The sequence below is a fragment of the Shimia sp. genome (assembly GCF_022448905.1).
GTDB lineage: Bacteria > Pseudomonadota > Alphaproteobacteria > Rhodobacterales > Rhodobacteraceae > Shimia.
Window position 1 is genome coordinate 226787 of sequence record NZ_JAKVCW010000004.1, and the last position, 57671, is coordinate 284457.

Sequence of the window (57671 nt, forward strand, 5' to 3'; positions counted from 1 at the left end):
AAAATCCACCACTTCTTCGTTGCTGTCGCCCTCAGTCAGACGCTCGCGCACCAGAACGCGCAAGTCTTTCGCCAACTGAGCGTTGCTGTCATCAATGCTTTCATTGCGGCAGACAAGACACCGCAAATCCTTAGAAATGTCCCGCGCCCGCTCTTCAAGCACCGGATCGTCCAGGATCTCTTCCGGCTGAACCGCCACACTTGACCCCGCCATCAAAAGCGTAAGCCCAAGCGCGGCCGCAAAAGTCTTTAACTTGGTAGTCATCGGTCTCACTCCGCTGGCACGCCACCCGCTGGCGCCTTACGCGCCCCGGCCGCCACGCGATAGCGGCGGTCGGTCAGGCTCAACAGCCCGCCAAGAGACATAAGCAACGAACCAATCCAAATCCAGTTGGTCAGCGGTTTAATATAGGTCCGCACCGTATAGGCTCCGCCCGGCTGTTCATCCCCAAGCGCCAGATATACGTCCCGCAGAATACGATAATCAATCGCCGCTTCCGTGGTTGGCATCGCCGCCACCGGATAAATCCGTTTCTCCGGATGTAACATGGTCACATCGTTGCCATCCTTGCGCACACGGATGTCCGCCATGGTTGTCAGGTAGTTTGGCCCTTCGGTTTCTCGTACACCTTCCAGCGTGATCTCATATGCGCCAACCATATAGGGCTGTCCAATCTGCGCGACGCGGATGTCTTCCTGCTCCCAGGCCATCAGCCCGGCCACGCCAAGAATTGTCACACCAAATCCAGTATGGGCTACCGCCTTGCCCCAATCCGCACGTGGCAAACGGGACAGGCGCCCCAATCGGTCGCCAAGCGACCCGCGCCCGGTGCGCGACATCAGGTCCACACAAGCCCCCATCAGCAACCAGGCCCCAAGGAACAGCCCCACCGGGCCCAAAAGTGAGCGCCCGCCTTGCACCGACCAGGCCAATCCGCCAATGGCCACCGCGAGGACAAAGGCTGGGATCAGCGGCTTTACCACCTTGCCAAGCTTGGCGCGCTTCCACGGCAACATCGCCCCAATCGGAAGGATCAATCCAAGCACCACCATGAAAGGGGTGAACGCCATGTTGAAAAACGGTGCACCGACGCTGAGCTTGCGGTCAAAGAGCATTTCGCTGACCAACGGCCAGATGGTGCCGATGAAAACCACAAAACAGGACACGGCCAGCAGGATGTTGTTCAGCACCAGCGCGCTCTCGCGGCTGACCACCCCAAACACGCCCTTTGCTTCCATCTCGCTCGCCCGCGCGGCAAACAGGGTCAGCGCACCGCCGGTGAAGAACACCAGAATGCCCAGGATAAACACGCCCCGATCCGGGTCATTGGCAAAGGCATGCACCGAGGTGATCACGCCGGAGCGCACAATAAACGTCCCGATCAGCGAGAAGCTAAACGCCATAATCGCCAGCAGGATGGTCCAGCTCTTTAGGCTCTCCCGCTTCTCCACAACAATAGCAGAGTGCAGCAGGGCCGCTGCAAGAAGCCAAGGCATGAACGACGCGTTTTCCACCGGATCCCAGAACCAGAAACCGCCCCAGCCCAATTCGTAATAGGCCCACCAGGACCCCAGCGCGATGCCGATGGTCAGGAACACCCAAGCCGCCAGCGTCCAAGGCCGCACCCAGCGTCCCCAGGCCGCATCCACACGGCCCTCGATCAACGCAGCAATGGCAAAGGAAAAGGCCATCGAAAGCCCGACATAACCAAGATACAAAAATGGCGGGTGCAATGCGAGGCCCACGTCTTGCAACAACGGGTTCAGATCGCGCCCGTCAAACGGCACCGCATCCATGCGTTCAAACGGGTTGGACGTGAACAGAATGAACGCAAAAAACGCCACGGCCACCGCACTCTGCACCGCCAGCGCGCGTGCACGAATGCCAGGCGGCAGGTTGCCACCAAACCACGCGAGACAGGCGCCAAATAGCGTCAGGATCAACACCCAGAGCAGCATAGAGCCCTCGTGGTTCCCCCAAACGCCACTGACCTTATAGATCATCGGCTTGAGGGTGTGTGAGTTCCCCGTCACCAGCGCCACAGAGAAATCCGAGGTCACAAAGGCATAGGTCAGCGCCGCAAAGCTGAACCCAGTAAACAGGAACTGCAATCCTGCTGCTGGTTCGGCCACGGCCATCCAGCCGGGCCAACGCTTCTGCGCGCCTACTAAAGGGACAATTGCCTGCACCACTGCGGTGACGGCGGCTAGGATCAGTGCGAAATGGCCGAGCTCAACTATCATGGCCTCAATATAGTCCGAGGCTCAGACGGGGCCAATGCAAATCGACCCGGCAAACTGATCACTTTGTCGCGCCCCCACTGGAAGCTTGCTGCCAATCCAGAAGCACCGGATTGTCGCCCTCTTCCATCGGTGAGCGCGCCTGCGTTTGCACTGGCCCTTCAAGCGCGGCAAGGGTTTCAACTACCTCAGGAACACGCTTCAAGTTATCCGCTATAGAGCGTTGAAATTCCTGTCCTTTGGCCTGATGTCGCGCACCAAAGTAAAAACTCACCACCACACCCAGCAGCCACCACATCGGCTCCGGCACCAAGGCTATGCCGCTCATGCGCGCGGCAAACCACACCGGGTCCACCATTGCGCTGACAAACAGCGCCAAACAGCCCAAGGCCATGGCCGGACGCGGCAGGCGATTCACCGCATCCATCACCCGATCAAACCTCCCGCGATCCTGCGCCCGAAACTCCGCCATATGCCCCTGCATCGCCGCGATCTGTACATCCTGCGCCCGCTGCGCCGCGCCTTCCGCGTTTTCGCGAAACACCTCGGCGGTCTCTTTGAGCACATTGCGCCCGCCGCCAAACACAAAAGACAACACCCGCTCGATCATCCCCATGACGCCACCCGCTTCTCAAATTCCTGCTGCGTTAGGTGATACCTAGGCGAGATGAACTCCTCCGCCCGCTTGATCCAGCCGCCCTTCTTACCGGCCCGCGACCGCGCATATTTGCGCGACTTCGGCCGCAGGTCGGCCAATCGGAAATAGTAGTTCCGCCGCGCCACGCCGTAAGCGTCTGCCAGATGATCCGGCGCCATATCCGCCGCCACTTTGCTCGCGGCTATGGTCTGCGGCCCGATTTTACCGTCCACAGTCACTTGCTGCCCCATCTGCCCCAACAGGCGCTGCAGGATTTTCACCGCATTGCTGCCCGCATTGACATACATATCAAACACCGACGCCTGCAAAACCTCCGGCAAGCGATCCACCTTTGGCCTCTCAAAGTAGTGCCGCAGATAGACCGCCTCCGCATCCGCGGGCGTCAGCCGCTTCACATCCGCCACATCGACATCGCCGTCCCCGTCCTTATCCAGCCCCAACCGACGCGCTGTGGCCAGCGTCACGCCCAAGTTGGTCGCCCCGCCGGGATCATCCGGATCATTCACAAACCCGCCTTCCCGCGCCACAATCTCCTTTGCCACTTGTCGTACGTCCAACATCGCAACCTCCTGTGTGCCTCATGACACAGGCTGCCGCCCCGACTATTAAACTGCCGCCACCCTTGCGCACGCTGCCCGTTGCGCCAAAGAGAAACCCCGCAGGCTGTGCGGCCCACGGGGTCAATTCTTTGCAATATTACGACGACTTAACTGTCGCCACCCTCTTCATCATAATGCTGATACACGCCCTGCTCTTTCAGCGCGTCGACGACCTCTTTTGGCATGTAGGTCTCATCATGTTTTGCGAGGATCTCCGTCGCAACAAACACACCATCCACATAGGACCCCGTGCCAACCATACCCTCGTTTTCCTTAAGAAGGTCCGGAAGCACACCTGTGAATGTGACCGGCACCGACGCGCCGCCGTCCGTCACGGAAAACCGCACGGTTTCGCCCTCATCTCGCACCAGCGTGCCTTCTTCAACCAAGCCACCAATGCGAAAAACTTCGGTTGCGGCGGGCGGTTCTGCGATCACTTGCGAAGGCGAACGGAAAAAGTTGATCCCATCCCGCATGGCGTACCCAATCAACGCGGTCGAGATAATCAAGGCTACGAAGGTCAGGATAATCACCTGAATCCGGCGTTGCTTTTTTAGGCTTTTCATTTGTCCTCTCCGGCGCCCTCGCGCGGTTTACGGGAAACAAGGCGCCAGCATCAGGCCAGCCGTCTCATCTTCTCCCAACATCAGGTTGGCGTTCTGCAACGCCTGGCCGCTGGAGCCTTTGGTGAGGTTGTCCAAAACCGCAATCACCATGGCCCGACCGTCAATCCGATCGCCGGTCACGCCGATATGGCAGAAGTTGGAGCCCCGCACGTGCCGCGTGCTCGGCGCTTCGCCAAAAGGCAGCACCTCGATGAAAGGTTCCTCAGCATAGGCTTTTGCCAACGTGGCATGGATCACCTCTGCGTTACCCTGCACATACACGGTCGCCAGAATGCCCCGGTTGGCTGGCACCAGATGCGGGGTGAATTGCACTTTCACCTCGCGTCCCGCAATCTTGGAAAATTCCTGATCGAACTCGCCCAGATGCCGGTGCGTGCCGCCAATTGCATAGGCATGATAGCCTTCGCTCAGCTCCGCGTGCAGGAGGTTCTCTTTCAAGGACCGCCCTGCGCCGGATACTGCACACTTCAGGTCGAGAATGATTTGATTAAGGTCAATCACATCCGCCTCAATCAGCGGGCGCAGTGCAAACTGACCTGTGGCCGCATTACAGCCGGTTCCAGCGACAACGCGCGCCGTTTTGATCTCGTCCCGATAAAACTCGGTCAGGCCATAAACAGCCTCTTTCTGGATCTCGAGCGCATCATGCTCTCCGCCATACCATTTGGCGTATTCCTCAGGATCGGTCAGACGGAAGTCCGCACTCAAATCGACTACCTTAACATCAGAAGGCAACGCCTTGATTACTTTCTGAGAAGTCGCGTGCGGCAGCGCGCAAAAACACAGATCCACACCACCAAAATCAATCTCATCGATCTTGCACAGGGTCGGCAGTTTCAAGTGCCGCAAATGCGGAAACACCGCCGCCATCTCCATGCCCGCCTTACGATCTGCCGACAGTGCAACAATTTCCATGCTGGGATGGGTGGCGATCAAACGTACAAGCTCTGCTCCGGTGTAGCCGCTGGCGCCAAGAATTGCGATTTTATGGGTCATGTTGTCGACCTCTTCCCTTCGTTTGGCCGCAGCCTTCGCGCGACCATCCCCGTCACTTGCGGGGCTAGATAATCAGAAATGTGTGAAATTACGAGAGCCTGCGCCCCCTCGCCGCAGTTACGCAGCTTGGAAGGTGATTTGTCGTCGCAAAAACTGGGTCGCGCGATCACTCACTTTGCGAGGATCACCCGTGGTCAGGAACAAATTGTCTGTGCCTTGCCCAATCATTTTGGGGTGCCGCTCCAAATAGTCTGCCAACGAATCTGCAACCAGATTGGCCTGACTATACACATTTACATCCGCACCCAAAGCGTCCTGAAAGGTGTCGTGCATAATCGGATAATGCGTGCAGCCCAAAATCGCCGCCTGCGGCTCCGGCATTTTGCGCTTCAACGCATCAACATGGGACCGCACCAGCGCTTCGGCCAGGATCATGTCGCCCTCTTCAATGGCATCCACCACCCCGCCACAGGCCTGCGCTTCCACGTCCACGCCAATCGCCCGAAACGCCAGCTCGCGCTGAAACGCCCGGCTCGCCACCGTTGCCGGTGTCGCAAATAGCGCCACATGTTTGACCTCAACCTCACGCGGCGGCGAGTTGTCGCCCCAGCTGCGCTCAGTCAGCGCCTCAATCAAAGGCACAAACACGCCCAATACGCGCTTGTCTTTGGGAATCCAGCTTTCCTGCATGCGGCGCAGTGCCGCCGCACTGGCTGTGTTACAGGCCAGGATTACCAGATCACAGCCCGCATCCCACATCCGCTCCACGGCGGCGGTGGTCAGATTATAGACATCATCGGCATCACGCACACCGTAAGGCGCGTGGGCATTGTCTCCGAAATACACCAAAGGCACATCTGGCAAGCGCTTGCTCACCGCGTCATAGACGGTCAGCCCGCCCAATCCACTGTCAAAGAGTCCAACTGCCACGCCACACCTCGATCTACCTGTTTGCGGCCTTCTGGCCGTCAAGCTTATGTTTTTCTTCAAACTCAAAGCCATATCCCATTTTGCGGATTGGCTTTGGAGACAAAGAATAGGTGCGTTCCCGCAGGAAGTCCATGAGCTCCCAGGTGTCACTGGCGCGGCTCTTGATCGCAGCCTGCTCCACAGGCTCGCCAATCACCACACGCACCGGTGTGTCCACACGTTTTTTGAATTCGCGGATCAGGAAGCCCATACGCAGGGTGTAATGCAAATGGCTCGCCACCTGGAACAACCGGCTGGTCTGCCCGTCAAAGAACACCGGCACCACTGCCGCTTCCGATTTGGCAATCATCCGCGCCGTGAAACCACGCCAATACGGGTCAAACGGACGTCCAAACGGCTTGTCCGCAGTCGACACTGTGCCGCCTGGGAAAATCCCGATTGCACCGCCTTGCTTGAGATAGTCCAGCGACACTTTACGGGTCCGCAGGTTCAGCTTCACCGCTTCCCGGTCTTCATCAAAACTCACCGGCAGGATCACTTTTTCCATGTCCTGCGCCTTGCGGAACACCTGATGCGCCATGATGCGAAAATCACCGCGCGTGACGCTGAGCATGTAACCCATCATCAACCCGTCCAGAATGCCGTACGGATGGTTGGCAATCATCACCACAGGCCCGGTCTTTGGGATATTGTCGAGGGAACCGCCAATCACGTCCAGCGTCAGGCCATAACGCTCGCGCATCACTTCCCAGAAGTCCCGTCCGGCGGCCACTTCATCCTCATAGCCGGCAGCCCGCTTGATCAATCTCAAACGGCCAGTGGAGTTTTCCAGCATGCGGATCATCGCCTTGCCGCTGCGCGTTTCCGCTGCATAGGCATAACTGATGTCACGTGCATTGTTGATCGCGTAAGTCATAGCAGTTCTCGAGTCGCAAAAACACGGCCTCCCTATGACAGATTTATGAATGAAATTTAACCCCCTTCCGTAGCGTCAAATGGTGACAGGGCAAACCGTGAAACCCCGTTAAAAACATACGGGATTTCTTGATTTGTCATTTAAGTTTTGACGCGCCTATTCAGCGGCCGCAGCCACCGCATCTCGCTGTTGCAACGCCGCCAGAAGCTCTTCGCGCCGTTTTGCAGCTTTGGCTTCATTCGCCACTTTGACGGGCCCAAAGCCTTTTATCTGCAACGGCAATTCCGCCAGCGCCACTGCGGCTTCCGGTGCCTGCGCCCCAAAATCGGCAACCACTTTGGCCATATCCGCCTCATACTGCGCAATGAGCGCCCGTTCCATTTTGCGCTCCGGATGACGCCCAAACGGATCCAACGCCGTGCCCCGCAGAGCTTTCAACTTCGCCAAAATCGGGAACATACGCATCATGCCCGCGCCATACTCGGTCTTGAGTGGACGTCCGTTTGGCCCCTCTTTTGCGAGAAGTGGCGGCGACAGGTGCACCTTCATCTCAAAGTTGCCTTCAAAGACCTCCTCTGCCTTCGCCCGCGTCTCCAGATGCAGGCGCGCGACCTCATATTCGTCCTTATAGGCCAATAATTTATGGTACCCCAAAGCCACCGCCTCTTTCAGACGCGCATCCTCAATGCCATCCACCAGCTTGCGGTATTTCTTCGCTAGCCCGTTGCCCTGGTATTTCACCAGATGTTCCGCACGGAAGGCGATCTTCTCCTCCAGCGTCTTGGGCTTCTGCACCACTTTCGGCTCCAACATGCTTGCCGCCTGCTCCGGGTAGAGCACCGCCCAGCGTCCAATCTCAAACGCCCGCAAGTTCTTCTCCACCGCAGCGCCGTTGAGCTCGATCGCGCTCACAATTGCCTCATGGCTGACCGGCACCAGACCCTTTTGCCAAGCCGCGCCAAACACCATCATGTTGGAGAAAATCGCATCCCCCATGACCACACGGGATAGCTCAGACGCATCAAACAGCGCCAGCTTTTCACGCAGGCGCGCTTGCAAGGCCACCTCCAACCGCCCAGTGGGTAGTTTGAATTCCGTGTCCTGCGTAAAGCTGCCAGTGATAATCTCATGGCTGTTCACCACCGCGCCGGTGCGCCCCGCAGAGGTCAGTCCCAAGGTCTTCGCCCCGGCACTCACCACCAGATCGCCCCCAATCAGGGCATCACATTCGCCCGTCGCCACACGCACGGCGCTGATCGCTTCCGAGGTCTCGGCAACACGGCAATGGATATGTACCGCCCCGCCCTTTTGGGCCAAGCCAGCCATTTCCATCATGCCTGCCGCTTTTCCGTCAATCTGCGCTGCCTGAGACAGGATTGCACCAATGGTCACAACGCCGGTGCCACCAACTCCGGTGATCACCACATTATGCGTGCCCTCAATCGGCTTGATCTCCGGCATCGCCATCGGCGGCAATTCCAAGGCCGCCGTGGCGCCTTTGCGGATTTTGGCGCCTTCGACGGTCACAAAACTCGGGCAAAACCCGTTGAGGCAGCTGAAATCCTTGTTGCAGCTCGACTGGTTGATCTTGCGCTTGCGCCCCAACTCGGTCTCCACTGGCTCAATCGAAATACAGTTGGATTGCACCCCACAATCGCCACAGCCCTCACAAATGTCTGTATTGATGAACACCCGACGATCCGGATCAGGAAACTGCCCCCGTTTGCGCCGACGCCGCTTTTCGCTGGCGCAGGTCTGCACATAAACAATGCAGCTTACACCGCTGATTTCTCTAAATTTCTCTTCGACATTCACCAGCTCCGCGCGTTCATGGAACGTGATGCCAGCCGGGAACACGGACTGATCCACATCCTCTTTCTCATCATAGACCACCGCCACATGCTGCACCCCCATGGCGCGCACTTCGTCGGCAATTTTCTGCGGGCTCAGCCCGCCATCGTTGGCCTGCCCGCCGGTCATCGCCACAGCGTCATTGAACAGGATCTTGTAGGTGATGGTGGTGCCCGCCGCCAACGCCGCGCGGATCGCCTGCACACCGGAGTGATTATATGTCCCATCCCCCAGGTTCTGAAACACATGTTTGGTCTTGCTAAACGGCGCCTCGCCAATCCAGTTCGCGCCCTCGCCGCCCATATGTGTATAGCCAGAGGTCTCCCTGTCCATCCACTGCACCATGTAGTGACAACCGATCCCAGCGTAGGCGCGACTGCCTTCTGGCAGCTTGGTGGACGTATTGTGCGGACACCCGGAACAGAACCAAGGCGTGCGCACCGCAATATCCTCGGCATTATCGGCCCGTTGCGCTTCCTTTAGCGCGTTCATGCCCGCCTTCACCGCGTCAGTGCCGCGGCCTTCCTCAACAAAAATATCGCCCAGCTTCTCAGCAATCATAATCGGATCAAGCGCGCCCCGCGTCGGGAACAGCTCTTGCCGGTTTAGATCACTCAGTCCACCTTTGTACCATCCGTAAACCCGCCGTCCGTTGCGATCATCAAACAGCGCTTCTTTGATCTGAACCTCGATCAGCTTGCGCTTTTCTTCCACGACCACAATCAAATCAAGCCCTTCGGCCCACTCCCGGAAGGTCGTCATATCCATCGGAAACGTCTGACCGATCTTGTAGGTGCTGATCCCCAACCGCTCGGATTCCGCTTCATCAATGCCCAGCAGATCCAGGGCATGCACCAAATCCAGCCAGTTCTTTCCGGCGGCCACCAATCCTATCTTCGCACCGGGTTTGCCCCAAATGCGCTTGTCCATCTTGTTCGCCCGCGAAAACGCTTCCGCCGCTTGCCGCTTGTAATCAATGATCCGCGCTTCTTGGGCATGTGGCGTATCGTTCAACCGGATGTTCAGCCCGCCTTCGGGCATATCAAACTCCGGCGTCACAAACTCCAATCGATGCGGGTCACCATTGACCACCGCCGTGGCTTCAATGGTGTCCTTCATGGTTTTCAGGCCAACCCAAACGCCTGCAAACCGGCTCAGCGCAAGGCCGTACAGGCCAAAATCCATGATCTCCTGCACGCCTGCAGGGGACACCACAGGCATATAGGCATCCACGAGCGCCCATTCTGACTGGTGCAGCACTGTGGAGCTTTCGCCGGTATGATCGTCGCCCATCGCCATCAGCACACCGCCGTTGGGGCTGGTGCCTGCCATATTGGCATGGCGCATCACGTCCCCTGTGCGGTCCACCCCAGGCCCTTTGCCGTACCACAGACCAAAGACGCCATCGAACTTGCCTTCTCCGCGCAGCTCCGCCTGCTGGCTGCCCCACAGCTGCGTCGCCGCAAGATCCTCGTTCAAGCCGGATTGAAACAACACGTCATGCGCGGTGAGCTCTTTCTCGGCCCGCATCATCTGACTGTCCACAGCGCCCAGCGGTGATCCGCGATACCCTGTCACATAGCCAGCGGTGTTCAGCCCAGCCTTCGTGTCCCGTGCCTTTTGCATCAACATCAACCGCACCAAAGCTTGTGTGCCGTTTAGCATCACATTGTCTTTGGTCAGGTCCAAACGGTCGTTCAAAGACACCTTCTGGATACTCATCTTGCGCTCCCCTCGCTGGACGGTCATTCCAATATACGGAAAATATTAGGTCGCAGAATCTGACCTATGCAATAATTTTTTTTGAACACCCGTTCGTTTAGCGCTTCTCTGTGCCGCCGAGGACACCGCAACACTACAGTGTAGCCATTTGTCTTAACACAATAAAACCGGCGAAAAGCACCTGTCCGCCGGTCTTTATTCAAGCTTTTGAGAGGATGGTTCCGTTACGTCCCGACGACCTTAGCCAAAGACACCGGCACCGTTGGCAAATCCTGCCACGCGCCGTCCAGAAGCTCACCAACCTGATCGCCCGGAACCGCTTTCTCAAACAAGAACCCTTGCCCGCGCTGGCACTGCAAATAACTGACATACGCCAAGTCTTCGACCGTCTCGATGCCTTCGGCTGTGACCTCCAGATGAAGCCCCTGCGCCAGGGACACAATGCCGGATACAATCTTCTGACACTCCGCGCGTTTGGCAATATTGGTCACAAAACTGCGGTCAATCTTCAGCCGGTCAAACGGCAGGTTCTGCAACGCGGTCAGGCTCGAATAACCGGTGCCAAAATCATCCAGAGCAATCGCCACACCAAGCGCCTTAAGCTCTTCCAGCTTCGCCCGCGCTTCACCAAAATCATCAATCACCGAACTTTCGGTCACTTCCACAATCAACCGCTCAGGTGGGAAGCCGGTGCCTTCCAAAACCATCCGGATTGACGGCACCAGATTGGGGTCTTTGAACTGCACACCGGACACATTGAACGACAGGGTCAAAGGCCGCGCCCAGTCTTTGGCCTGCACACAGGCCTGCCGCAACACGCTCAAGCCCAATGTGCCAATCTGCCCGCTGTCTTCGGCAATCTCGATAAACACACCCGGCGGAATGGACCCGCGTTCCGGATGAAACCACCGCGCAAGAATCTCCACACCGCTCACATGATTTGCGTCGATCTCCACGATGGGCTGGAACCAGGGGGCCACTTGGTCGTGCGCAATCGCATCCCGCAAGTCCGCCGCAATGGTCTCTCGATCCATCGCCTGCCGGTCCTGATCCGCGTCATACCAAGAAAACCGCCCGCGCCCTTCCGCCTTGGCCACGCCCATGGCCTTATCTGCCCGGCGCATCACTTCGGTTATGTCATCGCCATAGCGCAGCGCCACAAGCCCAACGGACGCGCCGATAAATACGGCTTTTTCCCCAAAGAAAAACGGCTGTGCAATTTCATGCACCAACCTTTGCGCGGCCCGCTCTGCCTGTACTGCATTGGCAGTCTCATCCAGTAAAACTGCAAACTCATCGCCGCCCAGACGCGCCACGGTGCCACTAGCCTGCGCTTCCAACTTCAGCCGCTCCGCCACCTCCTGCAGCGTCGCATCACCAATCTCATGGCCGTGCAAGCTGTTGACCGGATTAAATTTGTCCAAATCCATCAGTGCGATATAGCGCGGCGCATCTGACGGGCTCAGCGCCTGCGCCACTCCCCGCGCAATCTCCTTAAACGCCCGCCGGTTCAGCACGCCGGTCATCGGATCATGCCGCGCCTTGGCGGATGCCGCCTGGCGCATCGCCTCTTTCTCGCGCGCCATCCGGCGCAAGTGCCGCGCCTGATAGATCACCGAGAACAACAGCGCGACAGTCAACAACAGCACCAGCACTGCAAGCTCATCCAGCTCCCAGTCTTCATGAGCCCGGCTAAAGTCATAAAACGCTTCAAACAGGTCCAACTCGCCAAGGATCGGGAACAAGGCAATCGCCGTCAGAAAAATTCCACCATGCACTAGATGATGCCAGCGGAGTTTTGCCTTGAGCCGAGATAGTACCTGCATTTAGTGCCTCGCCTATTGCTTAAAACACTGTTTTCAAACGCTTCCTAACCAAAGGTTAACAACCCAGTAACCACACTTTAGTTTTTGCAGCGAAATAAAGGGGGCATTTGATCAAACATCACCTAGCGCCCGCAAACAATGCCGAAGCTTCGTGATCAAACCCAAGTACCACCTATGCCAAATTCTTTGGCATTTCGCCCAATGGACAGCCCCACCCCTCAATTCGAATAGGCCTCTCCGCAAAGTGATGTTTTTTCGTGAAAACTTCACTTTCCCTTCCCAGTCTATAGGCGTATCAGCGCAGTTCCAAGCCTCCCCACGGTCAGTTTTTCTTTGACTGAGAACTAACCGCATGACACAAAACAAAAAAATGGAGCTACCATGGATTGGGACAAACTCAGGATTTTTCACGCCGTTGCTGATGCTGGCAGTCTGACCCACGCCGGCGACGTTTTGCACCTGTCTCAATCCGCTGTCTCACGCCAAATCCGTGCACTCGAAGAAAGCCTGAACACCACCCTCTTCCATCGTCACGCCCGCGGCCTGATCCTGACTGAGCAAGGCGAGCTCCTGTTTGACGCCACCACGGCGATGAACAAACGTCTGGACGCCGCATCTGCCCGCATCCGCGACAGCGAAGAAGAAGTGTTCGGCGAGCTGCGTGTCACCACCACCATCGGCTTTGGCACGCTCTGGCTGGCCCCGCGCCTGGCAAAACTCTACGAGCAATACCCAGACCTCAACATCGATCTGATGCTTGAGGAAAAGGTGCTCGACTTGCCGATGCGCGAGGCCGACGTGGCCATCCGCATGAAAGAGCCGAGCCAGGCCGACCTTATTCGCAAACGTCTGATGAGCGTGCGGATGCGTCTCTATGCATCCCAAAGCTATCTGGAAACCCACGGCGAACCCCAGACCCTCAAGGATCTCATCCAGCACCGTCTGATCTGCCAAAACGTGACCTCAGAACAGGTTGGCGCAGGCGCGAGTTTTGTCACCAGCCTCTTGGCCAATGACATCACCAAGATGCTTTACGTGAATAACTACTTTGGCGTCCTTCAAGCGGTCAGCCATGACCTCGGCATCGGCGTGTTGCCGGACTATCTGATGCAGGATTTCCCGGATCTGGTGCGCGTCGGCACTGAAATTGAATCCGCCGAAGTCCCTGTGTATCTGGCCTTTCCGGAAGAATTGCGCCAATCCAAGCGCATTGCGGCCTTCCGCGACTTTGTGCAGGAAGAGATCATTTTGCACCGCAAGCAATTGCGGGAAAAAGACATTTCCTGAGCTATGCAATGCGCGCATAGCGGGCATGCTGCGGGTGCGACAGAATATCTCTTGAAGGTTCACAAACTGACTACTAATTCATCTCTCGAAGGCGTTGACTGCTTATACGCTCAGCGCTTTCACCTCCCTGTTGGACTAAGGCCGAGCTTATTGCTCGGCCCTTTTTTTTTGCCATTTCAGAACCTGAAATCAGTACTCTTGCCTTCCAGAGTAAGGCGAACATACCTTGACCTACTCACGTAAAAGTCATCTCTTATAGTCAATCATTTTTTGACCGTAGAGTACCTTATGAGACATATCGTTTCGAGCATTCTTCTGGCGCTGTCATTATGCGTCGTTGCAATGACCACCGCGCAGGCCCAGGGCCTGCCCACCACCACAACCTCCAGCTCCAGCGCCCCCGAGGCGGTTGAGATCAACCCCGAAGAAATGACCACAGAGGCGATCAACGCCATGGTCGCGCGCATGTCGGACGACGAAGTCCGCGCCGTGCTGCTGGACCGGCTGGATGCCGTGGCTGCGGCGCAGTCCGAAGAAGCCGCCCCCAAAAGCCTCGTGGAACGCGCCACTAATCTGTGGCATGCCTTTTCCCAGCCGCTTCTCGGAGCGGTCCGCAAACTGCCCGCGCTGGTGCCGGCACAAATCACCGCCTTCCAGAACTTTGCTGAAACCTACGGTGGCTTTGGCGGCGTGCTCACCCTCTTTGGTCTGACAGCCCTGTTGCTGGCAGTAGGCCTCGGCGTGGAATACGCCGTCCGCACCTGGCTGATCAAAGTGCGCAACCCGGAGCCCGCCGAGTCCGGCGCCACCCTGCGCGAGTCCGTGACTTTCCTGTTCAAGCGCTTCCTGCGTGAGATTTTTGGTCTGGTGATCTTTTACATCACCATCCGCACACTTGGCCGCACCTTCTTGGACGCGCAAGCAGTCACCTTTGTCGCGCCATTCATCGGCTATATGATCTGGATGCCGCGCATCGCTGCCGCCTTCTCCCGTTTCCTGATGGCCCCTAACCGTCCTGACCTGCGCCTGGTGAATGTGAACGACCATTGGGCCAGCTTCATCCACCGCCACATCATCGGCATCGTCATTCTGGGCGGCGCCACCATCTTTGTGGTCGACTTCAACGTGGTGAACGGCGTGGCTGCGGGTGAAACCCGCATCGGCTTCTGGATCGACAGCATGGTCTACGTCTACATCGCCTATGTTGCCTGGACCGCCCGCGAAGGTCTCAGCGAGATGATGCGCGGCGACGATCCTGATCGCACTGAGTTTGATGAGTCAGTGGCCCGCATCTACCCCTATTTCGCCATGGGCGTTGCCGGTGCCACCTGGGTGCTGGTCTCCACGCTGATTGGCCTGGGCAAAGTGCAACTGCTGCTGGGTGGTGCACACTACACCACCATGTTCTGGCTGCTGATCGCCCCGGTGATCGACACCGGCATTCGCGGCCTTGTCCGCCACGTGGTTCCGCCAATGCAGGGCGAAGGCCAAGTGGCGCATGACGCTTACATCGCCACCAAGCGCAGCTACGTGCGCATCGGCCGTGTGATCGCGGTTGGCGCCGTGCTCGTCATCATCACCCGCACCTGGAATGTCTCTTTGCTCAGCCTTCTTCAGGAAGGTGCAGGCATCGGCGACAACCTCTTCAGCTTCGCCATGACCGCGATTGTCGGCTATGTCGTCTATGAAGGCGTGAGCCTCTACATCAACCGCCGTCTGGCGGCAGAAATGACCGCGCTGGGCATGTCGCAGGAAGATGCCGACAACGAAATGGGCGGCGGCGGCGGCTCTCGCCTCTCCACCGTATTGCCTCTCGCGCTGGTTACAGCACAGGGCGCGATCATCGTGGTCTTCACCCTCTTGGCCATCGGCAACCTCGGCGTCGACATCACGCCGCTCTTGGCTGGTGCCGGGATCGCTGGTCTGGCGATTGGTTTTGGCGCGCAGAAACTGGTGACCGATGTGGTCTCCGGCGTGTTCTTCCTGGTGGATGACGCCTTCCGCGTTGGCGAATATGTCGAGATCGAAGGCACCATGGGCGCGGTTGAGAAAATCTCGATCCGCTCGATGCAGCTGCGCCACCACCGCGGCCCGGTACACACCATCCCCTATGGCGAAATCCCCAAGCTCACAAACTATTCCCGTGACTGGGTGATCATGAAGCTCAAATTCACCGTGCCGTTTGACACCAATCCAAACCAGGTGAAAAAGATCTTCAAAAAGATCGGTCAGGAGATGCTGCAAGAGGAGCTCTACAAAGACGACTTCCTGCAGCCTTTCAAATCGCAAGGTGTGTTTGACTTTGACGATGTGGGTATGATCATCCGCGGTAAATTCATGGCCAAACCCGGCAAGCAGTTTATGATCCGCAAAGAGATCTACAACCGCGTGAAAGCCGAGTTCAACGCCGCAGGCATCGACTTCGCCCGCCGCGAAGTGCGCGTGGCCTTGCCGGATGGTGCCAAGGACCTGCCGGAGGCAGAGAAAACCGCGCTCACAGCTGCCGCAGCAGCAGCCGCTCAGCAGCAAGAAGAGCAAGCCGCCGCCGCGCCCGCCAAGGGACCGGATTGATCCGGCCCCATAAAGGACAGACTATGACGGCACATCTTGCCTCCACATTCAAAGCAGCCGCCCGGATCGTTCCGGGCGCTGCACTTTTGGCACTCATCTCTCTCACACCAGCGCACGCAGATCCGCTGAGCAACGACATGCTCAACGAAAGCCTGAATGACGCCCGCGAGCAGGAAACCCCGCTGGGCTTTGGCAATGGCTCCGTGGTGGTCGCGCCGGTGCCATTCAAAAACGTGCTCATCGGCGCTGGGCTGGTATTGGGCGGCGGCTACCTTTTCAACATCGACGAAGGCAGCGACACCTCCATCATCAGCCTCGGAGCCATGAAATCAGACAATGGCACCAACGCCTACGGGCTCGGCGGAAAGTTTGTCTGGGATGAAAACCGCTGGCAGGTCAGCGCCAGCCTGGGCCAGGCCGAAGGCTTCTACGACCTCTACATCGGCGGCCTACCAATTCCAGTGCGCCAAACCGGCGACATCGCAAACCTCAGCGTCCTGCGCGGCGTCACCTCCGAACTGCTGTTTGGCGCGGCCATGCGCTACCTCGACACCACGCTGGGCTATGACACCTCAGGCACCAACCTGCCGCCCCTGCCCGAAGGCCAGCTCGAAGTCGGCACCTTCAGCCTTCTGGCGAAATGGGACACCCGGGACGACGATTTCTCCGCCCGCAACGGCCATCTGCTGGACGGCGCGCTCACCTATGGGCAGGTGCTCAACGCCGGCGGCCGCGACTACAAAAAACTCGTGCTGACCTACAACCACTACCTGCCTATCGGCGACCGCAACAGCATCGCCACCCGCTTTGCCAGCTGCGCCACCAGCAAAGACACCCCGTTCTTTGACCAATGTTCCTTAGGCGGCACCGACGGCTTTCGCGGCTTCAGCCCCACCGAGTTTCTCAACGACGCGCTGCTGTCTGCGCAGGCCGAATACCGCCACCAGTTCAGCCATCGTTTCTCCGGCGTCGCTTTTGCAGGCTTGGGCAACACCGGCAGCGATTTTGCCTCCATTGGCGACACCGATATCCGCTACGCCGGCGGCCTAGGTGTACGCTTCCAACTCTCCAAGAAATTCAAAGCCGTCTTCTCTGTGGACATGTCCTACAACGACCGCAAGGAAGACCTGCTCTACATCTATGTGGGCCAACGCTTCTAACGTCTTGCCCTCACCACCCCGCCCGCTTCTTCTTGCTAAAAATATCCCGGGGGCTTGGGGGCTGGCCCCCAATAAATCATGCGTTTGGGGGCTGGCCCCCATTCGGGCCGGAGATTGGGGGCCAGCCACCCATCACCTTCCACCACCAACCTGCGCCTTTTTGTGCCATTTCCCACCTCCCATAAGATTAAGCCCGCCTTAAGCCTTCCCCTTTTGGCTCCCCTGCCCTAAAAGCCCCCCAAATGCTGTTTATTTGGGGACTCTCGCGACATGCAGGAACCGGCCATCACCACCGATCTCATCGAAGCTCATGGACTGAAGCCTGACGAATACAACCTGATCCTGGAGATCATTGGCCGCGAGCCAACCTTCACAGAGCTGGGTATTTTCTCCGCCATGTGGAACGAGCACTGCTCGTATAAATCCTCCAAAAAGTGGCTGCGCACCCTGCCAACCGACGGCCCACAGGTGATCTGCGGCCCGGGCGAAAACGCCGGTATCGTGGACATTGGTGACGGCGACGCGGTTGTTTTCAAAATGGAAAGCCACAACCACCCGTCCTACATCGAACCCTATCAAGGTGCCGCCACCGGTGTTGGCGGCATTTTGCGTGATGTCTTTACCATGGGCGCCCGTCCTGTTGCGGCGATGAACTCGCTCTCCTTTGGCGAGCCGGATCATCACAAAACCACGCAGCTGGTGAACGGCGTTGTCGAAGGGGTTGGCGGCTACGGCAACTGTTTTGGCGTGCCCACCGTGGGCGGTGAAGTCCGCTTCCACCCCGCTTATAACGGCAACTGCCTTGTGAACGCTTTCGCCGCAGGCCTCGCCAAAACCGACAGCATCTTCTACTCCGCAGCCTCCGGCATCGGCATGCCTGTCGTCTACCTCGGCGCCAAGACCGGCCGCGACGGTGTGGGCGGCGCCACCATGGCGTCGGCAGAATTTGACGACACCATCGAAGAGAAACGCCCCACCGTACAGGTTGGCGACCCCTTCACCGAAAAACGCCTAATGGAAGCCACGCTGGAGCTGATGCAGACCGGTGCCGTGATTTCGATCCAAGACATGGGCGCCGCAGGCCTGACCTGCTCCGCCGTGGAAATGGGCGACAAAGGCAAGCTGGGCGTGAAGCTCAACTTGGAGGACGTGCCCCAGCGCGAAGACAACATGACAGCTTATGAAATGATGCTGTCGGAGTCTCAGGAGCGTATGCTGATGGTTCTGAAACCAGAACTCGAAGCCGAGGCCCGCGCCGTGTTTGAAAAGTGGGACCTGGATTTCGCAATCGTCGGCGAAACCATTGCCGAAGACCGCTTCCTGATCCTGCACAACGGCGAAGTCAAAGCCGACTTGCCGCTGTCCCCGCTGTCCGGCCGCGCGCCAGAATACGACCGCCCATGGGTGGAAACCCCGGCGGCGGAAGCCCTCGCAGACGTGCCACAGATTGACGCGATCGACGGCCTCAAAGGCCTGATCTCCTCGCCAAACTACGCCGGCAAACAGTGGGTCTATGAGCAATATGACACCACCGTGATGGGCGACACCGCCCAGCGTCCCGGCATGGGCTCCGGCGTGATCCGCGTGCATGGCACCGACAAAAAGCTGGCCTTCACCTCGGACGTGACCCCACGCTACGTGAAAGCCAACCCGGTTGAGGGTGGCAAACAGGCCGTGGCCGAAGCCTTCCGCAACCTGTCTGCCGTGGGCGCCAAACCATTGGCCACAACCGACAACCTGAACTTCGGCAACCCGGAAAAACCAGAGATTATGGGCCAGTTTGTGGGCGCGATCAAAGGCATCGGTGAAGCGGTTGCTGCGCTCGATATGCCAATCGTGTCCGGCAACGTGTCGCTCTACAACGAAACCGACGGCTCCGCCATTCTGCCAACCCCAACCATCGGCGCCGTGGGTCTGATTGCCGCCGGCGAAGAGCCTATCTTGGGTGAGGCGCGCGACGGCCACGTGGCGCTGCTGATTGGCGAAACCAACGGCCACCTCGGCCAATCCGCCTTGCTGGCAGAGGTCTTCAACCGCGAAGACGGAGACGCGCCGCATGTGGATCTCGAGGCGGAGCGCAAAAACGGCGAGTTCATCCGCAACAACCGGGACTGGATCAAAGCCTGCACCGACCTCGCAGACGGCGGTCTGGCCCTGGCAGCCTTTGAAATGGCCGAAGCTGCGGGCGTCGGCGTTCAGATCGACATCGAGGACACTCCAACTCTGTTTGGCGAAGATCAGGCACGCTACTTGGTGGCCTGCAACTTCGATCAAGCTGAGGCACTGATGATCAACGCACAAAAAGCTGGCGTTTCAATCACGTCCGTCGGAAAGTTCACCGGCGACAGCGTGAAGTTCGGCAGCTCCGAGGCTTCTTTGGAAGAGCTCTCCGCCACTTTCCGCAGCAGCTTTGCCGCCGCTGTTGCCTAATCCATGAAATCCAACGCGCCGATCTTCTACATCCTGTCGCAGATCGGCGTGTTTTGCATCGTCTACACGCTGCTTCTGGCGTCGCATCGAACGTCTTTTGCCATTGATTTCTGTGCATTAGAATACGCCAACAAAACTGCTATGAACTTGGTGAAGGTCGCGATCTTTGTGGCCCTTATCCACGCGCCCGGTGTGATCATCGCCCACAGGTTTGCAGAAATAACATGGAAAGTGGCGGCTCTCCCGTTTATCTGCGCCCTCGGATTTATTTTCGCGCACTACGCCAATGACATTCTTTTGGGCCTGAGCGGGAACTTCCATTGCGAAACCGACTTAGACAAATCTGACATGCGCTCAATTTTTCGAACTAATTGGACGCATGTCATCTTGTCCTGGACCGCGCTTGGCGTGGCCTACGGCTGGGGCCTGAGCTCCTTGTTTGTGCTCTACAAAACCTCCAAAGTGCCGTCAGAGCTTTACGAAGACTGACGCAGGCCTGTTGCCATGACCCCGCCCGTCACCTTGCCCAGCCTGACCGATGACTGCAGCCAATGCGCTGCGCTCTGCTGTGTCGCCTATCCCTTTGATGCCGACGAAGACTTCGCCCTGCTCAAACGCGCAGACACGCCTTGCTCCAATCTCTCCGACGGCTGCCTCAACTGCGCGATCCACGACGATCTTCTGCCCAAAGGCTTTGGCGGCTGCGTCGCCTACCAATGTGCCGGGGCTGGTCAGCGTGTGACGCAAGACCTGTTTGACGGCGAGACCTGGCGCGACGATCCCGATCTTCTGGAGCACATGACCTACGCCCTGCGTGTCCTGCGCCCCATCCACGAAGCCCTGCTGCTCCTGCAAGAGGCCAGCCACCTGCCCATCCCCGACAGCGCCAAGCGCCAGGGCCGCTTCCTGATGGCTGCCCTCTGCCCCGAGGACGCCAAGTCGGTGCATGATTTTGAAGACCCGGAGGTACAAGACGCCCTTGCCGACGTGCCCGCCTATCTGCAATCGCTTGCGACCTTCCTCTAAATCGCCTTGCAGAGCCGCAAGCAGCAACTTACATTTTTGAGCAACGACACAAAGGAATAGCTCACAATGCCAATGACCGCTCACGAAATCGAGGAACTCCTGCGCGAGACCTTCCCGGACGCCGACATTCAGGTGGGCGGCACCGACGGCGTGCATATGTCCGCGATGGTGATTGACGAAAGCTTCCGCGGCAAAAACCGCGTGCAACAACAGCGCGCCGTCTACGCCGCTCTCAAAGGCAAAATGGACGGTCCGTCTGGCGAATTACACGCGCTGGCCCTCACCACAAAGGCGCCGGAGTAAGCCGATGCCTCAGGGGTGGTTGATCTTGGTGGGATTGGCAGCGCTTGGCACAGAGATTTTTTGGACAGACCTCCAATTGAAACGCCGCCGCGGGCGCCGTCCCCTCTCCCAAAGCAAACCGTCCCGGGCAAACAGCAAGCTTACCCCAAGGAAAGAGTTGGGAATGGAAGCGCTTGATCTGGAGCTTGTTGACTCCGTGAACAAGGAAAACGAACGGATTGACAAGGCCAACGCTATTGAAACCCAAGGTTCAAGGTGACTGCTGACATGTCCGAACTTCTGTCCTACGGCCTGATCCCAATTCTTGCCATTGCAGCGGCAGCCCTTCTGGCGCTTGTGGCTTGGGTCAATCGCGACCGCACCCCATTTGCCGAAGAAGGCTCACAAGATCCCGACAATCACACCCTGCGCTCCGATTACCAATCCGGCATGGGGGGCGGTTCCGTAACAACCTGGAAAGTGCCTAAAGACCCGGACGCCTACGCGCGCCTCTTTGTGCCAAAAGACAAAGACTAACCACCTGCGGGGGACGCGCAAAGGCCCCGCATTTGGCAAACCCCTCACGCTTCTTTATATGGAAGCCACCAACACCGGCAGCCTGCCAAAAGGAACCTAAGATGACCGACGTCAAAGACCGCATCGACGAAATTGTAAAAGCCAACGATATGGTGCTCTTCATGAAAGGCACCAAGGACATGCCGCAATGTGGCTTTTCCTCCCGCGTCGCAGGCGTGCTGAACTACATGGCGGTGGACTATGCCGACGTAAACGTGCTCGCAGACGAAGAAATCCGTCAGGGCATCAAGGACTATTCCGACTGGCCCACCATCCCACAGCTCTACGTCAAAGGCGAGTTTGTCGGCGGCTGTGACATCATCACCGAAATGACCCTGTCTGGCGAGCTCGACACCATGTTGGACGACAACGGTCTGTCATATGACAAAGACGCCGCAGACAAAATCCGCGAAGCCAACGCCTAAGCTTCGCGCGACAAGGCATTGAAAAGCCCCGTCAATTTGGCGGGGCTTTTATCTTTGATATCCAGGCACAGCGGGTTCAACGCGGTAGACGTGCAACCTGTGGTCCAAACTCAAACCACCCGGATGCGACCCCGGCGCGCCCTCTGGCACAGGCACACCATAATGAGCGTAACGCCGCGACCAATCGTCTAAGATGTTCCCCGTGTCGTCACGGCGAAAGCTCATCGGTGTTTCGCGAAAAAAAGGTCCACCGTTGGCATGCGCAAACATGTCAACAATCAACTCGCTACAATACAACTGGCGCTCACTCGGCAGAAAAAGCTTATCGTAAGACACCCCAAGCTGCGACATCCCATATCGCACAGCCGCCGGCAACCAATGCCTGTATTCGGGCAATAGGCGCGCATAGGCCAACCTCGGCAGGCCCTCTGTGTTCTTAGATCGCTCCACGTAGTTGGCATAAGGACCAGCTTTTACCTCTGGATCGATTGCTTCAAGCACCAAAAGCGCGCCGTCCTGTTCCACCGCAATACCGACATGATCAAAGCGTGCGCCGCGATAGCCCGCTTCAACCGCAGAAATCGCATTTTCGTCGCGGCCCAAAACCGAAAAGATGAAATCTCCATGGGCAACGACGGAACTCACCCCGCCGCCTTTTCTTCCACCAGATCCGCCAGGCTTTCCGCCCGTGCCGCCATTTCCGCCAGCGTCTGCGTCACTTCCTCTGGAATGGTCGGCACTTCCACCTTCTCAGGCTCGGCCTTGGGCGCCTCATGCAGCGCTTGGATCTCTTTGTCGCGCGCCGCAATCTTGGCTTCCGCATCGCGCAGCTGATCTTCCAGCCCCGCCGTTTTGTCTGCCAACATCAGGCCAGACATCAACAACATCCGCGCCTCAGGAATACGCCCGGCTTGTCCAACCAGCACCCGCGCCTGTTCATCCAGCATTTGTGCCGCTGCACGCAGGAAATGCTGTTCGCCTTCCTGACAGGCCACTTCAAAAACGCGACCGCCAATTTCAATCTGTACTTCCGGCATCAGGCGTCTCCCGTTTCTTTCGTCTCTTCAGGGCTTTCCGCAAGCGGCTCGACCGCCGCATCTGCGGCCACCTCTGCCCCGGCCGCCTCAGGGGCCGCCGCTTCAGTCGCGGGCGCCTCTTCCGCGCCCTCAGGGGCCGCCGCCACCATGCCATGCACCAACGGGCGCAGCTCGGCCAAAATCACCGCCGTCTCCGCACTCTCGGCTTCGCGCAGTGCATTCACGGTGTCCAGATCAGCCTTCAGCGCGTCATTCACAGCGGATGGATCCACCATGCCGTCTTTCTCGACCTGCTCGCGCAGCACTTGGTTGGCAGAGCGTTCCCGCCGCGCCATCTGGCGCAACCGCCGCAACCGTTTGCCCAACTCGCCCAGCATCACGCGATTTTCTTCCACCGCCGCGGCCAACGCACTGTCTTCTGCCGCCGCTGGCGCCTCTGCAGGTGCCTCCGCCTCGATGTCCGGGGCTGCCGTTGCCGCAGCCTCTGCCGCATCTGCCGCCGCCGCAGCTGCGGTCTCTGCCGCCTCTGCGCGCGCTTCCGCCGTGGTCAACGCTGCCGTGGCTTCCTCAGCCTTGCTTTCGGAAGCCTTCAAGGCCTCTTCCGCGTCCGATTTGGCCGACTGCGCCGCACCCAGCTCTTCCTCAAGCTCGGTCTGCCGCGCGGTCAAGGCCCGCACACGTTCTTCCATCTGCGCCGTGACCAGCGCTTCGTTCTCCAATGCCCGACGCAATGCCTGTACGTCTTCACCCTCTTCGGGCTCAGCAACCACGGCCTGCATACCGTCAACGCCCCGCGCAATCCGCTCCAGCGCTGCGGTCAGCCTGCCTTCCAGTTCGCTGATGTCGCTCATATGCCTCGTCCTTTCCGGTCCGGTTCTTAGTGACCCGCGTTCTACATGCGCGTCCGTTCCTCTTAACGAATCAAAGAACGACGCTCAATGGCCTGATATTAGCGGCTGAAATTGCAAAATGCGCCCCCCTATGGCGGGAAAGCCCTGTGTCCAAACAAGCGCAAATCCACCACTCACAGGCGTGCCAGCTTGCTATTGCGCCTGAAACTGCTACTAACCCCGCAACTGAACCCCTTAATCCGAAGGAGCGCATCCGTGGATATCGCCGCACTGCGTGAAAAGAACCCAGAACATTGGATGAAAGCCGCCGCCATCCGCGCCCTGACGTTGGACGCGGTTGCCGCTGCAAACTCCGGTCACTCCGGCATGCCCATGGGCATGGCTGACGTGGCCACCGTGCTGTTTGAAAAGCACATGAAGTTTGACGTGGCGGCCCCAAGCTGGCCGGACCGTGACCGCTTTATCTTGTCCGCGGGCCACGGCTCCATGCTGATCTACTCCCTGCTCTACCTGATGGGCGACAAGCAGGTCACCCACGAGCAGGTGAAGAACTTCCGTCAGATGGGCGCGCTCACTGCGGGCCATCCGGAAAACTTCCTGATCGACGCAGTTGAGACCACCACCGGCCCGCTGGGTCAGGGCATCGCCAACGCCGTCGGCTTCGCCATGGCCGAAGAAATCCAACGCGCCCAATACGGGCGCAAACTGGTCGACCACTACACCTATGTGATCGCCGGTGACGGCTGCCTGATGGAGGGTATCTCCCAAGAGGCCATCGGCCTTGCCGGTCGCCACTCTCTCGGCCACCTGATCGTGCTCTGGGACAACAACAACATCACCATCGATGGCACCGTGGAGCTGTCTGACCGCACCGATCAGGTCAAACGCTTCAAAGCCTCCGGCTGGCACGTGCTGGAAATCGACGGCCACGATCCAGAAGCGATCGACGCTGCGATTGAAGCCGCCAAGAAGACCAAAAAGCCGTCGATGATCGCGTGTAAAACGCACATCGCCATTGGTCACGCCGCCCAGGACACCTCCAAAGGCCATGGCGCTCTGACCGACGCGGATCAGATGAAAGCTGCCAAAGAAGGCTACGGCTGGACCTCTGCGCCGTTCGAAGTCCCTGCTGACGTCAAAGCGCAGTGGGAAGCCATCGGTTCCCGCGGTGCCGCGGATCGCGAAGCTTGGGAAGGCCGCTTCTCTGAGGCTTCCAAGCAGAAGCAGGATCGCTTCAACCGCGCCTATGCTCTGGACGCCCCAAACAAGCTTTCCGCGACCATCAAGGCGCTTAAAAAGCAGGCCTCCGAAGAGCAGCCCTCCGTGGCAACCCGGAAGTCTTCCGAAATGGCGCTGGCCGCAATCAACCCGATCATGCCTGAAACCGTGGGCGGCTCTGCTGACCTGACCGGTTCCAACAACACCAAGACCGGCGATCTGGGCGTATTTGACACCGACAACCGTAAAGGCCGCTACATCTACTGGGGCATCCGTGAGCACGGCATGGCCGCTGCGATGAACGGTATGGCGCTGCACGGTGGTATCCGCCCTTACGGCGGCACCTTCTTCTGCTTCACCGACTACGCGCGCCCGTCCATGCGTCTGGCCGCCCTGTCCAAGATCCCAACCGTGTTTGTCATGACCCATGACTCCATCGGTGTGGGCGAAGACGGCCCAACCCACCAGCCGGTTGAGCACTTGGCAATCTGCCGCGCGACACCAAACACCTATGTGTTCCGTCCTGCCGACACCGTGGAAACTGCTGAGGCCTGGGAAATTGCCCTGACCAGCAAAGAGACCCCATCGGTGCTGGCCCTGACCCGTCAAAACCTGCCCACCGTGCGGACCGAGCACAAGCTCAAGAACCTCACCGCCCAGGGCGCCTATGTTCTGGCCGAAGCCGAAGGCAAACGTCAGGCCATCCTGATCGCCACCGGCTCCGAAGTTTCCACCGCGATGGAAGCCAAAAAACTGCTGGAAGCCGAAGGCATCGGCACCCGCGTGGTCTCCATGCCTTGTATGGAACTCTTCGCCGCGCAGGACGAAGCCTACCGCCGCAAAGTGCTTCCAACCGGCGCCGCCGTACGTGTCGGTGTCGAAGCAGCCGTGCGCAACGGTGGCTGGGACCAGTGGCTGCTGGGTGAACGCGCCCGCGCGGGCAAATCCGACTTTGTCGGCATGGACAGTTTCGGCGCTTCCGCCCCGGCGGGTGAGCTGTTCGAAAAGTTCGGCATCACCGCGGCCAATGTGGCTCAAAAGGTCAAAGACTTGCTGTAAGTTCGGCATATATCCCACTGAAAAGGCGCCTTATTCTGAGGCGCCTTTTTTATTTTGACGCGCAGACGCGCGTTTGTTTTGCCTCCGGCGGGGAGTGCGCTGCGTCTCGGACGGAGCCCAGTGGGCTCCTTCAGCAGCAAACGGGCGGAGCCCTGAGGCAAGAAGAAGTAACCTTTCATTAACCATAAAGTCGCACGCTTTTGATGCGGTACAGGCTGGGAAGCCGATGACCGCACAAGGAGAAGCCTCATCGGGGTTCCTTCCGGGGGTGGCCCCGCGCTGCCCGCAGCTTCTTCTTCTTGCCAAAAGTATCCCGGGGGTCTGGGGGCTGGCCCCCAGCTCGGACAGTCAGTGCGTTTGGCTGCGAGACCTGTCCGGACATCCTGCCGCCAAACCTACCCCAATTCCCCCTATCTTTACCTGTCGTAACTCTCTATCAGCCACCCGACACCCCGCCACACAGGACCACTCATGCTCGCCACATTCCTAAAGCGCTGCCTTCTGGTCCTCACCGGCCCGTTTATCTTCCTGTTTGTGGCCTTCATCCCCACCGTCTGCGGCAAACGCCCGGGCTTTCGCGGCTGGTTCTGGCGCACTGTTTCGCGCTGCTGTTCCCGGCTGCTGTGGTTCCTCGACGTGAAAGTCGACATCTCTGACGCCGCCGCCGAGGCCCTGCGCACCGACACCAACTCCATCATCGCCGTAAACCACCGCAGCCACCTGGACGGCTTCTCAATGCTGCATGTAATCCCGGATGAAAAATGGGTCACCTTCGGCGCCAAGAAAGAGCTCTGCGAAGCCGCCCTGCTCAAACGCGGCTTTGAAGGCGCAGGTCTCTTGAAAATCGACCGTCAAAAGGGGCGCGACGCGCTCTCCTCCCTCACAGACGCCATCGCCGAGATGCCAGAACGCCGCTCGCCCATCCTGTTTGTCGAAGGCACGCGGTCCACCAAGCCCGGCCTTGCCCCGTTCAAAGCCGGCGCCGTGCTGATCGCCCAGAAAACCGGTCGCGCCGTGCGTCCCTTTGTGATCAGCCACTCCGACAAGCTCCTGCCACGGGGCAAGTTTTTCCCGTTCAAAGGCAGCATCCACATCGATGTGCTCGACCAGATGACATTCACGGCGGACGAGAACACCGACGCCGCCGTCGCCCGCCTGCGCAGCACCATGGCCGCGGCTTATGACGCGCAGACCGGCGAAGCCACCAAACCTGCCTAACATCTACGCCCTCATATGTGGTCTGGGTCAGAGGCATAGAAACGCTCGCTTTAGTGGTTAAATGGCCGTACAATTTTTGCATGAAGTCCGAGTTTGAGCATTTTCTCACAGATATTTCCAACGCCTTCATCGAGTGCAACTTCGATCAGTGGCGCAACCGATTACTCCTGCCATTTTCATTGGTCACCAAGCTCAAGCCGATTGTATTGACGAATGACGCGGCCGTGGCAAAGAACTTCGAGCAATACCTGGTCGCGGCCAAAATGATGAACTTGGATCTCATTGATCGCGTCCTAATCTCTCTGGAGGAATGCCCGGACGGCACATGGCTTGGGACCTTCCGCACGAGAATGCTTTGCGGAGCGCATCTGGCGACCGCGCCATACACGTCAACAGCGCTATTGCACGACATTGATGGACGGTTCCGCATGTCCTCCATGCTCAACGCCAGAGGGCATCAAGACTGGACGGGGGTTGAGGAGGCGTAGGTCTGAAGAGTAGCCAAAGCCTCACCGATCACATCCACCCGCAAATCAAACACAGCGCGCGGATCGACGATGTCATCCACTTCCGCGCCAATGATTTGGAGAACGTCTTTCAACTCACTGCCCGTTAGCCGGACATAATCCGGGTTTTCCCGGGATAGAATGTTGAACAATCTGCCCGCAGCACTGGAGGTTCGCGCTCTTGCGCGCTCCGCAATTCTCAACCGCACATCCAAAAAGGCCGCAAGCTCTTCCTGAGCACGCGGGGCCAGCGTCATGCGTGTCTCAAATTCGGACAGTGTGGAGGCAGCGTTGATGAAACGCATGTGACGCTCCGGGTAAATGGACCGTGTGCCGATCCATCTCTTGTACCAGGGACGCACCTCCCGGATCATCGACTCCGCGTCATCAACGGGCATTTAATGCGCAGCCTTCTTGCCACTCACTGCGCCCCAGATCGGCGCGATCACTTTAGTCGCCACCGGGATCAACGCCGCGCCCAGCACCAGACCAAACACACCGTCTAGCGCCGCTTTGGTGGTCCATTCGACAAAGCCCTCATAGGCCGCTGGCACCATATGGCCCGCCGCATAGGCAATGTCGTGGATGTGGTGGCCAAGCCAGCCAAAACCAAGCTCTTCCATACCGTGGATCACAATCGATCCCCCCACCCAAAGCATCGCCGCCGTACCAACAATGGTCAGCAGCTTCATGAAATAGGGCATGCCGCGCACCAGCCAACGGCCCAGGGTGCGGGTCAGCGAAAGGCGGCCTTCGGCATACATCGCCAGGCCCACGTCATCCATTTTCACAATCAGCGCCACAGAGCCGTACACAGCTACGGTGATGCCAATACCGGCCACCGCCAACGTTGCCGCTTCCATCCAGAAATTGCTCTGCGGAATGCCGGACAGGATGATGGTCATGATCTCTGCCGACAGGATAAAGTCGGTCTTGATCGCGCCCGCCGCCTTTTTCTCTTCCAGATGCGCGGGGTCGTCGACCTCCTCTTGCTCGCCGCCATTATGCTCATCATGCGGAAGGAAGGCATGCAGCACCTTCTCAGCCCCTTCAAAGCACAGATACGCGCCGCCAATCATCAACAGTGGCGAAATCAACCAGGGTGCAAAGTTGGCCAACAACAAAGCCACCGGCAACAGAATGAGCAGCTTGTTCTTGATCGAACCTTTGGCGATTTTCCAGATGATTGGAAGCTCACGCTTGGCTTCAAACCCGTGCAGGTATTTTGGCGTCACCGCGGCGTCGTCAATCACCGCACCCGCCGCCTTGGCGCTTGCCTTGGCCGCGCCCGCCGCCACATCGTCAATCGAGGCCGCCGCCACTTTGGCAATCGACGCCACATCATCCAACAACGCCAGCAAACCACCTGCCATCTTACGCACTCCCTTTGCCCCTTTGGCGGGGCTGTCTGTCCTGTTGGCTCTTCATGCACCACCCTGACAGATTTGCAAAGAGCTGTTGCGCCACAAGACGTTGCAGCGTGCGGTGCGGTCACACTTGTCCGCACCAAAACGCACCGTTCAAAAACAGCCGCGAGACCGACAGGATACCGACGTGATTTTGGGGCTGAATTTTTGTGTTAACGCCGCTGCCGCGCGTCAGGCTTTGCCCAACCGCTGCATCAGCGCGTCGTTCACCGCGGGCGTCACAAACTGGGACACGTCCCCATCCAGCCGTGCGATCTCTTTCACGAGCTTGGAGGCAATCGCCTGATGTTTCAGGTCCGCCATCAAAAACACGGTTTCGATGCTGCTGTCCAACGCACGGTTCATGCCAACCATTTGATATTCATACTCAAAATCGGTCACAGCCCGCAGGCCCCGCACAATGATCTGCGCGCCCACTTCTTTGGCACAATCGATCAGCAGGTTCTCAAACGGATGCGCAACAATCTCTGTGCCGCTCTCTTGGGACAGCTTGGCGCATTCGCCCTCAATCATCGCCACCCGCTCTTCCAGATCAAACATCGGCCCCTTGTCGCGATTGATCGCCACACCAATGACCAGCCGATCGACCAAAACGGCCGCTCGGCGGATAATATCTATATGTCCCAATGTGATAGGGTCAAACGTGCCTGGGTAAAGTGCGGTGCGCATTTCTGCCTCCCCCGGTGGGTCTTGCGGTCCTGCGCGCACGCAACATTATTGCGCGGCCATTTGCAAGGGTTCTTTAAGGCATAGGTAGTTCTGCGGACAGAGAACGTCGCGGCACAGGCTTAATGCCCCATGATCATGCCTTGCAACGCGTCTTTCTCCATCGCCACTTCCGACAGCCGCGCTTTGACCGCATCGCCCAATGAAATAAGACCTACGAGCTTTTCGCCCTCCACCACCGGCATGTGGCGGAACCGGCCTTTGGTCATCTTTTCCAACACCGACACCGCATCATCGTTGCGACCACAGGTCACAAGCTCCGTGGTCATGTAGTCGTCAACTTTGTCAGACATGCAGCCCACGCCGCGATTGGCCAGTTCCCGCACAATATCGCGCTCTGACAGGATACCCGCTAAGGCCTCACCATCAGGTGACACGATGACAGTCCCAATCCCATTTTCGGCAAGGATTTTTGCCGCCTCCTCCACCAAGGTTCCCGGTTTCACAGTCAGGACTCCTTCCGAGCCTTTGGACTTGAGAATTTGGTGTACGAGCATGGCTACCTCCGCTTTTCAACAGTTCTTGCGCTCCCCTGAGGGTCAGCGTTGCCGCATCCTAAGCACTTGTCAAGTTTGACCTTCTAGGTGGGCCACCTCTTGCCGCATACCTTCACACAACGCCTCAGAGAACCGATTGAGCCGCTCCAGCCGCCGGTCGTCGGCATGCCGGATCAAATAGAAACTGCGGGTCAAACTCACCTCATTTTCCAGAACCTTGGTCACACCGCGGCCCCATGGAATGGCAAAGTCATGCACCACACCGATCCCGGCCCCGCTGCGCACCCAGTTGAACTGCACTGAGGCGGAATTGGACGCCAGCCGCACCCGGTCGATGCCAATTTCACTGAGGTAATCCAACTCTTTGTCAAAGATCATATCCGGGATATAGCCGGTCACCACATGATCCTTGAGGTCCTCGACTGAGGTGATCGCAGGCCGTTTGCGCAGATACCACTTTGCTGCGGCCAGATGCAGCTTGTAGTCGGTGATTTTTTGCACGGTCAGCCGCCCCGCCGTCGGCGCGCTCACCGCCACCACAAGGTCAGCTTCCCGCCGTGACAGGCTGACGACTCGCGGCAAGGCGACAATCTGAATTTCAAGATCCGGGTTGGCCTCGGCAATGCGGCCACACACGGCTGGCAGCAGATAATTGGCCACGCCATCCGGCGCACCAATCCTAATTTGCCCTGACAATCCAGCGCTTTGCCCCACCATCTCCTCAGTGGCTTCCTGTAGGCTTTGCTCGACCCGAAGTGCATGCCCCATCAATCGCTGCCCTGCGTCGGTGAGCGCATAACCCGTCGGAGACTTCACAAACAAGGGCGATTCAAAAGCCGTTTCCAGCCGCGCCACCCGTCGCCCCACCGTGGCCGGGTCCACTTGTAACCGCCGCCCAGCCGCCGACAGGCTTTCCTCTCGTGCAACTGCCAAAAACACTCGCAGATCATCCCAATGCGCCGCCATGCCATCCCCACTCATTTTTGCAAAGCCGTTTTGAACAGTTGCCTCTTTTCCGGTGATTTTTGCAAGCCTATTCTTTTGCTCAACTGTCATAGGAGGATGCCATGCAAGAGTTGACTCATTTCATCAACGGCGAACACGTCAAAGGCACGTCCGGCCGTTTTGCCGACGTGATGAACCCGGCCACCGGTGAGGTTCAGGCCAAAGTGCCCCTGGCCAGCAAAGAAGAGATGGACGCAGCCGTAGCCGCTGCACAGGCCGCACAGCCGGCTTGGGCCGCCGTAAACCCTCAGCGCCGCGCCCGTGTGCTGATGAAGTTTGTCGACCTGCTGCACCGCGACATGGACAAGCTGGCCGAGAAACTGTCGTCCGAACACGGCAAAACCTTCCCAGACGCCAAAGGCGACATCCAGCGTGGTCTGGAAGTGGCGGAATACTGCATCGCAGCGCCACAGATGTTGAAAGGTGAATACACCGACGCCGCCGGTCCTGGCATCGACATCTATTCCATGCGTCAGCCTCTGGGCGTGACCGCGGGCATCACTCCATTCAACTTCCCGGCCATGATTCCGATGTGGATGTTTGCCCCAGCAATCGCTTGCGGCAACGCCTTCATTCTCAAGCCGTCCGAGCGCGACCCATCCGTGCCGCTGATGCTGGCCGAACTGCTCGAAGAGGCTGGCCTGCCAAAAGGCATCATTCAGGTTGTGAACGGCGACAAAGAAGCCGTGGACGCGATCCTTTACGATCCAATCATCCAGTCCGTGGGCTTTGTGGGCTCCACCCCAATTGCCGAATACATCTACGGCACCGGCTGTGCCCAAGGTAAGCGCGTACAGTGCTTCGGTGGCGCGAAAAACCACATGATCATCATGCCAGACGCCGATCTGGACCAGGCAGCCGACGCGCTGGTTGGCGCGGGCTACGGCGCTGCTGGCGAACGCTGCATGGCGATCTCCGTTGCCGTACCGGTTGGCGAAGAAACCGCAGACCGTCTGCGCGACAAGCTGGTACCACGCATCGAAAAGCTCAAGATTGCGCCGTACACCGCTGGCGACGATGTAGACTACGGCCCGGTTGTGACCGCCGCCGCCAAGGAAAACATTCTGCGTCTGGTGCAGACCGGCGTCGATCAGGGTGCCGATCTGGTTGTGGACGGCCGCGACTTCAGCCTGCAGGGCTATGAGGACGGCTTCTTTGTTGGGCCACACCTGTTTGACCGCGTCACCAAAGACATGGACATCTACAAGACCGAAATCTTCGGCCCTGTGCTCTCCATGGTGCGCGCGCAGTCTTATGAAGAAGCGCTGGGTCTGGCGATGGATCACGAGTACGGCAACGGCACCGCGATCTACACCCGCGACGGTGACACCGCGCGTGACTTTGCCAACCGCGTGAACGTGGGCATGGTTGGCGTGAACGTGCCAATCCCAGTGCCACTGGCGTACCACACCTTCGGCGGCTGGAAGAAGTCTGCCTTTGGTGACCTGAACCAGCACGGCCCAGACGCGTTCAAATTCTACACACGCACCAAGACCGTGACCTCTCGCTGGCCATCGGGCATTAAAGAAGGCGGCGAGTTCCACTTCAAACAGATGGATTGATCCAGACCAAATTCTGTGATCATTTGCATACAAACGGGCGGTCTCGTACCGCCCGTTTTTTTTTGGCAAAGGGGTATGCAACCGTGTCCGTGTCGTTTCGGATCTTCTCTTCCATCGGACTGGTCTACGTCCGATACGACGGCCATGCCAATATGGCTGATACCTTGCAGGCCTTTGCCTCCTACGCCCAACATCCAGACTTTCGGCCAGGGCAAAAACAGTTTGTCGACCTCAGTGCTCTGACGGGTTGGGACGAGGACTACCTCGAACTGATGAAGGCACAGGCCAAAAAGGCTGAGGCCTTTACCGGCAACAATGCCGAAACGCTGATCATCTACTACGCAATATCCGATGTGGGCAAGAAACTGGCCCGCCTCGCGCTGCGCAGTTGGGAACCCTTCCCGTCGGTAGTGCCAATTGTTCAGGACAACGAGGCGGATGCGCTGGCCATTCTTGGCCTGCCACAATCCAGCCTCAATCAACTGCTCAGCGCCGCAGACTAGAACACAACGTCGCGTCAGCAGTTTCAACCAACCGGCAAAACTCCGCCTGTCGTTTAAAGTTTGATCCAATCCCCGCCTACTTTGGAAGCGCTCAAACCCGCGGCCTGTCCCCTAGGTTAAACCGACTTTAAAGCCTGTGCTTCACAAGTTTTCCAACACAAAACCAAATGAGACACAGGCCCATGCACCTCAAAATTGCACGTGCGTTTTTATGCGCCGCCACAGTTGTGACGGCGTGGGTTTTGCTGTCACTCACAGGTCCGGCTCCCGCTCTGGCGCACAGCGGCCCCGGACCAGAACGTGACCTGTCCTCCTTCGGATTTGACACCCGAGAAAAAGCCCGCCTGGATGGTGATTGGTGGTTTCATTTTGGCGCACGCCTCACACCACAAGAGGCGGTCGCGGCGGCCAACGCGGACGAATTTGGCCTTCTGCACGTGCCAGATGACTGGCAGAGCTCCGAAACCGTGTCCGAAACCAATCCCCACGCCCACGGCACCGGCACCTATGTGCTCAACGTCACGCTGCCCTACTCCAACGGCACGCCACTGGCGATCACCTTTCCAAGAGTGGCCGACGCGTACGAGGTGTTCTGGGTGCCTGCCAATGACCTGACCAAGGCCAACCGGATTGGCGGCAGCGGCGCAATGACAGGGCCAATCGAGGCCTCCCTGATCCACCAAACCTTTGCGCTGGACCAAATCGGCGAAGGCTACCTGGTGGTGCAGGTCCGCAAAGAGCTGCAAAGCTACGGCGGCATCCTGCGCACCCCGGTCATTGCAGACGCCGCCTTGTTGCAAAGCAACGCCCATCTAAACCACATCATCGAAGGCACCATTATTGGCATCACACTGCTGGTCGCCGCCCTCAATCTATTTCTGTTTGTGGTCTACCGCAAAGACACAGCCACCTTGCTGCTTGCGCTGGTGTCTTTCGCGTTTCTACTGCGCTCAGTCATCCTGGCTGGAACGCTGGAAATGGTGTTTGGTCCCGACGTCCGGCCGTTACGAATCCGAATAGAGTACGCTGACATTTTGCTGGCAGCCTGGGCCGGCTACACGCTGCAGCAAGCACTTGTCTGGCGCTGCCTATCCGATTTGGGTGGTCCGCTGGTGACGGGCGTTATCGCCATGCTGGGTGGCGCAGTTGTGCTCACCGCGCCCCTGCCTTTTGTCACCGAGCAGCTTTATGCCATCCAAATGTATTGCGTGGTGATCTTTGGTCTGATCCTCTGGACCAGCGCTCGTGCCATCATCAAGCGCATACCAGATGCTTGGTTCTACACGTTAGGATGGTTCGTTCCTCTCGCAGCAGGCGCAAACGACATCATCGTCGCCAACACCTACCAAGGCGTCTATCTCGCCAACCACGCCTTTGTTCTGTTCATCTGCGCCTACAGCTTGAAAGTTGGTCGCCGTGTCACCAGTGCCGTGAGCCGCGCCGAAGTCCTGGACTTGGAGCGCTCCAACCTGCAACAGCTGCACCAAAACGCGCTGGACACCGCCAGCCGAGACCACCTCACAGGTCTGCTGAACCGCCAAGCGTTTGACAACGAGCTCTCTCTGGCGTGGCGCGAAAAAGACTACTCCGATCAAGGCATCTCGCTGGTGATCTTTGACATCGACCACTTCAAGATCGTGAACGACACCTATGGCCACCCCGCGGGCGACGACGTGCTGCGCGCCGTCGCCGATCTGGTACAAGCCGCCAATCTGCGCCGCGCGGACCGTGTGTGCCGCTATGGCGGCGAAGAGTTTGTGATGATCCTGCCCGACACCACCTGCGACAATGCCAAAGTGGTGGCTGAACGCATGCGCAATCGCATCGCCGCACTGACCACCGAATGCACCGGCAACGTCAGCCTGCGCGTCACCGCCAGCTTTGGCATCGCCTGCGCCGACCCGAACTCCGACCTCGAACCGCGCGAACTGCTCCTGCGGGCCGACGAAGCCCTCTATCACGCCAAATCCACGGGCCGGAACCGCTCTGTCACCTATGTCCAAATGATCGAGGAAGGCGCAGAAACCCCTTCCGACGATCTCAAAGCGGCCGGCTAGACCACAACCGCCCCTGCAAAATTGCAAAATCACTCTGCAATATCGCGGCGTGATAGCGCTATTTTTGCGCCATTCGAGCTTTGCAATCTTTGTACAAGGGTGGTAATTTAACACATGTTCAATTCGCGGAGGGAGGCTGCGAATGACCTTGGTCCCTGCCCTCACCCGCACCCGCCTTGGCATCGGTCTTCCCGACGCCGCGATCTTGAAGGATGAGACATGGATTTTGCACTGAGTGAAGAACAGACCCTGATCTTTGATATGGCCAAAGGTTTTGGCGAAGAGCACATAGCACCACACGCCCAGAAGTGGGAATCCGAAGGTACCATCCCAAAAGATCTCTGGCCGCAAATCGCCGAACTGGGCCTCGGTGGCATCTATGTGTCCGAAGAATATGGCGGCTCTGGCTTGTCACGTCTTGACGCCACATTGGTGTTTGAAGCCCTCGCCATGGCCTGCCCCTCTGTGGGGTCTTTCCTGTCGATCCACAACATGTGCGGCGGCATGATCGACAAATTTGGCTCCGAGGAAACCAAACAAAAATGGCTGCCGGATCTGTGTTCCATGAACAAGGTCTTCTCCTACTGCCTGACCGAACCCGGCTCAGGCTCTGACGCCGCGGCCCTGAAAACCCGCGCCGAACGCGACAACGAAGGCTATGTTCTCAACGGCACCAAAGCCTTTATCTCCGGCGGGTCTTATTCTGACGCCTATGTCTGCATGGTGCGCACCGGCGAAGACGGCCCCAAGGGCATTTCCACTGTGGTGGTCGAGGATGGCACTGACGGCCTGTCCTTTGGCGCGTTGGAAAAGAAAATGGGCTGGCTCAGCCAACCGACCTCCCAGGTCCAATTTGACGACTGCAAAGTGCCGGCCGACAACCTGATCGGCGAAGAAGGCAAAGGCTTCTCCTACGCCATGAACGGTCTGGACGGTGGTCGTTTGAACATCTCTGCGGGTGCTCTGGGCGGCGCTCAGAAAGCCCTCGACCTGACCGTGCAATACATGTCGGAGCGCAAGGCCTTTGGCAAATCCATCAACCAGTTCCAGGCCCTACAGTTCCGCCTCGCCGAGTATGAAACCAAACTGCAAGCCGCCCGCACCTTCCTGCGCCAGGCCGCATGGAAGCTCGACAACGGCGACCACGACGCCACCAAATACTGCGCCATGGCCAAGCTGATGGTCACTGACGTGGCCTTTGACGTCGCCAACGGCTGCTTGCAGTTGCACGGCGGCTATGGCTACCTCGCAGATTACGGTATCGAGAAAATTGTCCGCGACCTGCGGGTGCATCAGATCCTCGAAGGCACCAACGAAATCATGCGCTTGATCATCTCCCGCCAGATGATCTCTGCCTAACCACGACCGGGCCGCCCTTCAGGAGCGGCCCTTTTCAAAGACGGAGCGCCCCGCGTGTCTGACATCTCCATCCGCAAATCTGGTCAAACCGGCCGCATCACCTTCACCCGCCCCAAGGCGCTGAACGCCATGTCCTATGACATGTGCATCGCCATCGAAGACGCGCTCGACATCTGGGCCACCGATGACGACGTCAAAATGATCGTCATCGATGCGGAAGGTGAAAAGGCCTTCTGCGCCGGTGGCGACATCGCTGAGCTCTATGACACCGGCACCAAAGGCGACTTTGCCTATGGCCGGAAATTCTGGGCCGACGAATACCGCATGAACGCAAAACTCTTTGAGTTCCCCAAACCGGTGGTCAGCTTCATGCAGGGGTTCACCATGGGCGGCGGCGTTGGTGTGGGCTGTCACGGTTCCCACCGCGTTGTCGGTACCACCAGCCAAATCGCCATGCCGGAATGTGGCATTGGCCTTGTACCAGACGTGGGCGGCTCGCTGATCCTCGCCCGTGCACCGGGTCGATTGGGCGAATACCTCGGCCTCACCGCCGCGCGCCTCAACGCAGCGGACGCAATCTACGTAGGCTTTGCCGACTACTTCATTCCAGAAGACCAATGGCCCGCTCTGATCGCACAACTCGAAGAGACGGCTGACTACACCCTGATCGACGCCGCCGCCTCTGAACCAGAGGCAGGACCGCTCACCACCCAGCAGGCCGACATCGACGCCAACTTCGGTGGCGAGGCCCTCAGTGACGTCCTAAACGCGCTGAAGTATTCCGACAGCGAATTCGCCGCCGGTGCCTTGAAAAAACTCTCCCGCAATTCCCCCATCGCCATGGGGGCGGCGCTAGAGATCATTCACCGCGTACGCAATCGCGACGACATCCGCTTTGCGCTAGATCAGGAATACCGTTTTACCTTCCGCGCCATGGAGGATGGCGATTTTCTGGAAGGCATCCGCGCACAAATCATCGACAAAGACCGCAATCCGCAATGGAAATACAGCCTGGACACCCTACCCGCTGGCAAGGTGACCAAAATGCTGCTGCCACTTGGAGCGGATGCGCTGACATTTGAAAAGGGAGAGTAGCACCATGAAGATCGGATTTATCGGACTGGGCAATATGGGTGGTCCCATGGCCGCCAACCTTGCAAAAGCGGGCCATGAGGTCACCGGCTTTGACATGGCAGATGTGGCCATCGAAGGCGTCACCATGGCCGATACCGGCGCAGCCGCCGCCACGGGCGCGGATGTGGTCATCACCATGTTGCCCAATGGCCAGATCCTGCGCGCTGTCGCCAACGAAATCATCCCGGTGATGTCTGCAGGCGCCGCCTTTGTGGACTGCTCCACCGTGGACGTGGACAGCGCCCGCGCCGTGGCCGAAGAAGCCACCGCAGCCGGCCTCCTGCCTGTGGATGCGCCTGTGTCAGGCGGTGTGGGCGGCGCGGCTGGCGGTACGCTGACCTTTATGGCCGGTGGCTCCAAAGACGCTTTTGCCAAGGCCGACCCTCTGTTTGACATCATGGGCCAAAAGGCGGTGCATTGCGGCGACGCCGGTGCTGGTCAGGCCGCAAAGATCTGCAACAACATGATCCTCGGCGTGACCATGATCGCCACCTGCGAAGCCTTTGCACTGGCCGACAAACTAGGTCTGGACCGTCAGTCGATGTTTGACGTGGTCTCCACCTCGTCCGGCTACAGTTGGACCATGAACGCCTACTGCCCGGCCCCGGGTGTTGGCCCGCAATCGCCAGCCGACAACGACTACCAGCCAGGGTTTGCCTCTGAATTGATGCTCAAAGACCTGCGCCTGTCGCAACAAGCCGCCGAAAGTGCCAATGCAGACACCCCAATGGGGCAAGCCGCTGCCGCGCTCTATGAGCAGTTTGTGGAGAAGGAAGGCGGGCTTGGCACCGACTTCTCCGCAATGTTGCCACGTTTCGAAAAACGCGGTCGAGGCTAACTCCGCGACCTTTCCGCCATAAAACAAAGGGCCGCGCCACGTCTGGCGTGGCCCTTTTTGTTGCCCGGCACATCCGCTGACCCCGCACAATTTTAATTAATCTTTCCTTACCCCAGCCCCGTTCGCGCCACGTTTGCCCGCCAATTTTGCCCTGACCGAGGACCCGCAGAGGTTCCGGAATTGGACAAGAGCAGAACGCACTGAGGTAGAGCCATGCCAACGGCAACGGAACTGAACATCAACACAAGCGCCACCGCTACCGCGATGGCCAACGAGATCTTTGGCGACCCAACCCGTATCGTCAGTGCCACCTACACCGGTGATGCCCAATCTTCCGGCATTTACACCGGCGCGGACACCACCAGCGCGGGCGTGGCCCCTGCTGACAGTGGCGTGATCCTCTCCACCGGCCATGTCGACGACTTCACCAACAGCAACGGCAGCACCAACACCAACCAACGCGCCAACACCTCCACCAACACCTCTGGTGAGGACAACAACGCGCTGTTTAATGCGGCCGCAGGCACCAACACCTTTGATGCCTCCTACCTGACCATCGACTTCAACGGCACCGCTGGTGAATTGCTCACCATCGACTTCGTGCTCTCGTCCGAAGAATATCCGGAATACCTCAGCTACAACGACGCCATTGGCGTCTGGGTTAACGGTGTCGAAGCCCAAATTTCCGTCGGCGACGGCGGCGCCACAGTGGGCAACATCAACGACGCCAACGAAAACATCTACGTCGACAACGCGGGCGATCAATACAACACCGAGATGGACGGTTTCACCGTCACCCTGACCTTCGTGGTGCCCTTGCAAGACGGCGTGAACGAGTTGGTGATCGGTATCGCCGACGCCACAGACACGCAATATGATTCCAACCTGCTGATCGCCGGTGGTTCGGTGCAAACCGCCATTGTGGCCCAGGACGATGACATGCGCATCGCCTATGGCAACAGCAAAACATTGGACGTTCTGAACAACGACAGCTCGTCCGCCGGCCCTACCCTGACCATCACACATATCAACGGCGTGGCCGTCAGCCACGACGGCAGCGGCGGCCTGCCCAACAGCGTGACCCTGGCCACCGGCCAGGTGGTGACACTCAACGCCGATGGCACACTCACCGTGGATGCAGACACCGACAACGAAACCATCTATTTCAACTACACCATCGAGGACTCCGCCGGAGAAACCGACACCGCATTGGTCGAGATCGAGCAGCACGCGCCTTGCTTCACCGCCGGTACTCTGATCCGCACCTCAGAGGGCGACATTCCCGTCGAAGAGCTGCGCGCCGGTATGCTGGTCGACACGCTCGACAATGGTTTCCAGCCAATCCAGTGGATTGGCCACTCCCATATGCCGCTGCGTTACGAATCCCTGCCCATCCGCATCAAAGCCGGTGTGCTCGACAATGACCGCGACCTGATCGTGTCCCCGCAACACCGCGTCTTGCTTCAAGGCTACCGCGCCGAACTTCTGTTTGGATGCGGCGAGGTGCTGGTGAAAGCCAAGGACCTTGTGAATGGCCGCGATGTGACCCGGTGCGAAACCAATGGCACCATCACCTATTTCCACATCCTGATGCCGCAACACGAGCTGCTCTATTCCGAAGGCCAATGGTCCGAGAGCTTCCTGCCCGGCCCGATGACACGCTACAGCTTTGATCCTTTCGCTAACCGCTCCCTGCGGCAGGTGATGCGCGAGAAAAACATCAGCTTTGCCGACATTTCCGCCCGCCCAAGCCTGCGCAGTTATGAGGCCACGGCGCTTCTGGCGGCCTAAACTGCACCCACTTAGAGGCAGATCAAATCACATTCCATTTGACGCATGTATTTTTCTCTCGACCTTAGGAGGGAAACACATGCTGAAAAAGAACGTTGGAACTGTGGACAAAATTTTGCGGATCGTTATTGGCCTCGCGCTCCTCGCCGGAGCCATGGCTGGCTATGGCGCCTGGATGTGGATCGGCCTGATCCCTCTCTTCACGGGCCTGCTGGGCACCTGCCCGCTTTACACCGTTTTTGGTTTTCGCACCTGTCCGCTAGAAACCAAGTGATCACGCCCCGGCCAGCGCCTCCAATGCGAGGCGCGTGGCTTCATCGGCAGGAAACATCATCTCGATCCGCAGCTCGCTGAGGGCTATATCCTCGGCGGACCCAAACTGGCTGATCGTGGAGAAAAACGACATCTGCATCCCCCCAAACTCATACACCGCCGGAATGATCGCGGGTTTGATGCCATCCACCTCAAGTACCGCCTCGCCAAGCCGCTCTTCCATACGCGAAATGCCGTCTTCCAGCACCGGATCATGCCCGAAATGCGCGCTTTCGACACGCAGACGCGCAATCATGTGACGCAGAATTTCTTCATAATTGACAAGCGCTTGCCGGACACCCTTCGAGTCAACCATCATATCAATCAGACTGTCGCCAACCTGAACTTCAAACCCAGCCAACAACTGTGCAGAAACCGCATTCATCGCCACCAGCTTCCAATGCCGATCAATCGCCATCGCCGGATATGGCTCGTGCCGCTTGAGTGTCCATTCCATCGCCGCCCGCATCGGCGCCATATCCGCCTCTGACAAATCACGCTCGGCGTACGCAGGGCTCATACCCGCCGCCGACAACATGCGATTGCGCTGCGCAAACGGCACCTCCAACTCATCACAAAGCCGCAGAACCATCCCCCGACTGGGGCGCGAGCGGCCGGTTTCCAGAAACGAGATATGCCGTGAGCTCACGCCAGCGGACAACCCAAGGTCCAGCTGGCTCACCCGCCGCACCTGCCGCCACTCCTTTAAAACCGCGCCAAACTCTACGCCCATGTCCTGCTCCTCATTGTCCCGACCACCATAACCGATCCCTTGCGCAAAGCACTTACCTCACAGGTAATTGTTTTGCCTCACCAATCGGATGCAGTTTGTCGCCATAACCTCAACTGGAGACATCACATGACACAGGATCGCGCGATCTACCTTCTGAAACTCACCTCACTTGGCACAGTGCTTTTTGGCCTCATTCCGCTGTTTGCCATGATTGGCGGACTTCACGGCATCGTCGGCTGGTTTCTGGACCTCACACACCTGCCCCTTGATGGCGCACAAAGCTTTGGTGGCGACAGCGAGAAGGTTCTCGCAGCCATCGGCGGCGGCCTCATGGTCAGCCTTGGCGTTGTGACCTGGCAAGTCACCATCCGCGTTTACGCCAACGATCCTGAAATCGGCGCCTCCATCATCAGCTGGGGTGTCTGGAGTTGGTATGTGGTGGACAGCGCAGGCTCCTTCGTTGCAGGCGCCTGGTTCAACGTGGTGATGAATACCGGCTTCCTGCTAATGTTTGTGCTGCCAATCACGCTGGCAAAACCCCGCCAAGCTGTGGCGGCCTAAAGAAAACGGGCGGTGGTTTTCTGCAACCACCGCCCGACTATCTTATTCTGCTGCCACTTTCTTCTTCGGCACCAGCATGTCTTTCAGGTACCGCCCAGTATGGCTCGCCGCCACTTTGGCGACCTTCTCCGGCGTGCCTTTGGCAACCACCTTGCCGCCACCGTCACCACCTTCCGGGCCAATGTCGATGATATGATCGGCGGTTTTCACAACATCCAGATTGTGCTCAATCACCACAACCGTGTTGCCCTGATCGACCAATTCATGCAGCACTTCCAGCAACTTACGCACATCTTCAAAGTGCAGACCCGTGGTCGGCTCATCCAGAATATAGAGCGTACGACCAGTGGATCGTTTCGCCAACTCCTTGGACAGCTTCACCCGCTGCGCTTCCCCACCGGAAAGCGTTGTCGCCTGCTGCCCAACCTTGATGTAGCCAAGCCCAACCCTCATCAGCGCGTCCATCTTATCGCGAATGCTGGGCACCGCTTTGAAGAACTCCTGCGCTTCCTCAACGGTCATATTCAGCACATCGGCAATGCTCTTGCCTTTGAACTTGATCTCCAAGGTCTCGCGGTTATACCGCGCGCCTTTGCAGGTTTCACACTCCACATAGACGTCCGGCAGGAAGTGCATCTCGATCTTGATCACACCGTCGCCCTGACAGGCCTCACAACGCCCACCTTTGACGTTGAAACTGAACCGCCCCGGCTTATAACCGCGCGCTTTAGCTTCCGGCAGTCCGGCAAACCAATCGCGGATCGGCGTGAACGCGCCAGTATAGGTCGCCGGATTGGACCGTGGCGTGCGCCCGATGGGTCTCTGGTCAATGTCGATCACCTTGTCCAGATGTTCCAACCCCTTGATAGTCTCACAAGGCGCAGGCGTCTGCCGCGCACCGTTCAGCCGCATCGACGCAGTCTTGAACAGCGTCTCAATGGTCAGCGTGGATTTGCCGCCACCAGACACACCGGTCACACAGACAAACTTACCAAGCGGGAAGTCCGCCGTGACCTTCTTCAGGTTGTTGCCCGTGGCCTTCACCACCGTGATCGCTTTGCCATTGCCCTCGCGCCGTTCGGTTGGCACCGCAATTTCACGCGCACCCGACAAGTATTGCCCGGTCAAAGACGCCGGATCGGCGGCAATCTCTTCCGGCTTGCCTTTGGACACCACCTGACCGCCATGCACACCGGCCCCCGGGCCAATGTCGAACACATAATCCGCCTCGCGCACGGCCTCTTCGTCGTGCTCCACCACAATCACCGTATTGCCCTGATCGCGCAGGTTTTTCAGCGTCGTCAGCAGACGGTCATTGTCACGTTGGTGCAGACCAATCGACGGTTCATCCAGCACATACAACACGCCGGTCAGGCCAGAACCAATCTGGCTTGCCAATCGAATACGCTGGCTTTCCCCGCCGGACAGCGTGCCACTGTTGCGCGACAGGGTAAGATACTCCAGCCCCACGTTGTTCAAGAAACCAAGGCGCTCCTGGATCTCTTTCACAATCGCCCGCGCAATCTCTTGCCGCTGCGGAGTCAACGCCGCAGGCACACTCTCGATCCAGGCCAAAGCCTCGCGGATCGACAGCTGCACCACATGGCCAACATGTTTCTCGGCGATCCGAACCGCCAAAGCCTCTTCACGCAGCCGGTGCCCACGACAGGCGCCACACGGACGGTTGTTCTGATAGTTCTCAAACTCTTCGCGGATCCAGTTGCTATCCGTCTCGCGGTAGCGCCGTTCCATGTTGGGGATCACGCCCTCAAACACCCGCGTCACCTGATAGACCCGACCACCTTCGTCATAGCGGAATTCAATCTCTTCCTCGCCCGAGCCGTACAAGAACACTTGCTGCACATGTTTTGGCAGCTCTTTCCAAGGCGTGTTCTTGTCAAACTCGTAGTGCTTCGCGAGTGCCTCAATTGTCTGCAGGAAGTAGGGCGACTTGCCTTTCCGCCACGGCGCCAGCGCCCCGTCATAGACCTTCAACGTCACATCCGGCACCACCAACCGCTCGTCAAAGAACAACTCTTTGCCCAACCCGTCACACTCTGGACAGGCCCCAAACGGCGCGTTGAACGAAAACAGCCGTGGCTCAATCTCGGGAATGGTGAACCCACTCACCGGACAAGCAAATTTCTCAGAAAACGTGATCCGCTCCGGGTCGCCCTCCTTGGGCGCGGTCTCCAGAACCGCAATCCCATCTGCCAAGTCGAGCGCAGTACGCAAGCTGTCCGCCAGCCGAGTTTCCATGCCTTCGCGCACCACCAGCCGGTCAACGACAACATCAATGTCATGGCGGAACTTCTTGTCCAGCGTCGGCGGCTCATCCAGCTCATAAAAGGCACCGTCGACCTTCACCCGCTGAAAACCCTGCTTCCGCAGCTCCAGGAACTCTTTTTTGTACTCACCTTTGCGGTCCCGCACGATCGGCGCCAACAGGTAGCCGCGCGTACCGTCTTCCAGACCCATGATCCGGTCAACCATGTCCTGCACCTGCTGAGCTTCAATCGGCAGACCGGTGGCGGGCGAATACGGCGTGCCCACACGGGCAAACAGCAGACGCAGATAGTCATAAATCTCCGTCACCGTACCTACTGTCGAGCGCGGGTTCTTGGAGGTCGTCTTCTGTTCAATCGAAATCGCCGGAGAAAGCCCGCTGATGTGATCCACATCCGGCTTTTCCATCATATCAAGGAACTGCCGCGCATAGGCGCTCAGGCTCTCGACATAGCGTCGCTGCCCTTCGGCATAGATCGTGTCAAAGGCCAGCGAGGACTTGCCCGAACCCGACAGACCGGTGATCACCACCAGCTGATCGCGCGGAATGTCCACATCGATGGACTTCAAGTTGTGCTCGCGCGCCCCGCGCACCTCAATATTCTTCAGCTCGGCCATTCAAACCCCCAACGGATACGGCACCAGACATAGGGGATCGCACCCGCTCTGCCAACCAGATATCGCGAACATACAGAGAACATTTTAATTCGCCAAGCCCGGTTTTTGAACTGATACTTGCCTCGATCCAATTTTCTCTCGTAGTCTCTGCGCATTACGAATTTGAGGACCTTTTGGATGACGTTTTTGAGAGCGACCACGGCCGCAATTTGCCTGCTGCCCACCAGCCTTCTTGCCCAGGACAACCCCGCCGCCATTGTGGTGATGGACGGCTCCGGCTCCATGTGGGGCCAAATTGAAGGCGTGGCCAAAATCACCATTGCCCAGCAAGTGATGGGCGAGTTGATGACCACCCTGCCCGCAGACCTGGACTTGGGCCTGACCGTCTATGGCCACCGCCGCAAAGGCGACTGTTCTGACATCGAAACCGTGGTCCTGCCCGGCCCAGATACGCGCGCCGCGATCACCACCGCCGTGAACGGCATCACCCCCAAAGGCAAAACCCCTATGGCCGACGCCGTGGTCGCCGCCGCCAAAGCGCTGCGCCACACCGAGGAGGCCGCCACGGTGATCCTGGTGTCTGACGGCATCGAAACCTGCGTGCCCGATGTCTGCGCCGTCGCCAAAGAGCTCGAAGCCACCGGCGTCGACTTCACCGCGCATGTGGTGGGCTTTGACGTCACCGATCCCGAAGCGCTGGCGCAATTCCAATGTATGGCCGAGGCCACCGGCGGCAAATTCCTCGCCGCCGCCAACGCCGATGAGTTGGGCAACGCCCTCACCGAAGTCGCCGCCGCCCCGCCCCCCGAACCAGAACCACAGCCGGTGCAGGTCACGATTGTGGCCACCGACGGCAAAAACGGCCCGGTCATCAACACCCCGCTGATCTGGGATCTCACCGGCGGCGACACCGCCATCCATGACGACCACAGCGCTGCCTCTTTGAAAGAACATCTGCTTGAGGGCGAATACACCGTCTCCGTCCTACGCCCTGAGGATGAGGCCTCCGCTGAAATGCGCTTTGGCGTCGGCTCGGTCGACAAACGAGTGGTGTTGGAACTGCCGGAATTCAAACCGCCAGCCACCGTGTCCGGCCCGCAATCTGCGCCCGCTGGCAGCATGATCACCGTCGATTGGACCGGCCCCAACGCCAAAGATGACTTCATCGCCGCCGTGGATCCGGAAACAAACAAGTGGATCACCTACAATTATACGCGTGAAGGCAGCCCGCTCTCGCTACAAATGCCCCCGAAACCCGGTGCCTATGAAATCCGGTACATCCTGAGTGATGGCCGCAAGCCGCTGGCAAGCCAACCGATCACAGGCACTGACGTCACTGCCACCCTCTCCGCCCCGGACGAGCTGGTCGCAGGCGCCACGGTGCCGGTCGATTGGACCGGCCCTGACTACAAAGGTGATTTCATCTCCGTCACCAAACCGGACGATGAGAAATGGATCACCTACACTTACACCCGCGAAGGCAGCCCCTTGATGCTGCAAATGCCGGGCGAACCGGGTGATTATGAGCTGGTCTATACCATGAGCCAGGACCGTACGATCATCCATCGCGCACCGATCTCCGTCGCCGCACTGGCCTATGGCCTTGACGCAGACGCCACCGCCAACGCCGGTGCCAAACTCTCGGTCACCTGGACCGGCCCCGGTTATGACGGCGACTACATCACCGTTGCGGGCACCGACACGGCGGACGACAAATACGTCAACTACACCTACACCCGCGAGGGCAACCCGCTGAACCTAGTGATGCCCGGCGAGGCCGGTGCGTACGAAATCCGCTATGTGCTTGGGCAAGACCGCTCCGTGCAGGCGCGCACCACCGTTGAGGTGAAAGCGGTTGGCGCAACCGTCTCCGGCCCAGCCACCGGCCCGATTGGCGGTAAAATTATTGCCTCATGGACTGGCCCTGCCGGCGATGGCGATTACCTGACCATCGTGACGCCGGACGCGCCGGACGGCGACTACGGCCCCTACGCCTACACCCGAGACGGCAGCGACCTGACCCTCAACCTACCCGCAAACCCAGGCACCTACGAGCTGCGCTACGTGGCGGACACCAACCCGATGAAAGTGCTGGCCCGCACCCCACTGACGGTTGAGGACGTGCCCGTCACCATCACCGCACCGGCCTCGGCCGCCGCAGGCAGCAGCATCGAGGTGACTTGGACCGGCCCCGGCCACCCGCGCGACTACCTCGCAGTTGGCAACGCGGCCAGCGAGTACATCACTTACACTTACGCGGAGCAAGGTACATCGTTGTCGCTCGCGGTCCCCGAGGAACCCGGCGACTACGAAATCCGATACTTCCTGGATGTGGACAACAAGCTGCTCGCCTCTGTGCCACTGAAAGTCGAATAGTCTCCGCCACATTCACAACGTCAAAGGCGGCTGAAATCTCATCCTTGAAACATTGGAGACAACCCTATGAATTGGATTGCATTTATCGTTGGCTTCATCGCCTGTTCTGCATTTGGCTTTCTGGTCTATGGCCCCGTGCTGGGCCTGCAACAACGCTGGGCCGAAGGCAGCAACATCGATCCAGAGCCCCCAGAGAAAATGCCGATGGGCCCGCTCTTCACAAATTGGATCGCCATCGCGATTCTGGCCTACATCGTAGCACTCACCGAAACCAAGCAGAACCTGACCGTGGCCCTGCTCGCGATCCTCGCCTGCGCGGCCTATGTCGCCAACACGGGCGCGTGGATCAACAAGTCCCGCTTCGCCATAACAGTCGATGTCGGTTACGTGCTCGGCTCCGGCGTGTTAATGATCCTCGCGCACGCCATCCTGTAAACCCTGGTCGCCCCGGCCTACGCGCCGGGGCCACGCGCCCGCGCACGGGCTTGTGCCAAAACCATATGCGCGGCAGCGCCAATCACAAGCAGCACAGCCGACACCATCAGCATCCCGCCATAGCCGCTCATCGCGATCACCGCCAATAATATGGGCGTACCGATGGTGTTGCCCAAATTACCGGCCTGCGCAAAAACGCCGTTGGCATTGGCCCGGTCTGCCGCCGTGTCATTGAGCTCCGGCACCAGCGCAAAGCTTGCCCCTTGGATCAGGCCCAAGGCCCCTGCCAGCAGCAGACACACCACCGGCGACCCCGGCAAAAGCAGCAGCCCAAGCGCTGCCATTGCGGAGACCAAAAACCCAGTTTGGATCACCCGAACTATCACCCAATAGCGCAACAACCAGACACCCAACGTCATGGAGATGATCATGCTCATCAGCGGCATCGCCCCAACCGTAAACGTGCGCCATTCAGGCGCAATATAGGGCGGCAACAACGTCAGCAGGCTGACAAAGCAGAAGGTGTAAAACAGCCAGCCCACCGCCGCCGCATTCATAAACGGCGAGCGATAGACCTCCCAATGCTGCTTCAGCACACCGCCAAGCCGCAGCCGCTGCGCCGTCTGCGCCTTCTCCTCCGGCAATCCGATCGCCGCCACGGCAAGCACACTTGCAGCCATCCAGCCGCCATGCGCCAGATACACTGCGTTTAACCCATAGGCATCAACCAAAGGCCGCCCCAGCCAGGCAAACAGCGCAAAAGCCACGCCAAAAAACGTGCCCCACAGGGTCAGGGAAAACGCGCGCTTCTCTGGTGGGGAGACTTTGGCAATCAACGTCGGCGCCGCCACAACAATCGCCAAATGCGCCAGACCTTCCACAATCCGGCTCAGCAGGAACACATCAAAGGACAGCCCCAAGGCCTGCACGAACGACACCACCGCGCTCAGACCAAGCCCGCCCAGCAAGATACGCCGCATGCCCATTTTGGACGCCAGCACCCCCGCCACCACGCCAAGGAAAATCCCCGCGAGCCCAAGGATCGACAAGGCAAAGCCCAGCCGCGCCCCAGCCTCCGGATACACCTGCCCCACCTGATCAAACGTTACGCTGACCTTGGCAAACTGCCCCGCAGCGCCCACGCCGGCCAGCCAGATCACCACAACCGGCAGCATACTCTGTTGTTTTGACACCGAAAAACCTCAAAGGCGCGCCCGGCGAAACCGGTACGCGCCCACGTCAAAAGGACCCCAACTTAAATGTGGATCACACGATCATAGGCGTCCAGCACGCTTTCGTGCATCATCTCGCTCAACGTTGGATGCGGGAACACGGTTTCCATCAACTCCGCCTCGGTGGTCTCAAGCTGACGCCCCACCACATAGCCCTGGATCAACTCCGTGACTTCCGCGCCCACCATATGCGCCCCCAACAGCTCACCGGTCTTGGCATCAAACACGGTTTTCACCATGCCCTCTGGCTCACCCAAAGCAATCGCCTTGCCATTGCCGATGAACGGGAACCGCCCGACCTTCACGTCATAGCCCAGCTCTTTGGCCTTGGCCTCGGTGTATCCGACGCTTGCCACCTGTGGATGGCAATAGGTGCAGCCTGCAATGCTCTCCGGCTTCACTGGGTGCGGTTTCCCACCCGCAATCAGCTCTGCGACCATCACGCCTTCATGGCTCGCTTTATGCGCCAACCACGGCGCACCCGCGATGTCGCCAATCGCAAACAGCCCGTCCACGCCGGTCTGGCAATATTGATCCGTCACCACATGGGTCCGATCAATCTTCACCCCCAGCTTTTCCAGCCCAAGGTTTTCGACGTTGCCGACAATGCCCACAGCCGAAATCACGGTGTCAAACTCTTGCGTTGTGACTTTGCCACCCGCTTCGATATGCGCGGTGACTTTGTCTTTGCCGCGATCAAGTTTCTTGACCGTGGATTTCTCTAGGATGGCCATGCCCTGTTTGACAAATTGCTTTTTGACAAAAGCACTTATCTCCGCATCTTCAACCGGCAGAACCCGATCCATCACCTCAACAACCGTGGTCTCCGCCCCCAGTGTGTTGTAGAAACTGGCAAACTCGATCCCAATCGCGCCCGAGCCGATCACAAGCAGTTTCTTCGGCATATGCGGCGGCTGCAGCGCGTCCTTATAGGTCCAAACCCGCTTGCCATCGCCCTCAAGCCCCGGCAACTCCCGCGCCCGCGCGCCGGTGGCCAGCACGATGTTCTTCGCTGTCAGCTCCTCAACACCTTTTTCGCCTTTGACCGACACTTTGCCTTTGGCGGGCAATGTCGCCTCCCCCATAAAGACGTCAACTTTGTTCTTCTTCATCAAGAAGGACACGCCAGAGCTCAACTGCTTCGCCACCCCACGCGAGCGTTTCACCACCGCGTCAATGTCATAGCCAATACCTTCCGCCTTCAAGCCGAAGTCCTTCGCGCGCTCCATCAAATGAAACACCTCTGCTGAGCGCAGCAACGCTTTGGTGGGAATACAACCCCAATTCAAGCAAATCCCGCCCATGTGCTCGCGCTCCACAATCGCAACCTTCAGGCCCAGCTGCGCGCCGCGAATGGCGGCCACATAGCCGCCCGGCCCTGCGCCAATCACAATCATGTCGAAGTTCTTGCTAGCCATGGTGTTTCCCCGCCTCCCGCTATGTCTTTGCGCGAGCCTACTGGAACTCTGTGGCGGCTTCAACAAAGCGCGCCGCCCGTTTTGCGCGCAATTTTCCTCTGGTGATCGCGCAAGGACAAGCGCACACTGCGCCCGCATCACCGAGTCGGGAGCACTGCGATGAAAACGCTGAAAGATCTTCTGGTCGCCATGATCAATGCCACGCTCATTCTGGTGGCGATTTGCCTGTTTTTCCTCTGGCGCCTGTCTGACAGCGCTGAACGAGTGGTGGCCAGCTTTGTCCAAAACCTGCAAATCGTCGAACCGCTAGAAACCAAAGTCGACGGGTTGCGGGACGAGGTCGCCAACCTGCGCAGCGATCTGGCCGCGATCTCTTTGGACAGCAGCACTCTCACAACACAGGCCACGGAGCACCTGCAAAGCCGCGCCAACGCGTTGCAGTTAGAATTGGAAGGCATCAACAGCAGCTTGGCCCGTCTTGCCGACACGCCGGAAACCCTGATGCAAACCGCCTTGGATGATGTGGCCACCCGCGTGAGTGGCCGTGTTGGCGCCATCGCCAGCTGCTACGCGCCCGACCCTGCGTCGGACGCCAGCTCAGCTTCTGACTAATCGCAGCCTATTCCGCCGCCTGCAACGCCCGCACGGTGGTTCCGTAGCCACCATCCGCCACATAAGCCATCTCCACCTCAGTGGAGGCCCGCGCCAAGGCATCATTGCGATACGGGAACCGACCAAACTGCCGGATCACTTCGCGGTGCGCTTTGGCATGTAACAGGTTGGACGCACCGGTCTCGGGCGTCCGGTCCAGGAACATACGAATACAGCGTTCCTGATCACAGAGGTTTTCCGAGTGCATCAAAGGCAGGTAGAAAAACTGCCGCGCAGGCTCGTCGATCCGCAGATCCCACTTTTTGTCGATGGCGATCTTTGCGGCACAGAGCGCCTTACGATCGGTCGAAAATGCCTGCCCGGATCCCCGGAACATGTTGCGCGAGAACTGATCGGTCAGGATCACATACGCCAAGGTGCCACTTGGATAGGTCAGCCACTGCCCCAATCCACCGGCCTGCGCCTGTTCCCATGTTGCCTCAAACCGCTGCCGGATCTTTTCGTCCAGCTCTTCGGAAACCGCATACCATCCACTTGGCCCAACTTCATCAAGCCAAAACGAAAGTACTTCTTCGGGACCCACCATGTCCCTTCTCCTTTTGCCTGTTCCGTCTTACGAAAAGACGCTTAGTACTAAGGACGTTACACACAGTGAATTAAGAAAGAATAGTCACAAAATGCAACATCCCGACACAGCCCGCGACCTTTTGCGCTAACACCGGCAGAGGCTTGCTTACCCTGCGGCAGCTTCCTGCTCTTCCTCCATCGCAGACTCGATTGCGACCTCTTGTGCCACCTCCACCGCAACCACCGAAGCGGTTGGCATAACGGCGGTGTAGCTGCCGGTTTCATCCACCGGTGCAGCCGGACGGCGAGTGGTGCGATAGCCTGCGTAAACGCCAAGCGCGGCCAGCAGGATGATCAGGTAAATGAAATACCCACGCGGCCCCACCACATCCATCATCCACCCAGTGATCAGCGGGCCAGCTATCGCCCCTACGCCGTTCACAAACACCAACCCGCCAGAAGCCGCTGCCATGTCCTCGTATTCCAGGAAATCATTGGCGTGGGCGATCAGCATCGAATAAAGCGGATTAGAGAACCCACCAATGAACAGCGCAGCCACCAGCAGCAGCGGGTAGTTGTCACCAGCCACAAATCCCAGCGTTGCCCCGGCCGCGCCGATGGCGGCCACAAACATGATCAGCACCCGCCGATCCATCCGGTCGCTCATCCAGCCCAGCGGATACTGAAACACCGTCGCCCCGACGTAAAACGCCGCGATAAACAACGACAACTCGCTCAGGCTCAACCCTGCCCGCGTGGCAAACACCGCCGACATGCCAAACTGTGCGGAAAACACCCCCCCCAGCATGAACATCCCCACTACCCCGAGCGGTGAATTCTGGAACAGCTCTTTGAGGCTCATTGGCTTGGTGGTCTCAAATGCCGGCGTTGGCGAGACCGACAACAGAATGGGGGCAAAAGAGATCGATACCAGCACCGAGGGGATCACAAACAACAGGAACCCTGTGGCATCAGGAATGGTCATCATACCCTGCGCGGTCACAATGCCGATCATCTGGACCATCATATAAATCGACAGCGCCTTGCCGCGCGTGTCATTGGTTGCCGCGTTGTTGAGCCAGCTTTCCGCCGTCACATACACGCCGGAGAAACACAGCCCCATCAACGCCCGCCCGGCAATCCAGGCCACCGGGTGCTCCAGCGTTGGGTACAGGATGAGTACAGCGGAAATCATCGAGGCCATGGCGGCAAACACCCGCACATGCCCCACTCGGCGGATCAGCTCCGGCGTCACACGGCTGCCACCCAGAAAGCCAACAAAATAGGCCGACATCACCATCGACATCTCAAACGTCGAAAATCCCGCTGCCTCGCCGCGAATACCCAGCAACGTCCCATGCATGCCGTTGCCCACCATCAGCAACAGCATTCCCAGCAACAGCGGCCACGCGCCTTTCAGAAACTGACCCATAGAGCGACCCTCGACACAACTCTCTCACAGATGCGCCCGTATGCAAAACGCCCCTGCCGCCATCGCACCCAATCGCGACAACGCCATGTCGTTTTGCGGCATCTCGGGAGAATTTTTCAGGGGATCAAGAGCGACGCATCACCGTAAGAGAAGAACCGATACCCCTCTTTCACCGCATGGTCATAAACCTTGCGAATTTCTTCCTGTCCCAGCAAGGCACTGACCAACATCATCAACGTCGATTTTGGCAGGTGAAAGTTGGTCATCAAGGCATCTGCCACATTGAATGCAAAGCCTGGATAGATGAATATGTCGGTGTTGCCTTCCCACGGTTGGATCGCGCCACTGTCCCGCGCCGCACTTTCAATCAACCGCAGCGCCGTGGTGCCCACCGGGATCACCCGACCACCCGCCGCCTTTGTGGCTGCAATCTCCGCCGCCGCAGCCTCGGTGACGCGTCCCCACTCGGCATGCATCTTGTGCTCTTTGACGTTGTCGACCTTCACCGGCAGGAACGTCCCCGCCCCAACATGCAAAGTAACATGAGTGAACTGAACCCCTTTGGCCAGCAGCGCCGCCAGCAACGCATCGTCAAAATGCAGCGACGCGGTTGGAGCCGCCACCGCGCCAGAATGTTTGGCCCAAACGGTCTGATAATCGGTCTTGTCTTTCTCATCCGCCGCGCGCTTGGCTGCGATATAGGGCGGCAGAGGCATATTGCCTGCGGCCTCCAGCGCCGCGTCAAAGTCGTCGCCTGCCAGGTCAAACTGCACCAGCCCCTGCCCGTCTTCCTTGGACAGCAACCGGCCCTTGAGACCCGCGGCAAAGACAATCTCTTCGCCCTCGCGAATTTTCCGTAACGGTTTGATCAGCGCAGCCCAAGCCCCACCTGCGCGCGGCTCAAGCAGCGTCACTTCCATACGGGACTGGGTTTCCCCTTCCGGCCCCTGCCGCACGCGATAGCCAGACAGCCGCGCCGGGATCACCTTTGTGTCGTTCAACACCAGCCGGTCGCCCGGCTGCAGCAGATCCACCAGATCCGTGACCACCCCGTCGGTGATCTCACCACCTCTGGCCACCAACAACCGCGCGGAGCTGCGCGGCTCCGCCGGCCGGGTCGCAATCAAAGACTCGGGAAGATCAAAATCAAAATCAGAAAGCTGCATCGGTGCTCGCGCCGTTAGTTACTCAGGTCCGGAGGTGGACGGCGGAAAATCTCTCTAAAGAAGCCCGGCGTCAAGGCCGAGAGTGGGTTCACCGAAATCTCCGGCTGCTGCGACGGTCCGCGCATGGTGTAATTGAATCCGATCAACCCTTCGCCACGACGTGCAAACGGCCGCCCCACGACGTTTACTGCATAAAGTGGCGACACCGTGCCCTGAATATTGAACCACTCTTGCACAAAACTGTAAGTGCCATTGGCAGAGAGCCCCATCGACGGCCCCGCCGCGCTGCTTTCGCCAATCACCAACCTATCTGGGGTCAGGCGGAACCGTGCAAACACATCGGTGAACAGTATCCCCGGCCCGGCCAGTTGCTCCACCAGCCCCACAACACTGATCGCGTTCAGAAGTTCAGCCACCAGCGGCATTTGCTGCACCTTGACCTCTTTCATCTCCATGACGCCATCGTATTCGCCTTTCGCGGCGCGCGGCACCATCGACAAGGTCATCGCCCCACGGCTGGCGGATTTCACGACCCCCATGAGCTGCGCAATCTTTCCACCATTGTCAGAGGTCACCCGCATCTGCGTGCCATATTGGTGCGGCGCTAAAGTACCAAACACCAGCGGTCCGCCTTTGAAATTCCCGCTGAAACTACCGCTCAACCCGCCGTCAAAGTTCAGCTCTGCTTTCACCGGTCCCAAACGGATGTTGTCGGTCACAACCACCTCATCCACATTGGCCGTGACTGGCCCAATGCCCGCCGCGCCGCCACGCCCACTGCCTTTGCTGCTCTCCGGCATGCGCCGCATGTCCAGTCGCCCACTTGTCACCACCACGGCTGGCGGTGCTTTGCCACGCCCCAACAAACGCCCTGTCCCACTGAGCCAGCTGCCCACCGCAAAGCTGTCCATCTGCGCCACGCCAAGACCACCGCCATCCGCAATTGAAATCCTGCCTCGGGCACTCAGCCCCGGTGTCTCAAACAGCACGCGGTCGATGCTTGGCGACGTGCCTAACGTCATATCGACCTCCAGCATGCCACTACTGTTTGCGGATTTGCGCCACCCCAACGGCGGTGAGGACATGCGCACCCCGACCAAATCTGATCGCAACCGCATCTTGGGAGGCTGATCGCGCACAATGTCCATCTCGTAACTGGCTTGCCCAACCTCAGACACGGTGCCTTTGGGCAGCCCCACCTCAAACGTGTCCAGCGCCGCCGCACTCAGCTCCGCCGTCCCGCTCACCCAACTGCGCCCGGCATTCTCCTTACCGCCCAGCATGTGCCATTTGGCAGTCACCGGTATGTCTGCGACAAAGCCGTCGCCCCAAACCTCAACCCGCTCCGGCGTGGCCGTGACTTGCAACGCGCCGCGCATCTCCTTGCCCGGCAAGAAATGTCCACTGCGCACATCACTCAGATCGCCGTGCACATCGTAAACCACTTTTTCAATGGGCAGCTTATCCTTGAGCACCAACTCCACCGTGCCCTCCAAATCCGCCCACCCGGAGGCAAAATCCACCGGCAGTTTCGCCTTAGTGAACAGCTCCAAAGGCTTGCGATCCAGCAACGACAGCACCGCCTCAACCGGTCCGCGCGCCTGCGCACGCACCAAGGCCGGCGACTGCTTTAGCCTGGTGTTCAGGATCACCATGCTGGTGCCTGCCACGTCCATGCGCCCGCCCTGATCCGCTTCGACATACCCCGCCTCAGCGGTGATATGCAGCTGATGGTCCTTCAACACCCCAAAACCAATGCCATCGCGCACCGGCGGCATGGTTTTCACCGCTTTGATGTCCACGTCGCGGAACTGGAAGTCCACATAGACCTCTGGCGGTGCCGCCCCTTTGGAGCGCACCGCCAGATCGATGTCATGCAAGGTGGCCTTGTAGATGTTCTGGTCGATCCACTTGCGCAGCTTGTGCTTGAAACTCTTCGGCCACAGCGCCAGCACACTCTCCGGCACCACCTCGTCCATATGCCCGTTCAACGCATAGGCCCAGTTTTCGCCTTCGGTGGCCAAATGCCCGTCGAGCACAATCTGGTTGCCGTTCTGGCGCACCACCAGTTGCCCCAGGTCCAGTTCAAACGGGTCCAGTTTCAACCGGAAATCCGCATAGGACCGTTCAAGCGCCACCGGATCATCCTCCAAATTGCGCGGATTGGCGCGGAATTCGTTCAGCGTCAGCTGCACCAAAAACTCTTCCGGCAACCCCTGCGACAGCGAGCCAATGAAAGCTTCCCCATGGGCATTAACCCGCACCATGTCACTGCTAAGCGACAACTCGTCAAAGCGGATCGCGCCACGATTGGGGTCATAGGTCAGGTAGCTGCGCATGCTTTCAAATGGCACCGGCCGCACCGCGCCATCCGGCTGCAACACGCCGTCTGCGATCTGCAAGGTTGCATTCACATTGCCCAGATTGCCTTCGCTGTCGATACTCGCCCGCAGCGCCCCAGAGATCGGCGCCCGCAAAATCTGCAACCAGCTCAGCGCGGCGGATTGCGCGGCAATGTCCTCACTTGGGAGGTCCTCAAAATTAACGCCAAACTCGGTTGTACGCGTGCCAAACCGCGTGGTCACCGACGCCTCAATGGTGCTCGCATAACTGCGCCCACCCAGCAGAGTCATCTGTGAGGCCAGCTCCACCAACTCCTCGGTGCGCCGCAAAGTGATATGCCCGCCATCCACGGTCCAGGCCTGCCGCGCCCGCCGGTCCTCAAACCGGATCGTCACATCTTCGATCTGAAACAGATCAAGATAGGCCAGCAGTGGCGCCTGCAAGTAACCCTCGATCTGATCGCCAAAAGTGGTGAGATCCGTGTCAGTTTGAAACGCGCCGCCACCCTGGCCTATCGAAACCTGCACGGTCCCATCCTGTTGACGCAACACCAACAACGACACGCCCGACACCTGCACATCGCGCAGCGCAATCTCCCGGTCCAAGAGCGGCGCAAAGGCCAACCGCGCCCGCGCCGTCTCCAAACGCACCGGACTCCCGCCGTCCTCCGG

50 protein-coding genes (2 of these 50 running past the window's edge) are annotated in these 57671 nt (G+C 58.8%); 24 read left to right on the forward strand and 26 right to left on the reverse strand.

The annotated features are described in order from the left end of the window. From MK208_RS06190 to MK208_RS06235, 10 genes are all read right to left on the reverse strand, one after another. Positions 1–213, reverse strand: the 5' portion of a protein-coding gene (locus MK208_RS06190; RefSeq protein WP_294115239.1) for a cytochrome c-type biogenesis protein. The gene continues 210 nt to the left of window position 1, outside the view; the window shows 213 of its 423 coding nt (coding positions 1–213); it begins with the start codon at positions 211–213; its stop codon lies off the left edge, out of view. Between the two features lie 56 nt (positions 214–269). Continuing rightward, on the reverse strand, positions 270–2243 hold the full coding sequence (locus tag MK208_RS06195) for a heme lyase CcmF/NrfE family subunit (protein WP_294114963.1): 1974 nt from the start codon (positions 2241–2243) through the stop codon (positions 270–272). A 58-nt stretch (positions 2244–2301) separates the two neighbouring features. Continuing rightward, positions 2302–2856 (reverse strand): holin family protein, encoded by a 555-nt coding sequence (locus MK208_RS06200; RefSeq protein WP_294114964.1) that lies wholly within the window; start codon positions 2854–2856, stop codon positions 2302–2304. After that, positions 2847–3458 carry a holin-associated N-acetylmuramidase gene (locus MK208_RS06205; protein WP_294114965.1) on the reverse strand — a complete coding sequence of 204 codons (612 nt, stop codon included), beginning with the start codon at positions 3456–3458 and terminating at the stop codon, positions 2847–2849. The genes MK208_RS06200 and MK208_RS06205 overlap by 10 nt, the downstream gene beginning before the upstream one ends. Before the next feature lie 146 nt (positions 3459–3604). Next, a complete protein-coding gene (gene ccmE, locus MK208_RS06210) occupies positions 3605–4063 on the reverse strand; it encodes a cytochrome c maturation protein CcmE (RefSeq protein ID WP_294114966.1) in 459 nt (152 codons plus the stop codon). 27 nt (positions 4064–4090) lie between these two features. Further along, on the reverse strand, positions 4091–5119 hold the full coding sequence (gene argC / locus MK208_RS06215; protein WP_294114967.1) for an N-acetyl-gamma-glutamyl-phosphate reductase: 1029 nt from the start codon (positions 5117–5119) through the stop codon (positions 4091–4093). 117 nt (positions 5120–5236) lie between these two features. Next, entirely contained in the window at positions 5237–6049 is an 813-nt protein-coding gene (locus MK208_RS06220) for an aspartate/glutamate racemase family protein (protein ID WP_294114968.1), read from the reverse strand. 13 nt (positions 6050–6062) lie between these two features. Next, complete coding sequence (locus tag MK208_RS06225) at positions 6063–6965, reverse strand: lysophospholipid acyltransferase family protein (protein ID WP_294114969.1); 903 nt, start codon at positions 6963–6965, stop codon at positions 6063–6065. A 156-nt stretch (positions 6966–7121) separates the two neighbouring features. Next, a complete protein-coding gene (locus MK208_RS06230; protein ID WP_294114970.1) occupies positions 7122–10538 on the reverse strand; it encodes an indolepyruvate ferredoxin oxidoreductase family protein in 3417 nt (1138 codons plus the stop codon). Positions 10539–10762: 224 nt separating this feature from the next. Beyond that, positions 10763–12364, reverse strand: a complete 1602-nt coding sequence (locus MK208_RS06235; RefSeq protein ID WP_294114971.1) for a bifunctional diguanylate cyclase/phosphodiesterase — start codon at positions 12362–12364, stop codon at positions 10763–10765. Between the two features lie 381 nt (positions 12365–12745). Here MK208_RS06235 and MK208_RS06240 point away from each other — a divergent pair, with 381 nt between their 5' ends. From MK208_RS06240 to grxD, 9 genes are all read left to right on the forward strand, one after another. Then, positions 12746–13651, forward strand: coding sequence for a LysR family transcriptional regulator (locus MK208_RS06240; RefSeq protein ID WP_294114972.1), 906 nt, complete (start codon positions 12746–12748; stop codon positions 13649–13651). Between the two features lie 288 nt (positions 13652–13939). Beyond that, positions 13940–16222, forward strand: coding sequence for a mechanosensitive ion channel family protein (locus MK208_RS06245; RefSeq protein WP_294114973.1), 2283 nt, complete (start codon positions 13940–13942; stop codon positions 16220–16222). Positions 16223–16245: 23 nt separating this feature from the next. Further along, positions 16246–17382: a BamA/TamA family outer membrane protein gene (locus MK208_RS06250; RefSeq protein ID WP_294114974.1), complete on the forward strand. Its 1137-nt coding sequence runs from the start codon at positions 16246–16248 to the stop codon at positions 17380–17382. 270 nt (positions 17383–17652) lie between these two features. Next, positions 17653–19812, forward strand: coding sequence for a phosphoribosylformylglycinamidine synthase subunit PurL (gene purL / locus MK208_RS06255; RefSeq protein WP_294114975.1), 2160 nt, complete (start codon positions 17653–17655; stop codon positions 19810–19812). A 3-nt stretch (positions 19813–19815) separates the two neighbouring features. Further along, positions 19816–20301, forward strand: coding sequence for a hypothetical protein (locus tag MK208_RS06260; protein ID WP_294114977.1), 486 nt, complete (start codon positions 19816–19818; stop codon positions 20299–20301). Between the two features lie 15 nt (positions 20302–20316). Continuing rightward, positions 20317–20838 (forward strand): hypothetical protein, encoded by a 522-nt coding sequence (locus MK208_RS06265; protein WP_294114979.1) that lies wholly within the window; start codon positions 20317–20319, stop codon positions 20836–20838. A 66-nt stretch (positions 20839–20904) separates the two neighbouring features. Further along, a complete protein-coding gene (locus MK208_RS06270; RefSeq protein WP_294114980.1) occupies positions 20905–21141 on the forward strand; it encodes a BolA/IbaG family iron-sulfur metabolism protein in 237 nt (78 codons plus the stop codon). A gap of 267 nt (positions 21142–21408) precedes the next feature. Then, positions 21409–21657, forward strand: coding sequence for a hypothetical protein (locus MK208_RS06275; protein WP_294114981.1), 249 nt, complete (start codon positions 21409–21411; stop codon positions 21655–21657). Positions 21658–21758: 101 nt separating this feature from the next. Beyond that, entirely contained in the window at positions 21759–22121 is a 363-nt protein-coding gene (grxD, locus tag MK208_RS06280) for a Grx4 family monothiol glutaredoxin (protein ID WP_294114982.1), read from the forward strand. 48 nt (positions 22122–22169) lie between these two features. Here grxD and MK208_RS06285 read toward each other — a convergent pair whose 3' ends face one another. Genes MK208_RS06285 through MK208_RS06295 form a run of 3 tightly spaced genes read right to left on the reverse strand, consistent with a single transcriptional unit; the run spans position 22170 to position 24009 of the window. Next, on the reverse strand, positions 22170–22766 hold the full coding sequence (locus tag MK208_RS06285) for a YiiX/YebB-like N1pC/P60 family cysteine hydrolase (RefSeq protein WP_294114983.1): 597 nt from the start codon (positions 22764–22766) through the stop codon (positions 22170–22172). After that, on the reverse strand, positions 22763–23158 hold the full coding sequence (locus tag MK208_RS06290; protein ID WP_294114985.1) for a cell division protein ZapA: 396 nt from the start codon (positions 23156–23158) through the stop codon (positions 22763–22765). The genes MK208_RS06285 and MK208_RS06290 overlap by 4 nt, the downstream gene beginning before the upstream one ends. Next, the gene (locus tag MK208_RS06295; protein ID WP_294114987.1) at positions 23158–24009 is read right to left on the reverse strand and encodes a hypothetical protein; all 852 of its coding nucleotides are present in this window, start codon (positions 24007–24009) and stop codon (positions 23158–23160) included. Before MK208_RS06295 ends, MK208_RS06290 begins: the two co-directional genes overlap by 1 nt. 255 nt (positions 24010–24264) lie before the next feature. Between MK208_RS06295 and tkt the strand changes: the two genes are divergently transcribed. From tkt to MK208_RS06310, 3 genes are all read left to right on the forward strand, one after another. Next, positions 24265–26286, forward strand: coding sequence for a transketolase (tkt, locus tag MK208_RS06300; protein WP_294114993.1), 2022 nt, complete (start codon positions 24265–24267; stop codon positions 26284–26286). A 471-nt stretch (positions 26287–26757) separates the two neighbouring features. Further along, entirely contained in the window at positions 26758–27504 is a 747-nt protein-coding gene (locus MK208_RS06305) for a lysophospholipid acyltransferase family protein (protein WP_294114996.1), read from the forward strand. An 80-nt stretch (positions 27505–27584) separates the two neighbouring features. Further along, complete coding sequence (locus MK208_RS06310; protein WP_294114998.1) at positions 27585–27992, forward strand: hypothetical protein; 408 nt, start codon at positions 27585–27587, stop codon at positions 27990–27992. On the opposite strand, the gene MK208_RS06315 is transcribed toward MK208_RS06310, so the two are convergent. The 5 genes from MK208_RS06315 to MK208_RS06335 form a co-directional block, all read right to left on the reverse strand. After that, positions 27962–28408, reverse strand: a complete 447-nt coding sequence (locus MK208_RS06315) for a hypothetical protein (RefSeq protein ID WP_294114999.1) — start codon at positions 28406–28408, stop codon at positions 27962–27964. The genes MK208_RS06310 and MK208_RS06315 overlap by 31 nt on opposite strands. Then, on the reverse strand, positions 28409–29383 hold the full coding sequence (locus MK208_RS06320) for a DUF808 domain-containing protein (protein ID WP_294115000.1): 975 nt from the start codon (positions 29381–29383) through the stop codon (positions 28409–28411). A 225-nt stretch (positions 29384–29608) separates the two neighbouring features. After that, positions 29609–30106 (reverse strand): pantetheine-phosphate adenylyltransferase, encoded by a 498-nt coding sequence (gene coaD, locus MK208_RS06325; RefSeq protein WP_294115001.1) that lies wholly within the window; start codon positions 30104–30106, stop codon positions 29609–29611. Between the two features lie 119 nt (positions 30107–30225). Further along, positions 30226–30660 carry a CBS domain-containing protein gene (locus MK208_RS06330; RefSeq protein WP_294115002.1) on the reverse strand — a complete coding sequence of 145 codons (435 nt, stop codon included), beginning with the start codon at positions 30658–30660 and terminating at the stop codon, positions 30226–30228. A gap of 69 nt (positions 30661–30729) precedes the next feature. Then, positions 30730–31626: a LysR family transcriptional regulator gene (locus MK208_RS06335; protein ID WP_294115241.1), complete on the reverse strand. Its 897-nt coding sequence runs from the start codon at positions 31624–31626 to the stop codon at positions 30730–30732. A gap of 101 nt (positions 31627–31727) precedes the next feature. Between MK208_RS06335 and MK208_RS06340 the strand changes: the two genes are divergently transcribed. The 8 genes from MK208_RS06340 (at position 31728) to MK208_RS06375 (ending at position 41183) form a co-directional block, all read left to right on the forward strand. Next, complete coding sequence (locus MK208_RS06340) at positions 31728–33227, forward strand: CoA-acylating methylmalonate-semialdehyde dehydrogenase (RefSeq protein WP_294115003.1); 1500 nt, start codon at positions 31728–31730, stop codon at positions 33225–33227. 89 nt (positions 33228–33316) lie between these two features. Beyond that, the gene (locus MK208_RS06345; protein WP_294115004.1) at positions 33317–33730 is read left to right on the forward strand and encodes a hypothetical protein; all 414 of its coding nucleotides are present in this window, start codon (positions 33317–33319) and stop codon (positions 33728–33730) included. 182 nt (positions 33731–33912) lie between these two features. Continuing rightward, the gene (locus MK208_RS06350) at positions 33913–35787 is read left to right on the forward strand and encodes a diguanylate cyclase (RefSeq protein WP_294115005.1); all 1875 of its coding nucleotides are present in this window, start codon (positions 33913–33915) and stop codon (positions 35785–35787) included. Positions 35788–36006: 219 nt separating this feature from the next. Beyond that, positions 36007–37146: an acyl-CoA dehydrogenase family protein gene (locus MK208_RS06355; RefSeq protein WP_294115007.1), complete on the forward strand. Its 1140-nt coding sequence runs from the start codon at positions 36007–36009 to the stop codon at positions 37144–37146. Between the two features lie 54 nt (positions 37147–37200). Beyond that, positions 37201–38241, forward strand: coding sequence for an enoyl-CoA hydratase/isomerase family protein (locus MK208_RS06360; RefSeq protein WP_294115008.1), 1041 nt, complete (start codon positions 37201–37203; stop codon positions 38239–38241). A gap of 4 nt (positions 38242–38245) precedes the next feature. Continuing rightward, a complete protein-coding gene (gene mmsB / locus MK208_RS06365; RefSeq protein ID WP_294115009.1) occupies positions 38246–39118 on the forward strand; it encodes a 3-hydroxyisobutyrate dehydrogenase in 873 nt (290 codons plus the stop codon). Positions 39119–39331: 213 nt separating this feature from the next. Further along, complete coding sequence (locus tag MK208_RS06370) at positions 39332–40909, forward strand: Hint domain-containing protein (protein ID WP_294115010.1); 1578 nt, start codon at positions 39332–39334, stop codon at positions 40907–40909. Positions 40910–40988: 79 nt separating this feature from the next. Continuing rightward, entirely contained in the window at positions 40989–41183 is a 195-nt protein-coding gene (locus MK208_RS06375; RefSeq protein ID WP_294115011.1) for a DUF2892 domain-containing protein, read from the forward strand. On the opposite strand, the gene MK208_RS06380 is transcribed toward MK208_RS06375, so the two are convergent. Then, the gene (locus MK208_RS06380; protein ID WP_294115012.1) at positions 41184–41954 is read right to left on the reverse strand and encodes a helix-turn-helix transcriptional regulator; all 771 of its coding nucleotides are present in this window, start codon (positions 41952–41954) and stop codon (positions 41184–41186) included. A gap of 126 nt (positions 41955–42080) precedes the next feature. Here MK208_RS06380 and MK208_RS06385 point away from each other — a divergent pair, with 126 nt between their 5' ends. Further along, on the forward strand, positions 42081–42515 hold the full coding sequence (locus MK208_RS06385) for an excinuclease ABC subunit A (RefSeq protein WP_294115014.1): 435 nt from the start codon (positions 42081–42083) through the stop codon (positions 42513–42515). Positions 42516–42557: 42 nt separating this feature from the next. Here MK208_RS06385 and uvrA read toward each other — a convergent pair whose 3' ends face one another. Further along, positions 42558–45419: an excinuclease ABC subunit UvrA gene (gene uvrA, locus MK208_RS06390; RefSeq protein WP_294115015.1), complete on the reverse strand. Its 2862-nt coding sequence runs from the start codon at positions 45417–45419 to the stop codon at positions 42558–42560. A gap of 177 nt (positions 45420–45596) precedes the next feature. On the opposite strand from uvrA, the gene MK208_RS06395 reads away from it, so the two are divergent. Both MK208_RS06395 and MK208_RS06400 read left to right on the forward strand, forming a co-directional pair. Beyond that, on the forward strand, positions 45597–47795 hold the full coding sequence (locus MK208_RS06395; protein WP_294115018.1) for a VWA domain-containing protein: 2199 nt from the start codon (positions 45597–45599) through the stop codon (positions 47793–47795). A 66-nt stretch (positions 47796–47861) separates the two neighbouring features. Then, on the forward strand, positions 47862–48230 hold the full coding sequence (locus tag MK208_RS06400) for a DUF1761 family protein (protein ID WP_294115020.1): 369 nt from the start codon (positions 47862–47864) through the stop codon (positions 48228–48230). Between the two features lie 17 nt (positions 48231–48247). On the opposite strand, the gene MK208_RS06405 is transcribed toward MK208_RS06400, so the two are convergent. Both MK208_RS06405 and lpdA read right to left on the reverse strand, forming a co-directional pair. After that, positions 48248–49405, reverse strand: a complete 1158-nt coding sequence (locus MK208_RS06405) for an MFS transporter (RefSeq protein ID WP_294115021.1) — start codon at positions 49403–49405, stop codon at positions 48248–48250. 80 nt (positions 49406–49485) lie between these two features. After that, complete coding sequence (gene lpdA / locus MK208_RS06410; protein WP_294115023.1) at positions 49486–50880, reverse strand: dihydrolipoyl dehydrogenase; 1395 nt, start codon at positions 50878–50880, stop codon at positions 49486–49488. 159 nt (positions 50881–51039) lie between these two features. Between lpdA and MK208_RS06415 the strand changes: the two genes are divergently transcribed. Beyond that, positions 51040–51492 carry a hypothetical protein gene (locus tag MK208_RS06415; RefSeq protein WP_294115025.1) on the forward strand — a complete coding sequence of 151 codons (453 nt, stop codon included), beginning with the start codon at positions 51040–51042 and terminating at the stop codon, positions 51490–51492. 7 nt (positions 51493–51499) lie between these two features. On the opposite strand, the gene MK208_RS06420 is transcribed toward MK208_RS06415, so the two are convergent. The 4 genes from MK208_RS06420 to MK208_RS06435 all read right to left on the reverse strand — a co-directional run. Further along, a complete protein-coding gene (locus MK208_RS06420; RefSeq protein ID WP_294115027.1) occupies positions 51500–52078 on the reverse strand; it encodes a DUF924 family protein in 579 nt (192 codons plus the stop codon). A 147-nt stretch (positions 52079–52225) separates the two neighbouring features. Continuing rightward, a complete protein-coding gene (locus MK208_RS06425) occupies positions 52226–53491 on the reverse strand; it encodes an MFS transporter (RefSeq protein ID WP_294115028.1) in 1266 nt (421 codons plus the stop codon). Positions 53492–53607: 116 nt separating this feature from the next. Beyond that, the gene (gene queA, locus MK208_RS06430; RefSeq protein ID WP_294115030.1) at positions 53608–54657 is read right to left on the reverse strand and encodes a tRNA preQ1(34) S-adenosylmethionine ribosyltransferase-isomerase QueA; all 1050 of its coding nucleotides are present in this window, start codon (positions 54655–54657) and stop codon (positions 53608–53610) included. A gap of 14 nt (positions 54658–54671) precedes the next feature. Next, positions 54672–57671, reverse strand: partial view of a DUF3971 domain-containing protein gene (locus MK208_RS06435; RefSeq protein ID WP_294115031.1) — the 3' portion only. The gene runs 426 nt beyond the window's last position; 3000 of the gene's 3426 nt are visible here — the last part of the coding sequence; its start codon lies beyond the right edge, outside the window; the stop codon is at positions 54672–54674.

Bases quoted from the DNA above. Each gene is read 5' to 3' on its own strand.
- MK208_RS06340 (WP_294115003.1), top strand. From the start codon at position 31,728: ATGCAAGAGTTGACTCATTTCATCAACGGCGAACACGTCAAAGGCACG.
- MK208_RS06400 (WP_294115020.1), top strand. From the start codon at position 47,862: ATGAATTGGATTGCATTTATCGTTGGCTTCATCGCCTGTTCTGCATTT.
- MK208_RS06380 (WP_294115012.1), bottom strand. From the start codon at position 41,954: ATGGGCGTAGAGTTTGGCGCGGTTTTAAAGGAGTGGCGGCAGGTGCGG.
- MK208_RS06235 (WP_294114971.1), bottom strand. From the start codon at position 12,364: ATGCAGGTACTATCTCGGCTCAAGGCAAAACTCCGCTGGCATCATCTA.
- MK208_RS06320 (WP_294115000.1), bottom strand. From the start codon at position 29,383: ATGGCAGGTGGTTTGCTGGCGTTGTTGGATGATGTGGCGTCGATTGCC.
- MK208_RS06310 (WP_294114998.1), top strand. From the start codon at position 27,585: ATGAAGTCCGAGTTTGAGCATTTTCTCACAGATATTTCCAACGCCTTC.
- MK208_RS06205 (WP_294114965.1), bottom strand. From the start codon at position 3,458: ATGTTGGACGTACGACAAGTGGCAAAGGAGATTGTGGCGCGGGAAGGC.
- MK208_RS06355 (WP_294115007.1), top strand. From the start codon at position 36,007: ATGGATTTTGCACTGAGTGAAGAACAGACCCTGATCTTTGATATGGCC.
- MK208_RS06275 (WP_294114981.1), top strand. From the start codon at position 21,409: ATGTCCGAACTTCTGTCCTACGGCCTGATCCCAATTCTTGCCATTGCA.
- MK208_RS06405 (WP_294115021.1), bottom strand. From the start codon at position 49,405: ATGCTGCCGGTTGTGGTGATCTGGCTGGCCGGCGTGGGCGCTGCGGGG.
- MK208_RS06370 (WP_294115010.1), top strand. From the start codon at position 39,332: ATGCCAACGGCAACGGAACTGAACATCAACACAAGCGCCACCGCTACC.
- MK208_RS06385 (WP_294115014.1), top strand. From the start codon at position 42,081: ATGACACAGGATCGCGCGATCTACCTTCTGAAACTCACCTCACTTGGC.
- MK208_RS06395 (WP_294115018.1), top strand. From the start codon at position 45,597: ATGACGTTTTTGAGAGCGACCACGGCCGCAATTTGCCTGCTGCCCACC.
- MK208_RS06295 (WP_294114987.1), bottom strand. From the start codon at position 24,009: ATGAGCGACATCAGCGAACTGGAAGGCAGGCTGACCGCAGCGCTGGAG.
- MK208_RS06315 (WP_294114999.1), bottom strand. From the start codon at position 28,408: ATGCCCGTTGATGACGCGGAGTCGATGATCCGGGAGGTGCGTCCCTGG.
- MK208_RS06330 (WP_294115002.1), bottom strand. From the start codon at position 30,660: ATGCTCGTACACCAAATTCTCAAGTCCAAAGGCTCGGAAGGAGTCCTG.
- coaD (WP_294115001.1), bottom strand. From the start codon at position 30,106: ATGCGCACCGCACTTTACCCAGGCACGTTTGACCCTATCACATTGGGA.
- ccmE (WP_294114966.1), bottom strand. From the start codon at position 4,063: ATGAAAAGCCTAAAAAAGCAACGCCGGATTCAGGTGATTATCCTGACC.
- argC (WP_294114967.1), bottom strand. From the start codon at position 5,119: ATGACCCATAAAATCGCAATTCTTGGCGCCAGCGGCTACACCGGAGCA.
- MK208_RS06265 (WP_294114979.1), top strand. From the start codon at position 20,317: ATGACCCCGCCCGTCACCTTGCCCAGCCTGACCGATGACTGCAGCCAA.
- MK208_RS06420 (WP_294115027.1), bottom strand. From the start codon at position 52,078: ATGGTGGGTCCCGAAGAAGTACTTTCGTTTTGGCTTGATGAAGTTGGG.
- lpdA (WP_294115023.1), bottom strand. From the start codon at position 50,880: ATGGCTAGCAAGAACTTCGACATGATTGTGATTGGCGCAGGGCCGGGC.
- MK208_RS06415 (WP_294115025.1), top strand. From the start codon at position 51,040: ATGAAAACGCTGAAAGATCTTCTGGTCGCCATGATCAATGCCACGCTC.
- queA (WP_294115030.1), bottom strand. From the start codon at position 54,657: ATGCAGCTTTCTGATTTTGATTTTGATCTTCCCGAGTCTTTGATTGCG.
- MK208_RS06270 (WP_294114980.1), top strand. From the start codon at position 20,905: ATGCCAATGACCGCTCACGAAATCGAGGAACTCCTGCGCGAGACCTTC.
- MK208_RS06250 (WP_294114974.1), top strand. From the start codon at position 16,246: ATGACGGCACATCTTGCCTCCACATTCAAAGCAGCCGCCCGGATCGTT.
- mmsB (WP_294115009.1), top strand. From the start codon at position 38,246: ATGAAGATCGGATTTATCGGACTGGGCAATATGGGTGGTCCCATGGCC.
- uvrA (WP_294115015.1), bottom strand. From the start codon at position 45,419: ATGGCCGAGCTGAAGAATATTGAGGTGCGCGGGGCGCGCGAGCACAAC.
- MK208_RS06375 (WP_294115011.1), top strand. From the start codon at position 40,989: ATGCTGAAAAAGAACGTTGGAACTGTGGACAAAATTTTGCGGATCGTT.
- MK208_RS06225 (WP_294114969.1), bottom strand. From the start codon at position 6,965: ATGACTTACGCGATCAACAATGCACGTGACATCAGTTATGCCTATGCA.
- MK208_RS06425 (WP_294115028.1), bottom strand. From the start codon at position 53,491: ATGGGTCAGTTTCTGAAAGGCGCGTGGCCGCTGTTGCTGGGAATGCTG.
- MK208_RS06290 (WP_294114985.1), bottom strand. From the start codon at position 23,158: ATGCCGGAAGTACAGATTGAAATTGGCGGTCGCGTTTTTGAAGTGGCC.
- MK208_RS06335 (WP_294115241.1), bottom strand. From the start codon at position 31,626: ATGGCGGCGCATTGGGATGATCTGCGAGTGTTTTTGGCAGTTGCACGA.
- MK208_RS06350 (WP_294115005.1), top strand. From the start codon at position 33,913: ATGCACCTCAAAATTGCACGTGCGTTTTTATGCGCCGCCACAGTTGTG.
- MK208_RS06195 (WP_294114963.1), bottom strand. From the start codon at position 2,243: ATGATAGTTGAGCTCGGCCATTTCGCACTGATCCTAGCCGCCGTCACC.
- MK208_RS06240 (WP_294114972.1), top strand. From the start codon at position 12,746: ATGGATTGGGACAAACTCAGGATTTTTCACGCCGTTGCTGATGCTGGC.
- purL (WP_294114975.1), top strand. From the start codon at position 17,653: ATGCAGGAACCGGCCATCACCACCGATCTCATCGAAGCTCATGGACTG.
- MK208_RS06230 (WP_294114970.1), bottom strand. From the start codon at position 10,538: ATGAGTATCCAGAAGGTGTCTTTGAACGACCGTTTGGACCTGACCAAA.
- MK208_RS06245 (WP_294114973.1), top strand. From the start codon at position 13,940: ATGAGACATATCGTTTCGAGCATTCTTCTGGCGCTGTCATTATGCGTC.
- MK208_RS06260 (WP_294114977.1), top strand. From the start codon at position 19,816: ATGAAATCCAACGCGCCGATCTTCTACATCCTGTCGCAGATCGGCGTG.
- grxD (WP_294114982.1), top strand. From the start codon at position 21,759: ATGACCGACGTCAAAGACCGCATCGACGAAATTGTAAAAGCCAACGAT.
- MK208_RS06200 (WP_294114964.1), bottom strand. From the start codon at position 2,856: ATGGGGATGATCGAGCGGGTGTTGTCTTTTGTGTTTGGCGGCGGGCGC.
- MK208_RS06305 (WP_294114996.1), top strand. From the start codon at position 26,758: ATGCTCGCCACATTCCTAAAGCGCTGCCTTCTGGTCCTCACCGGCCCG.